This window comes from Ferdinandcohnia jepli (genome assembly GCF_047246645.1).
Taxonomy (GTDB): domain Bacteria; phylum Bacillota; class Bacilli; order Bacillales; family Bacillaceae_L; genus Ferdinandcohnia.
Genome location: NZ_JBFOKR010000012.1, coordinates 1 through 51,427, shown reverse-complemented (window position 1 = coordinate 51,427; position 51,427 = coordinate 1). Strand labels below are relative to the sequence as shown.

The window sequence follows — 51,427 nt, the reverse complement described above, 5'->3', positions numbered from 1 at the left end:
TCGTGATCGTGTTGATAATCATGTCCGTGATGGTGATCGTGATCGTGTTGATAATCATGTCCGTGATGGTGATCGTGTTCATGGTGATGATCATGTACGTGATGGTGGTCGTGTTTATGGTGATGTTCATGTTCATGAAGATGGTCGTCTGCGTGATGATGATCATGTGTTTGTTGATTTTTTTGAACAACATCAAACTTGGTAGAAGTGATTCCATTTTTAACGACTTTCTTCCAGGTGATCTCGTACTCATCTTCAAATTTAAGTTTTTTTAGTTCAGATACTAGGATATTCGGATCAGCACCAGCATCAATTAAAGCTCCAATCACCATGTCTCCACTAATTCCAGAAAAGCAGTCGAAATATAAAGTTTTCATTTATTGATTTACTCCTTTATGTGCCAATTGATCAATTAAAGCAGCGTTGTACGCACCACCGAATCCATTATCAATGTTTACAACACTTATACCAGATGCGCATGAATTTAACATAGTTAGTAAAGCGGATAGCCCATGAAAATTAGCACCATACCCTATACTTGTAGGAACCGCAATTATTGGGTGTGAAACTAGTCCACCTACTACACTTGGAAGCGCTCCTTCCATTCCTGCTACACAAACAGAAACCGTTGCTTTTCTTATTTCATCGATGTTATCGAATAGTCGATGGATTCCTGCTACACCTACGTCATAAAAACGACGAACTTCACACCCTAACACTTCCGCTGTTAGTGCAGCTTCCTCAGCCACACGCAAATCAGATGTTCCAGCACAAATAATTGCAATAAAGCTTTTTCTTTTTACAGCTTGTTCCTTTTTCCAATATAAGATTTGAGCAATGTCGCTATAGATGAACTCTGGGTGAGATTGAAGGATAAAGTCTGCCTTTTCACGTGTAATTCGTGTAACTAAAACATTATCACCTTTATCCCTTAAAGCCTCTACAATGGAAAGAATATGCTCTTTCGCTTTGCCTTCACCAAATACGACTTCCGGGAAGCCCTGCCGCTTTTTTCGGTGATGATCAATCTTTGCAAATCCTAGGTTTTCATAAGTTGCTAATTGTTTTTTTGCGTTTTCAATGCTCAAATTTCCTTGTTTAACCTTTTTTAGAATATCTTCTACCATGTATTCACACACCTTAACTAATGGACTTTTCATTGTTATATATTGGGTGATTTCCGCTCCTGGCACTCGCTTTCCGCGGGCGGACCGTGAGCCTCCTCAATGAAATGCTGAAGCGGCTCGACCAGAAACGAGGAAATTGGCCGCCAATAACGCCACGTTCTGTGGCTTTGGCGGCACTAGCACATCCTGTGCGTCGGAGACTCCGACAAAAGAGGGTGGTTTTGCCTCTGGCGGAGGAGTTGAAATTTTCTCGAGTTTCTAGCCGCTGAAGCTAGACAAGTCGCAAGCTCCTGCGGGGTCTCACCTGACTTGCACAGGATGTGCTGACGTCTACGTTCGCCACAGGACGTGGCGGCTTTTAGTAGACGATCTTATGACTTTCCCACAGGACTTTGAGAGGCTCCTTTGAATTCTCCCACGCACGAAGAAAATGCAAAGCATTTTCGAGGAGTCTCGTACCATACGCTACAATCACACTATTGGTACATAGTACACAGTTATAAATAATAAGCATCATAGGTTTTGGAAATTTACAAACTTAATAAAACTTAAATCAAAAATGTTTCATTAAATCGTTTGTTAATGCAGTATATTTTTCAAAGATTTGTTGATATTTTTGATGGGTTTCTTGATTTGGTATAACTGGTTCACCCATCGGGATATTTTCCTTTATTTCTTCAAAGGAATTTGCCTTGCCGATACCTACAAGTGCAGTCCAAGCAGCACCCCATGCAGCACTATGATGACTTTCAGGAACATATACTTCCTTACCAAAGATATCTGCTAGCATTTGGAGCCAAATTGTAGAACGTGCCAATCCCCCGTTAACAAAAAGCTTTTTAGGCTCACCTGCTAAGTTTTCTAACGCTTTTCCAATTTGGTATATATTAAAAGTAATCCCCTCTAATACAGCACGAACGAAATGCTCTCTTTTATGGGTTATAGACATACCGAAAAAGTTACCCTTTGCCTGTTGATTCCATAACGGAGCTCTTTCTCCATTGATATAAGGATGGAAGAAAAGGCCATCGGCTCCAGGCTCTACTTTCCCTGCTTCAGCTGTGAATCTGTCAAAACTCTCTCCGTAGTTAAGAAGTTCTTTTAGCCATTGGAGTGCTATCCCACCGTTATTTGTTGGACCTCCGATAATAAAATATTCCTCAGAGAAGGCATAACAGAATGTCTCATGGTTTGTATTAGATTGAAAACCATTAGCGAATTGTCTAATTGCCCCACTAGTCCCAACAGTTACAGCTACCTCACCGGGTGAAATGGCACCAATTCCTAAGTTTGCTAATTGACCGTCAGCAGCACCAATGACAAATGGCATTTCGGAAGAGATTCCCATTTGTTCTGCAACATCTTTATTCATCCCTGTTAATTGATAGGTTGGAGGAACAATCTGAGAAAGTTGATCACGTGAAATACCAGCATTGTTTACTGCTTGTTCATCCCACTCAAAAGACTTCCCATTAAATAATCCTGTAGCCGACGCTATAGAATAATCAATAACTCGTTTACCAAACCACTTTACTATCAGATATTCTTTAATTGAAATAAAATAGCTAGCTTTTTGATATGGGTCAAAATTGTTTTCCTTCATCCATATTAGTTTCGCAAGTGGAGACATTGGATGTATTGGCATACCCGTTCTAGAATATATTTCAATCCCGTTCGTTTCTATTAGTCTGTTTGCTTGTTCAGTACTTCTTCCATCTGCCCAAATAATCCCTTGTGAGAGCGCTTCTCCATATTCACTCATACAGATAAGTGAATGCATAGCCGCTGAAAAACCAAGGGTCAAAATTTCATTCTTTTGAACTCCAGCAAACGAAATAGCCTTACTAATGGCTTGAACAGCCGATTGTTCAATTTCAACAGGATTCTGTTCGACCCAGCCCTGTTTAGGATAATATGAAGTAATTAATTCCTCAGCCTCAGCAACCACCTTACCACTCAGAGTAAATACAACTGCTTTAGCAGAGGTTGTCCCAATATCTAGACCAATAACGTACTGTTGTGACATTTTACATCTTCCTTTACACTTTGCTGTGAGTACAATTAATGATGTATATGTAAAAACATTATTCTTTACATTATTATCCACCATCATATCATACATGATTCGACATAGAAAAAGCTTTGGAGGTATCCAAAGCAGACATGAAAATGTTTAAAAGGTACAATTTTTATCATAAACCTTATGTATTATAGGTTTATGAAGTAAGAACTTTGTTCATACTACCAGACTTGTAACCTACCAAGTCTAGGGTAATATATTTATAGCCGAATTTGGAAAGTTCTTTCGTGATTATGTCATGATTTTCTAATACAATGGCCATATCACTAGGTTCAACTTCAATCCGTGCAATATCTTGATGTGTACGGACACGCACTTGGCGAATCTCAAGAGACTTTATATAAGCTTCAGCTTTTTCTACTTTTGTCAGCTTTTCAATTGTAATTTTCTCACCATATGCGATACGAGAAGATAAACATGCAAAAGAAGGCTTGCTCCATGTTGGTAAATCCATCTCGCGGGAAAGCTCTCTTATTTCGTCCTTAAACAAATTAGCTTCCTGTAATGGTCCACGAATTCCCTTTTCCTTTGCAGCTCTCATACCTGGTCGGAATTCATTTAAATCGTCCGCAATTACACCATAGACAACATTTTGGAATCCTTCCTTCTCCATGACAGGTAATAGGTGATCAAACAAGCTGCTTTTACAGAAATAACAGCGATTCCGATCATTTTCAGTATAACCTGGTATGGACAGCTCTGACGTTTCAATTACTCGATGAATAGCGCCAATTCTCTCTGCTAAAGCTTTTGCTTCTTCTAATTCACTTGACGGGTACGTTTCAGAATCAGCAGTTACAGCTAATACGTTTTTTTTTCCTAATGAATCCACGGCAACCTTAAGTAAAAAAGTACTATCTACCCCGCCAGAAAATGCAACAACAACAGATTTCATATCTTGGAGAATGGACACTAGTTTTTCGTATTTTTCTTGAATCATTGTCTTCTCCTTTCTACTCCCGATCTAACTCAATTACATCTTGGCTACGACGTAACTGTATCTCTCTATTTATATTAGTTGTGATATTGTAAAAGACATCTTTTTCAAGTGGTACAATCTTATAAAACACAACAAGCCCCTATTCCTAATGGGATGAGGCTTGCTTTAATTTTGAAAAACAAACTAGATAGTCATGCTGCCAAAACCACCGTCAACACGGATTAAAGTTCCTGTAACAAAGCTTGATGCTTTTTCAGAGGCTAACCATACTGCAGCGCCTTGTAATTCTTCAGGACTTCCAAATCGATTCATTGGCGTATGATTCATGATTGATTCGATACGTTCTGGACTTAGGATTTTTCGGTTTTGCTCTGCTGGGAAAAATCCAGGAATGATTGCATTAACACGAATACCATGTGGAGCAAATTCTCTTGCTAAGAACTGAGTCATGCTGTTTACACCAGCTTTTGAAACTGAATATGTGAAAACCTTAGATAAAGGAGTTGTTGATGAAACAGAGGAAATATTAATGATACTTCCCTGCGTTCCTTTTTCAATCATTCTTTTTGCAAAGATTTGAGTAGTAACAACAAGTCCTTTTAAGTTGACATCCATAATATCATCCCATTCATCCATATCAAGCTCGAAGAATGGTGTTGCACTATTTTTACCTGGAGCGTTTAAAAGGATATCAAAGCCTCCAGACCAATTTTCAATTTCTGTTACAAGTTTTTCAAGGGATTCGCGAGACGATACATCTGCACTAAATGCCTTTGCAGTTCCACCTTCTGCCTCTATCTCTTGTACTACTGCTTCTGCTTTTTCAAGATTACGTCCAACAATTGCAACCTTTGCACCATGTGAAGCAAATCCTTTTGAAATTGACGAACCTAGTACACTATTTCCTCCAATGGCTACTGCTGTCTTCCCTGTTAAATCAAATAGTTTGCTCATTCTGTATTCCCCTCTTTTACGCAGTTTCATGTAGGTATTAAGGTATAAGTGAATTTATCTATCGTAAGTTACCATTCTCATCAAATGGAATCTCATAAAGTTCTGATGCCTGCTCCATCTGCGGATGGTTGTTTATATATTCGAGTAATGCTTCTGATACTTCTATTTCACTAATGTGCAACGTATTTTTGATACGGACCATCTTTACTTGAGTGAAATCAAGAATATTACATGTTTTAATAGCGGCTTGAATGGCTTGTTTATCATTTGGTAGAGTGGTAGCAATTTTAGTAGGTGCCACAACAGTTGAAGTTAAACCGTTTGCATATGTGAATTCCAGGTCCATTTTGTCAACAAGTCGCTGGGTTGTAAAGTCAGCTGTTCCAACACCGTTTGCATTTCCTTCAGTCTCACGTGTTAAGTCCAAAACAACCATTTTGTTTACATCTGGTCCACCATGAGCATAAGGAGTAGGATAACGGCCTGTAATATTTGGGTCCATTCCGTCTCCGCTTATGTTTTTACCAATTTCATCAATAACAAGAACATCAATTTGCTCAAAGAATAACTTAGGTAAAAGCTGTTTTGCTTGCGCTTGTAATTCAGCTTCTTTTTCAAGAATTTCATTTTGTAAAAGTACTTCCACTCTTGCAACCTTATCAAATGCATTTTCAACAGTTGCAACTCCAAAGAGAATCGGTGTTTTTTCCATAATCATCTTCGCCATAGCAGGAACGTTCTCTGCCATATATTTGAATCCAAGCTGATGACAAGCTTCTGCCCCTTTTTGCTTTCCTAAACCAATACTAATCATTTTTTGAATGCCGCTTTCAACAGGTCCTCTAAAAGCAGTATGTGGTTTAACACGATTAAGAACGACAATACCATCGGCCTTTGAAGCGTATTTATCAATATAAACAGGTAACCCATTTGGTAATTCCCCAAGTTTGACAACTTCCATCGAGGAACGAATTTCACAGCCAACTGTTTCTTCAGTAACACCTAGATGTGCAAGCACTTCTTGCTGCCCTTCAGCAGTTGCGCCTCCATGGCTCCCCATGCTTGGTACAATGAAGGGCTTGGCTCCTAAGTCTTGTAGATATTGAACTGTTACCTTTGTTAGAGTTACGAGCTGATCTAGGCCACGACTTCCTACAGCAATAGCAATCTCCATGCCGGGTTTAATTGTTTGCTTAATAGATTCGCGCTGCAATTTTTCTTGCAATACTGCCTCGAGATTTTCTATTTTTGCATCATCAAAATGCTGTTTAACTTTTACCATCTTTGGAACTGGAATGTTTTTAAGTAATTCCTGGAGAATACCCATGATATCCTTCACTCCCTTATTCAAGTAACGTATTTAATTTAATAGAGTTAAGTGTTTTATAAACAATTGTTTATAGTTTCCCTCAATATCAGGTTAAAATTTACAATAGTAGATAAAATATAAATTATTTTGAAAGGTGCTATAAAATGTCTTCTATTGAGAGAACATTCTAACAAAAGGCCCTTTCTAAAAGGATTGTTGCTATTTGTCTTTAACCTTTGAAACTGTAAGTACCAAGTTTAGCGATTTCCGCTCCTGGCACTCGCTTTTCGCGGGCGGACCGTGAGCCTCCTCACTGAAATGCTGAAGCTAGACAAGTAGCATGCTCCTGCGGGGTCTCACCTGACTTGCACAGGATGTGCTGACGTCTACGTTCGCCACAGGACGTGGCGATCGTTAGTAGACGTTCCTTTTGCTTTTCCCGCAGGAGTCTCGTGCCATGCGCTCCAATCCCTCTTCGATAGCCATTATGTCCACTTTGTAAAAACAACATAGGTTGCGAAAACTTCTTAGTAAAATAATTAATTTGTTTATAAAACTAACTAAATGTCTCTATTAGAATATCATTTATGCTCCATCGATACAATTATTACCTTGATAAATTTGTTAAAAAAATAGTTGGGGAATCGATTCCCCAACTATTTACTTTTTTTATTACATCCAATTAGTATGGAATACTCCTTCTTTGTCAACGCGTTGGTACGTATGCGCGCCGAAGTAATCACGTTGTGCTTGTAAAAGGTTTGCCGGTAAAGTTTCAGTACGATAGCTGTCAAAGTATGCAATTGCACTTGAGAATGATGGTACTGGTATCCCCTTTTCGACTGCAACTGTAATTACCTTACGTAGAGAAGCTTGGTAATCTTCAGCAATTTCTTTAAAGTATGGATCTAATAGTAGGTTTGCTAACTGTGGTTCATGATCGTATGCATCTTTAATTTTCTGTAAGAATTGTGCACGGATAATACAACCACCACGGAAAATCATTGCAATTTCACCATAGTTTAGATTCCAATCATATTCTTCTGATGCTGCACGCATTTGAGCGAAGCCCTGAGCATACGAAATAATTTTACTTAAATAAAGTGCTTTTCGAACAGCCTCAATTAACTCCTGACGATCTCCATTGTATCCTTCAACAGTTGGACCTGATAGAAGTTTACTTGCCTTTACACGTTCATCCTTCATTGCGGAGATAAAACGTGCAAATACAGATTCAGTGATGATTGGTAATGGAACACCTAAATCAAGTGCATTTTGGCTTGTCCATTTACCAGTACCCTTTTGACCAGCTGTGTCGAGAATTACATCAACAAGTGGCTTTCCAGTTTCTTCATCTACTTTTGTAAAGATATCTGCAGTGATTTCGATTAAGTAGCTATCTAACTCACCCTTATTCCATTCTGCAAATACTTCATGCAGTTCCTGCGCATTAAGGTCAAGCACATTTTTAAGAATAAAGTATGCCTCAGAGATTAATTGCATATCTCCGTATTCGATTCCGTTGTGTACCATTTTTACGTAATGACCTGCTCCGTTTGGTCCGATATACGTACAGCAAGGGTCTCCTTCAACCTTCGCAGAAATTGCTTTTAAAATTGGTTCAACAAGTTCATACGCTTCTTTTTGTCCACCAGGCATGATAGAAGGTCCTTTTAGTGCCCCCTCTTCCCCACCTGAAACACCGGTTCCGATGAAGTGGATTCCAGTTGATTCTAGTTCTTTGTTACGTCTGATTGTATCTTGGAAGAACGTGTTTCCACCGTCAATCAAGATATCGCCATCTTCTAAATATGGCTTTAAGGAGTCAATCGTTGCATCTGTAGCAGGACCCGCTTTTACCATTAAAAGAATTTTACGTGGCTTTTCAAGTGAATTTACAAATTCCTCAATTGTTTTTGAACCTACAAAGTTTTTATTTTTTGCTTCATTTTGAAGGAACTCTTCTGTTTTATCGTATGAACGGTTGAAAACAGATACAGAATAACCTCTACTTTCTATATTAAGTGCTAAATTTTTACCCATTACAGCAAGACCAATGACACCGATTTGTTGCTTAGACATGTAAATCATACCCTTTCCAGACATTAATTTAAGTAGCACCTGAAAATAAATGCAAACTAATTGCTATTATTTTGCGTATTTCTACCATAATTATGAAGAATTTTCTTCTAAAAGCAATATAACCCTAAAAATCTTCATAAGTCTATAAAATAGACTTAGATAATTAATTTGTTTTCTAAACTAACTAAATATCTATGAGTAAAGAATATCACCCCTCCTATTGTTCGTCAACCATTGAATTTTGTCTAAATAATGAAGTTAATAGAAAAGTTAGTTCTTAGATACTTTAAATCAATGAAGTAAAATCATTGATAATCTTTGAAATAATGTTACAATGATAAATAATTTAAATCTTTTTACAACTTAAAATTGGAGGGTACTAATAATGAGTGAACTACGAAGTAATATGATTAAAAAAGGATTTGACCGGGCGCCCCACCGAAGCCTCCTTCGTGCTGCTGGTGTGAAAGACGAGGACTTTAACAAACCATTTATTGCAGTTGTCAATTCATATATTGATATTGTTCCTGGGCATGTGCATCTTCAGGAATTCGGTAAAATTGTAAAGGATGCAATTCGTGAGGCTGGCGGTGTTCCGTTTGAAATGAACACAATTGGAGTTGACGATGGAATTGCTATGGGTCATATCGGTATGAGATATTCCCTACCTAGCCGTGAAATCATTGCCGATTCCGTGGAAACAGTAGTTGCGGCACATTGGTTTGATGGTATGGTATGTATTCCGAACTGCGATAAGATTACACCGGGAATGATGATGGCAGCGATGCGATTAAATATTCCAACTGTTTTTGTAAGCGGTGGCCCAATGAAGGCTGGGGTTACGAGTGATGGTCGAAAAATCTCTCTTTCTTCTGTTTTTGAAGGGGTTGGAGCCTATCAATCTGGTAAAATTGATGAAAAAGGTCTGCAAGAATTAGAGCAATTCGGTTGTCCAACATGTGGTTCTTGCTCTGGTATGTTTACGGCCAATTCGATGAACTGTCTGTGTGAAGCGTTAGGCCTTGCCCTACCGGGTAATGGAACTATTTTAGCAGTTGATCCTAAGCGAAAAGAATTTGTAAAAGAATCTGCAAAACAATTAATGTACTTAATTGAAAAAGACATTAAACCACGTGATATTGTTACTGAAAAAGCGATTGATAATGCATTTGCTCTAGATATGGCATTAGGTGGTTCAACTAATACAGTGTTACATACTCTTGCACTTGCGAATGAAGCTGGTGTTGATTATCCTCTTGAGCGAATTAATCAAGTGGCAGAACGAGTACCACAGCTTTCAAAATTAGCTCCTGCTTCAGATTATCATATTGAGGATTTACATGAAGCCGGTGGTGTTACAGCGGTGTTGCACGAACTCTCTAAAAAAGAAGGTGCTCTTCACCTAGATACACTTACAGTATCGGGTCAAACTCTTGGAGAAGTAATCGCTGGACGTGAAGTTACAAACCATGAAGTTATTCGTCCGATTGATGCTCCTTACTCTGAAAAAGGTGGTCTTGCCGTGCTGTTTGGTAATCTAGCCCCAGATGGTGCCATTATTAAAACCGGTGGTGTCCAAGACGGTATTACTCGTCACGAGGGGCCGGCAATTGTATTTGAATCACAAGAAGACGCATTAGAAGGTATCTCTCAAAGACAGGTACAACCTGGTCATGTTGTTATTATCCGTTATGAAGGGCCAAAAGGTGGTCCTGGAATGCCTGAAATGCTGGCACCTACTTCACAAATTGTGGGAATGGGACTCGGTCCAAAAGTAGCCCTCGTTACCGACGGTCGTTTTTCAGGTGCTTCACGCGGTTTATCAATTGGCCACGCATCACCAGAAGCTGCTGAAGGTGGCCCACTTGCCTTTGTTGAAAATGGTGATCATATTGTAATAGATATTGATAACAGAACGATGAATGTAGAAGTTCCAGAGGATGTATGGGAACAAAGGAAAGCAAACTGGAAAGGCTTTGAACCAAAGGTAAAAACGGGTTATCTCGCCCGCTATGCAAAACTAGTAACCTCTGCGAATACTGGTGGTATTTTAAAAATATAATAGATAAATAGATGTAAGCCTGATTCCTTAGGTGGAATCGGGCTGTTATTTTATTGGTAGAATAATTCTAAATCGCTGTAAGTTTGTCTGTCTTTTTAGTCATGAAAGACATATTATAGGCAATATTGTCTAACTTTGTCTTTCATAGCATTGATGAAGAACACTTATACGGAAAAAAATCAATGTATGTCCTTCATACCTTAGATGAAGGACAGTTTACCTAAATAAAAACCATGCTTTGTCTTTCATAGCACTGATGAAGAACACTTCTCTTGAAATAAGTTGAATTCTGTCTTTCATAGCACTATTGAATACACTTATATTGGACCCAAACTATAATAAGATTAAGCCCTCTCCAGCATCCTATTTAACGCAAGTACTGCATCTTTCGTAATCTCCGCTGGTACTTTAATTATTTGGCTTCTCTCCCCTTTTTCAATCATATCTAATGACCATAGCAAATGCGGAAGATCGATTCGATTCATTGTTAAGCATGCACAAAGATGTGGATTAAGAGATACTATTTCCTTATCTTTATGTTGCTGAATAATACGTTGAACAAGATTCATCTCTGTGCCAATTGCCCATTTACTTCCAGCAGGCGCTCTTTCAATAGTGTCAATGATATAGCTTGTTGAGCCGGCGTAATCAGCCAGTTCTACTGTTTCAAAAGGACATTCAGGATGCACAATGATGTTCATGTCCGGCTTTGATTTCCGAATCATTTCTACATTCGCAGGAGTAAAGTTTTCATGTACAGAACAATGTCCCTTCCATAAGATAACTTTTACATTCTCTAAGTTTCCTTCATATTCAAAGGCATTTGTAATTGGATTCCATACTGCCATCTGATCCAAAGGTATACCCATATCGTAGGCGGTATTTCGACCAAGGTGCTGGTCTGGTAAAAATAATATTCTCTCTTTTTGTGTGAACGCCCATTCTAACATTTGTCTTGCATTTGAAGATGTAACAGTTGCACCACCATTTTTCCCAACAAATGCTTTAATTGCTGCTGTTGAGTTTACATATGTTAATGGAAGAACCGTGTCTCCAAAGGTTTCTTGAAGGACATGCCAGCATCTTTCCGTTTGGTTCATGTCAGCCATATCAGCCATTGAACAACCAGCACGCATATCAGGTAAGAATACAAATTGGTCTTCTTTTGTTAACATATCTGCGGTCTCAGCCATAAAATGAACACCACAAAAGGCAATAAACTCAGCATCCTTGTTTTCAGCAGATATTTGCGCTAGTTTAAGAGAATCACCTGTTGCATCTGCAAACTTGATAACTTCATCCTTTTGGTAATGATGGCCAGGTATGAACAACCGCTTTCCGAGGCGCGCTTTTATTTCCATTACACGCTCTTCCATCTCTTCTATCGTTAATGATTTATAGTAATCAGGAATAACATTTGAGTTTGTGCTTTTTTGCATCATCTCTAAAATATTCATAACTTCCCACTCCCTCTTAGACGTTTAAACTAATATCCAAGGCTTTTACAGAATGAGTTAAAAAGCCTAATGAAATGTAATCTACACCTGTATCTCCGTATTCGTGCAATGTATTCATTGTGATACCACCGGAAGCTTCGGTGACAATATGTTTAGGCACCAACTCCACAAACTCACGTATCTCACTAGGTGTACGGTTATCAAACATGATGATATCCGCATTTGCTTGGACAGCCTCTAAAACTTGTTCTCTAGTTTCTGTTTCAACCTCAATTTTCACCATATGTCCAACCTTGGCACGTACGGTTTGAACCGCTTCAGTAATTGAACCACAGAATGCAATATGATTATCCTTAATCATTACCCCATCATATAAACCAAATCTGTGATTAAATCCTCCACCACAAGTAACCGCGTATTTATCAAGCATCCGCAAACCAGGAATTGTTTTTCTTGTATCACAAATTCGTGTATGAGAGCTTTGTAATGCTAACACAGCATGATAGGTTGCTGTAGCGATTCCACTCATCCGCTGTATAAGGTTTAATACCAACCTTTCCCCAGTTAGGATTTTTGCCACAGGACCTTCTACATACGCAATGACGTCTCCAGCCTGAACTTTATCTCCGTCTTTTTTTGTCAATCTAACTTCAATTGATGGGTCAAGTATTGTGTACGCAACTGCAATGATAGACATACCCGCTAGTACACCTGATTCCTTTGCGTAAATTTTAGCTTCTCCTCTTTTATCTACAGGAAAAATACTGTTACTAGTTAAATCTCCTTCTCCTATATCTTCAATAAAAAAAGACTGAAGTAACTGTTTAAGTTTTATTTCATTCATCGTTTTTCCCCTTCTCTCAACTTAAATATTTAGAAAGAATACACTAATTCTTCATTTTGACACGTTCTTGTTATCTCTTTTCGAAGCCATTCTATATTATTTTCAGTTGGGTAATCCTCACGGAAATGTCCGCCACGACTCTCGGTTCTAAGTAGTGCTGAACTTGCGACTAGCCAGCCCACCGTTATCATATTGATAATTTCAAGCACTTCTTTTGTACATGAAAAAGGTGATATACCATCAAGCTCATTTTTGTACTTTTCAAACCAGCCAACTGCCGCTTTTAACCGTTCTTGGTTCCTGACAATCCCCACATTCTCTATCATCATTCTTTGAATATCTGCTTTGGTAGGAAGTGCAGTAGTTGTAGTATTACTATCAATCTTATTAACTACTTTTTTTAACGGTTTATATTGAACTTGGCTTGCTAAAATGTCATCGGCAACTAAGTTACCAAAGACAATTCCCTCTAATAATGAATTACTAGCTAATCGGTTGGCTCCATGTACCCCTGTACAAGCAACCTCTCCTACTGCATATAATCCTGGTATGGAAGTCCTTCCTTTTATATCTGTTTTGATACCTCCCATTGAAAAATGAGCACCTGGAATAACAGGAATTAAACCTCTTTCTAGTGCAACCCCATTTTCAAGGCAAAGGCTTGTGATAGTTGGAAACCTACGGTGAAAATCATTAATCATTGATACATCAAGATAGATTTTTCTACCTGCCAGCATTTCAGTAAACAGCTGCCGGGAAACAATATCTCTAGGAGCCAGGTCCAATAATGGATGCTTGCCATTCATAATGTGCCTTCCTGTCTCATCGACAAGGACAGCTCCCTCTCCCCTTACTGCTTCGGAAACTAGACCGCAAGTCTTCCCATCTATATGTAAAAGTGTTGGGTGAAATTGAATAAACTCCAGGTCAACAAGTTCTGCTCCAGCTCGATATGCCATTGCGAGTCCATCTCCAGTAATGGATGGATCGTTTGAAGTAAACGAATAAAGTGCACCGCATCCACCGGTTGCTAAAATTACGTCACAGCCCTTATAGGTAGCAATCTCACCATCTTGTGTGAGTGTGTAAACTCCAATACAACGATGATTTTCAATAACAAGGTCAATCGCTGTTTCTTTCTCAATAATAGTCACCCGATTTTTAACTTTTTCAAGCATATGTAAAATAAGAGCTCTACCTGTTGCGTCGCCACCAGCGTGTAAAATTCGTCTTGTGGAATGTGCGCCTTCTTTCCCAAGCATAAGTAAATTGTTTTCATCCACATCAAAATGTAAGCCTTCATTGATGAGACCAAGAATATATTCAGGTCCCTTTTTAACCAGGACTTCCAATGTGTCTTCACGATTATGGTTACAACCAGCAATCACTGTATCTGAAAAGTGAGAATGCCAGGAGTCATCATTTCCTACACTAGAGGCAACGCCGCCTTGTGCTAGCATAGAGTTACTGTTTGTTATTTTTGACTTTGTGAGGATAATCACATTCTTTTCCGCGCTTATTCGATAAGCAGCGGTTAATGCCGAAATTCCACTCCCGATTATAATCACGTCGATGTTTGGCATTAGGTAAGCCTCCCTCAGTACACATTTTGACATTACAACTGTCTTGACATCTATATTTACACATATATAGACTAATGACAAGACATTTTTTAAAAAGAGACTTTTAGGGTTCTATATTTTGAGGCTGAGAGGATGAAAGGGTATGATTTACTTAGATTACGCAGCAACAACACCAATACGAGAAGAGGCTTTACAGGTATATATGGAGGTTTCGAGACATTATTTTGGTAATCCAAGCAGTCTTCATGATTGTGGTACACAAGCAAATCACTTATTAGAAATATGCCGAAAAGAGCTTGCTGATAAAATAAATGCTGAACCTGAAGGGATCTATTTTACTAGTGGTGGCTCTGAATCTAACTTTTTAGCGATTCGTTCTCTTATAGATGCCAATAAAACAAAAGGTAATCACATCATGACTACTTCAACAGAACACTCTTCTGTCTATAACCTATGTAAACAGCTTGAAAAAGAAGGATTCTGTGTTACATATCTTCAAGTGGATCAGTATGGCCAAGTGAAGGTTGAGGATGTAAGAGATGCTATAACAGACCAAACTATCTTTGCATCTATTCACCATGCAAATTCTGAAATAGGAACCATTCAACCAATTGAACAAATAGGACAGTTACTGCATGAACATCAAATCATTTTCCATAGCGATTGTGTTCAAACCTTCGGCAAAGTGCCAATTGATGTTAAAAAAGCAAAGATTGATAGTCTCTCCATTTCGAGCCATAAAATTTATGGACCTAAAGGTGTTGGAGCTTGCTACATAAATCCTTCAGTTGTATGGAAATCATTGGTGCCTGGTACTTCTCATGAGAAAGGTTTCCGGTCTGGAACAGTAAATGTACCAGGTATAGCATCATTTATCACCGCAGCCCAATTAATTTGTAACGAAATGGAAGAAGCTACAAAGTATTATACTATTTTGCGTGATAAGCTGATTAGCGGGATAAAAGACATAAATCATGAGGTAGTAGTTGAGGGGCATCCAAAGAATAGTTTAGCAAATATTATTGGATTATCTGTATCTGGCACCCAAGGACAATATGTTATGTTAGAATATAATCGACATGAAATTGCAATTTCTACTGGAAGTGCGTGTCAAATTGGTCAGCAAACTCCCTCTAAGACGATGCTTGCTCTTGGGAAATCGCCTGATGAAGCGAAACAACTGATTCGCCTATCATTTGGAAGAGTAACGGAAGAAATACATATTGAAAAAGCACTTGAAGTATTAAATATAATTACGAAGCAAATTAACTATAGAACCACGTAGGAGTGGATGGTATGGATAAAAAACTATTAGGTGAAAGACGTAGAGAAACGATCATTAAATGGTTGAAGGAAAGTCCTGAACCAATTATAGGTGAAGAACTATCAAAACGAGCAAATGTTAGTCGCCAGGTTATCGTGCAGGATATTTCCTTGCTTAAAGCTAGAAATGAACCAATTGTCGCAACAAGTCAAGGCTATATTTATATTCAAGATCAACCCAAAAATGAACGTTATTCTCGTATTATTGCAGTAAAACATACTGCAGAAGAAACACTTGATGAACTTAATCTCCTTGTTGATCATGGTGTAACGGTTAAGGATGTAATTGTTGAACACCCGGTATACGGTGAAATATCTGGTTCGCTTATGATAAGTAACCGGTTTGAGGTTAAGCGTTTCATCGAGAAATTAGGGGAAACGAAAGCATCTCTCCTTTCTCTACTAACAGACGGCATTCATCTTCATACAATTGAAGCTGATTCCCCGGATCGTCTAGACGCGGCATGTGAAGCATTGCAAGAAGCAAATTTTTTATTAAATGATCAATAATAAATAAAGGAATGACTAGTGTGGCAGTCATTCCTTTTTACGTATGTGGATTTCAACCAGTTTTATAAAATTACTTGTAATAACCAACTTTTGCTTGGGCACCCATATAAGAATCGTCTGGTCCCTTAATTAGTATTAAGTGAAACTCCCCTTGATACTTCGGAGGGATTGGGAAACCGGAATGGTTTTCTTTTAATAAGTTACTTTTCATATTATATACATATCGTTTTTCATCTTTTTGAAATTCCTTCTCTATCACTGCATCTTTAGGAAGATGATCTTTCAATTGGTTGAATGCATCCTCTTTTGTGGTTGGATCCTCATTAAAAAAATATATAGGGTCAATACATTTTCCATCATGCCTCGTTCCACCTAGTCTCACGCAAGTAATTCGTAGATTTTCATATTCGTATTTTGATTCAAATTCTACTTCTTTCCATAATGTTTTCATAAAGGATTTAGAATCCCAAAAGCCACCTTTTTCCGATGTTGAAACAACAACCTCTTCCTTCTTCTCTTCTGGTTTCTTCTCATTAACAGTAACTGTAACTGGTTCAGCTTTTTCTGTTACTGGTACTTTTTCACTTGTATTTTTTTCGGCAGTATTAGAGCCCTGTGAAACCGATACGGGTTTAATATCCTCTTTAATTCCAAACTGTAAAACTAGCATTATCCCAATAAAGCATAAAACTGAAAAAAGCATAATTTTTTTAATCTTTTTCAAGTTAACCCGCCCCTTACTGATTTATTATCTTCTTTCGTATTCCAGAACCCAGCATATTAAAGGTGAAAATGATATAGGTAATTGCGAGTGCTGGGAATAATGGAATCCACGGCGCCCGTATCACTTCATTTTTAGTTCCTCCAAGCAATGATCCAAGGTTAAAGCTATTATTTACAATTGGTATGTCAGCCATTAGTTCAACTTTAAAGTGTAAATATACCTGAAAGACACCAAGTTGCCCAATCAGTAAAGCCATGCGACCCAAATCAAGCATAAAGTTTACTAAGATTTCCGGCACAAGTGCAGGTATATAATGGTTCTTGAAAAGACCTAAAGGCTTTGTTCCAATTGTCAGTGCAGCCTCAATATACGGTTCAGTTGAAACTTTATGAGAAAGTTGTTGAAATACCATTCCTACCCTACCAATCTCTAATAAAGATACAGATAACACAATTAAAAAAAAGCGATTATCTAACATGGAGAATAGATTTGTTTTGAACAAGATAATTCCCATTATTAATATGGGTAGACCCGACATAACAGAGCCCCAAGTAGATAAAAATGAATAAAATACCCCTTTCCCTTTTCTTGCCATAAAACCTAATGGAATGGATAATACGTATTTTAGTAGAGTAACAGCAAACATAAAATAAAGGGTTTCTTTAATACCAAGTATGATTAAACTTAGGATATCCCGTCCCTCTCTGTCAGTTCCAAGCAAATCCTTCTCAGATGGAGGAAAAGGAGCACGTTCAAATGTACCATCCTCTAAAAATCTCATTCTACCGTCAGCAAATTCAGTATCTACAAATGGTAAATGTGGCCCTATCAATGCAAAGAATAATAGAACAGCTAATAAGGAAATACCGATTACTAAATCTCGGTTCATCTAAGGATTCCTCCTTATCGTTGGGTCGATATAGTACTGTAAAAAGAATGAAATTATTTGTGTGAAAAATACAATCGTCATAAAGATCCATGCCAAGGCAATGATTAACTCTTTCTCAAAAGGGATTGCAGTATACAAACGTAATGCCATCCCTTTATAATCCAAAAATAACTCTAGAATAAATAAATTTGATAGTAGCAATAGCATTATTGATGTCACATGGCTAAGAATTTTCGAAAAGCAATTCACGAGCATATGTTGGTAAATGACTATTTTACTAGTAAATCCTTTCGAAAAAGATACCTGCACATATTGTTTCGAGGATTCTTCTAATAAGGTAGAAAGGGTAATTTTTGCTACATATGTTATTGGATACAACGAAACAAGTATGGAAGGAAGTATGAAACCGTACCATTCATCAGAAGCGAATAACATAAAATCAATTGGCTTAAATAAAAGAAGCACGATCCATATCATCGCTGAAATAAAATAAAAGTCTGGAAATGAATGAAGTACAGATGTTAGACGATCTCCAAACATCCTTGACCATCTATCCTTATGTCTAAAATCAAAAATACCTTTAAGAATGCCCAAAATCATAATAAGCAGAAAAGATGTGAAAATAATTTTCCCCGTTCTTGGAAACAACCGGGCTATCTCACCGGAAATTGGGCTATCTGACTTAGTAACACCGAAGTGACCTTCTGTTATTAAATGGGTGAAGAATCCCTTAATTTGTAACAGAGATAGCTGCCAGCCTATCTTTCTTTGAAATCCCTCAGGACTTTCTGGGTCCGGCATAAACTGGATGTCTGGCATATAGACAATACATACAATTAAAAAAGCAGATAATAGATAAATACTAATCGTTTTGGTTAGGAATTTACCTATAAAAGCCACGCTTTGTAGTAAATTCCGCTTTTTCTTTTGGTTACTCTTCTGAGATGTTTGCGGCTTTTCGACTATATATAATTTTGCACTCACCTACGTTTGCCCCCTTCTTTATTGGTATTACTAATGACGACTATCATCCCGAATCTGGTTCATATTCATTACAATAAAAATAAATTAATAATCTTCGCTAATAAAAAAACCACCTGGTTGACAGGTGGCGATTCATTACTCTATAACTCCATACGTATTTATACCAGTAGTAGCAGCAAATACCTTTCCCTCTTCGTTTATTTTAAATACGACATGATAGTTCCCGTTTTTTCTTCGGAGCTTTTTTTCGAATTGATCACTATATAAGTTATAAACAAATCCAACTTTTGGTATATTAACAGAATTAATGACAATAGAATCCATAGGTAAATGGTTTTGTAGTTCTAGAAAAGCTTCTTCTACGGTAGAATGGTCTTCGATAAAATAATAAAAAGGATTTCCACATCGATTTTTATAATCGATAAATCTGCAAATAGTTTTCACATTTTCATTAATAAATCCATCTTGATAAACCCCACCCACTGTTGTTTTTATTTTTCCCTCTATGATTTCAACAGGGTCATAAAATCCTCCTTTTGCTGTTAAGCGTTCAACCGGTTGCGGAGAATTTGTTTGTGTAGCTAGATTGTTGTTTAGTTTTTCATTTTCAAAATGCTGTAAGACATACTGTCCTAGAAAAAACACGACACATATGGAAAAAGCAAATGTTAAAATAGGTGGAAACCAACGAGAAAATTTCTTGTCTTTTTTTCGGCTAAGTGCCGACCAAACACGCTCTTTTTCTTTCTCAGAGAACTCTATTTCTGCAAAAAAATTTGTCTCCATGTCTTGTTTAAGTTTTTTTAGTTTATCTTCCATTTTCATCTATCCTCTCAAGTGCCTTCTTCAATAATAATCTCGCTCGTTTTAATCTTGTTCGAATAGTATTTTGATTAAGTACTAAAAGCTGACTTATTTCTGGCACAGAAAGCTCATCGAAATAACGTAAAATAACGACTTCTCGATACTTAACAGGTAGTTGTAAAACATGAGAAGAAAGTGTATCCATTTCACTCCCTTGAAGGACTGCTTCCTCAGGGTTTTTATCTTTCGAAATCAGTTTACTGAGTAAGAAACTATCCAAAAATCCTGTTTTAAAGGCTGAGCTTTTTAAGTTATCTTTGCATTTATTAATTGTTATACGATAAATCCATGTCTTTAAAGAGCATTCCCCTCTAAAACTATCAATCTTCGTATAACAGGTAATAAAAACATCTTGCACAACATCTTCTGCCTTTTGCCAATCTTTAAGGTACGTATAAGCTAGTTTCTTCAAGCTAAGGCCGTAAGTGTTCATGATGTACTCTAACCATATATCACGATCTATGTTTAGAAAGTCTTCTTCCAAATGTTCAAGAGGTTTCACGATAGTACCCCCAATTATTTTTCTATATGTATTGACGAGTGACCTAAGCTAAGTGTTTCAAAAATTTAAAAAATAAAAACACATTATTTCGCTTGCGAAATAATGTGTTTTACAATCTAATTATTGAAACGGGTTCCAAAGTGCCTGCCAAACACCATTTTCACCTTTAGAAAGTTTAAATTCTAATGTTGTAGTTTCGTTTGGTAATGTAAAGGAAATTAAAACGCGATTTTCATCCGTTTTTACGACTTGGAATTCTCTAACTTGATCCAATTTAAGCATAAAGTCATTTTTTTGTTTAGATGCTTCACTTGTCATATTTTCTTTCTTAAAAGTGTCTACATCAACAATTGCATCAGCTTTATTGTGGAAATGGTAAAGAGTTTCATAATCTTCTCCAGCTTTTGTATACATATATAACTTGAAAACCTCAAAGGGAGTAATCGATTTTAGTACGTTAATGTCTCGAGTCTCTCTAAAAGATGTATGCAAATCTACTAATTTTTGATCCACTTCTAATAATGACTTCGTTAAAGAGATTTTCTCTGAACCATTTCCTAGAGTAAAACTTTTAATTGTTTGTACGTCGCCCTCTTTAGAATAAACAAATGAAATTGTATCGCCATCTTCCAAGGAAGATAGCTGCTGGATAGCTTCATCACTTAATTGGAAGGCAGAAGCAGTGCCATTCATTTTAATTTCTACACTATGTGGGTCAATTTGACCTACAAGAACTCCACTTCCTTCTGTATACAGTGATTCATTTATGATGATATCTGTTTTAACTAATCCAGGGTCTTCATCAGCTCTTAAAAATACTTCCAGGACATACTCCCCTTTTTCAAGGCCATCAATTTGAAACTCTTGTATTATTTCCTCATCATTTTTCAAAACTAGTTCTTCAATGGCTTGAGTAGACACTACTTCGTTTGAATATTGTCTTAGTTTTTTTCCTTCTTTATCATATAAGATGTAGTCCACTTGTAAGCCTGAAGGTATTGTTAGTTTCTGTGATTTACCTGAGGTATTTTTGAATTTGTAAGTTACAAAAACAGAGTTTCCTTCTTCCTTTGTTTCGATTGAAGTATGGAAGTTTGCCTTTACTTCGGCTTTTTCAGCAGTCTCTGCTCCTTGTGTTTTATCAGTACTTGCTCCTGTTCCACAACCTGTTAATAATGCGAAAACGAATGCTGACCCCACAACTAGATTCCACTTGTTTCTCTTTTTCATTTTTTAATTCTCCTTTTTTACCTGTGAATTTTGGTTTCACTTCTTAGACGCAGGTAAAGAAAAGGAAGTTACATCCAATTGTAAAGTTTTATCTTTCAGATAAATTTTGATATAACTTTGATGATACAGAAAAAGCTCACGAAATTATTTCGTGAGCCTACCTTATTACACCATGATCTTACAGATATCATTTGTAAATTCAACTGGATCTTGTAGTGGCAGTCCTTCGATAAGTAGTGCTTGGTTATATAAAAGATGTGTATATAAGTCTAGTTTAGCTTTATCTGTTTCGAAGGCAGTTTTTAAGGACTGGAACACCTCGTGATTTACATTTATCTCAAGAACTTTGTCAGCTTTTACATTTTGATTATCAGGCATTGCATTAATGATTTTTTCCATCTCAATTGAAATCTCACCATCTGTAGATAAACATACAGGATGTGTTTTGAGGCGTTTAGAGACACGAACGTCTGTAACTTTGCCAGAAAGTGAATTTTTCATATAGTCAAAGAGTTCTTTGTTTTCATTTTTCTCTTCGTCAGTCTCATTATTATCTTCAGGTTCAAATCCCAGGTCACTACTAGATACAGATTTAAACTCTTTTTCTTTATAAGACAATAGCATTTTTATAGCAAACTCATCAATGTCCTCTGTGAAATAAAGAATTTCATAGCCCTTATCAGCAACTAATTCTGTTTGAGGTAATTTTTCAATGCGTTCAACAGATTCACCAGTTGCATAGTAGATATATTTTTGATCCTCTGGCATTCTTGCTACATATTCATCTAGAGAAACAAGCTTTTTCTCTTTCGATGAATGGAACAGTAGGAGATCCTGCAACGTTTCTTTATTAGCTCCGAAATCGCTGTACACCCCAAACTTAAGTTGTCTACCAAAGCTCTTATAAAACGTTTCATACTTTTCGCGTTCATTTTTTAATAAGCTCTGGAGCTCACTCTTAATTTTCTTGCTGATGTTCTTAGCGATAAGCTTTAGTTGTCTGTCATGCTGCAGCATCTCTCTTGAGATATTCAGTGATAAATCCTCTGAATCTACCATACCCTTAACAAAACTAAAGTGATCTGGCAACAAGTCGCCACACTTATTCATAATAAGGACACCGTTTGAGTATAGCTCGAGTCCCTTTTCAAATTCCTTTGAGTAGTAATCAAACGGAATGTTTTCAGGGATATAGAGAATCGCATTGTAGCGAATCGTACCGTCTACACTAATATGAATGTGCTTGAGCGGTTTATCGAAACCGTAGTGCTTTTCATTGTAGAATTTTTCATAATCCTCATCAGTTAGTTCACTTTTATTCTTTCTCCAAATCGGAACCATGCTATTAATGATTTGCTCTTCTACTACGTCCTCGTACTCATTCTCACTATCCTCTTTAGGTTTGCTTGTTGTTATATCCATTTTAATAGGATAGCGAATAAAATCCGAATATTTTTTAATAATCGCTTTTAAACGGTATTCTTCTAAAAATTCGTCATAGGAATCGTCTTCTGTATTCTCTTTTATTTTTAAAATAATATCGGTACCAACATTTTCTTTTTCAACTGGGACGATGGTATATCCATCTGCACCTTTGGATTCCCATTTATATGCTTCGTCACTACCTAGAGATTTAGAAATAACAGTAACGACGTCTGCAACCATAAATGCAGCATAAAATCCAACACCAAATTGACCAATAATATCATGACCATCTTTTAGTTCATTTTCATTTTTAAAAGCTAAAGAACCACTTTTTGCAATGGTACCCAAGTTTGCCTCGAGTTCTTCTTTGGTCATTCCAATACCAGTATCAGAAATAGTTAGTGTGCGATTTTCCTTATTTGCTGATATTTTGATAAAGTAACTATCCTTATCAAACTGGTAGCGATCATCTGTTAATGCCTTATAGTAGATCTTGTCAATCGCATCACTAGCGTTTGAGATTAGTTCTCGTAGGAAAACTTCACGCTGTGTATAAATGGAGTTAATCATCATTTCTAATAACCTTTTAGACTCTGCTTTGAATTGTTTCTTAGCCATAATAACCTCTCCTTCAAGTAAATAGTATGTAGATATGTGTATGGTTTTAAATGATTCCACATTTTTTTAGCACTCTTCATGTACGAGTGCTAATTCACATAAAAATAATTATCATATTTTTCGATACTTGTCAATTAGTACACTTATTCTGTACTTTTCAAGAATGTATGGATTTTGGTTCTGTTGTTGAAATACGCACGATTGCCCAGGTCGATTAATTTCTCGATATATTCTACATCATCGAAAGGAATTTCTCCGCCAAGTTCTTCATTTATCCGTAAATACTGATCACCGAGTAGATGGTGACAATGGTAGGTTACAGATTCTGATAATAGCTGAAGTGCTAAATCTAGTAATTTTGGTGTCATTTTCATAGACGGTAAGTGAAAGGGTAACCATTTAGCAACACCCCACTCCTTCTCTGTTTCAACCGAAAAATTGATACTTTGTATTCCTGTACCAATGGACATAATATTTATTTCGGAAGTGTCCTTTTTGAAGTAGCTAAGCGCCTCTGTTAAGCATACTAGGGATGGATTATTGGCCCATAGCCCACCATCTATGGCCATGTAGTTATTATTTATATTATTTGGTGGAAAATAGACTGGAGCTGAGCAAGAGGATAAGACTGCATCCCAAAGCTTAATGGTATGATCATTTTTTAAGTCTTCCCCATAGTTGGATCGATGAACAAAAGGTTTACCATGTGTAATATCAACCGCAGGTATAATTAGCGGTTTTGATATATCATTTAGGGTTATGTCTCCGAAAGCTTTTTGTATATATCTTCTAAGGTATTTATCACTATAGACACTTTTAAGGAATCCTATTTTTGCTTGACGAGCAAAAATCTTTTTACCGTATTTTATATAATTCTCTAAGACGTCACTCATATCTATTTGGAGAATCGATGATGCGGCAATTATAGAGCCAGTGCTTGTCCCCGATATCAGATCGAACATATCACTAATCGGCTTTTTATACTCCTGCTCCATTGCACGTAATATGGCAGCGACAAATACTCCACGAATCCCGCCTCCATCGATACATAAGATTTTCATGTTGAGCTCCTTTTTTAGACAGTTTCCCTTTAGTATGTCCGTTATAAGCGAAAATAAAAGATGCCCTATTTGAGATAAGGCATCCATGAAATTCTTATTGTTGTTCCATTTTACTAATGATTTCATCAGCAGTTGGAAATCTACCTATTTCTTTTTTGGAGAATACATTTTCTCCGTTTACTGTTACTTCAAATACTCCACCTGAACTAGGTGTGAGGATAAAGTTAGAAATTTTTGATCTGAAATGTGTTAATAATTGTTCCGCAAGACCTGCGGCTTTTGGTGCGTAGTTTCACTGCATGCAAAATTCAATTGATACTTTATAGTTCATGTTTGTAACCTCCTGTTTTAGCTCTTCCATGCTCGATTTGAATCCATACGCTCAGTTATACCCATCTCATCTAGCAATTCTAAAAACGGTACAAGGTATTTTCGCGAAACACCTAATGTTTCTTTAGCTTCTTTAAGACTAAAGCTCTCTTCTGTATTTTTCTTCAATACTTTTATAGAATCCTCTAAGGCTTGATGATACAAAATGGTGTCATCAGTTAACTGGTATGCTCGCCCTGTTTTTAGTAAAAAGGTTTTTAATTCGCTTCTTTCTTCAAACGAAAGTGAAGTTCCTTTACTATAATCTTCCCATTTAGCAGGACATAAAGCATCTTGCTTTAGTTCTGAAATAATCTTCAACATGATCTTTTCAGTTTTTTTAGGAAGAGACGGTTTGAAGAGATTGTTACTTATATACTGATCAAGCTTTTGAACTTTCTCAGCCTCTAGTAGTTGGTTCAGAGCGTACTCAATTAATAATTTAGAAAAGCTTGTACTTACCACTTGCAGCAGCTCGGCTTTACTTATACCTATTCGCATAGGGTACATGTTGTGATACTCATTTAACTGGTTGAAAATATCATCTTCGAGTTCTTTCATGACAATGGTTGAAGTCCAGGTAGATGAAGATACTTCAATCAGCTCTTTCGTTGCAGCACCGTCAGCAAGGATTGGTTTTATCTCCACTTCAGTTAATGATGAAAGCTGGGTAAGCTGTTGGATGGTAACTAATTTGTAAGCTTCAATCAAGCCATAAATCATTTCCTTGGGTGAGCTCTCTTTTTGCTTTTTGAGCATAGTAATAGTTTCTTCACCAAATCGATATTTTCCTGCTTGGGGTTGGATAATCCATCCGCCACCAATCGTTTCTACTGGAGTTGGCCGTCTTACAATAAATCTGTCTCCTCGTTTTACAACGATTTCTTCCTCTAGACGAATTTGACAAAGCACTTCATCTGCTGTGTCTTTTAACTCATTACGGTCGAAAAAAACAATTTTTCCAAGGGCTTCAGCTGTACCTACATAAAGCTTTATGGGTGCCCGTTGTTTTAAAGGAATGCTAAGAACATCAACCAATTGTAATGCAATATCAACTGTTTTTGTAACAATATATTGATTAGAATTAACCAAGACATTTCCTCGATGAATATTGTCCTTCGGTACACCGGTTATATTGAGTGCAGCCCTTTGCCCCGCCTGGGCTTCATCTACTTTCTTATTATGTACTTGTATTTGTCTTACTTTTACTCTCTCTCCTTGTGGAAGTAGAGTTAACGTACTGTTTGTCGATACCTTCCCCTCAAAAATAGTACCTCTTACAACTGTACCGTGCCCTTGAAGTGTAAAGCTCTGGTCGATAGGTAAACGGAAGGTATTTGTTGCCTTACGCTGACTAATAGTCATTACCTTTTTGGCAATTGCGTCTTTCAAATTAGAAATGCCTTTTCCAGTTAGACTATCCACACAATGAATATCTGACCCTCGAAAAACGGTTCCATTTAGAAGTTCTTTTACATCTTCAGTAACGAGTTCTACTAATTCATTTTCTACTTTATCAATTTTCGTAATTACCGCTAGTAAGTTTGTAATACCTAGAAACTCTAAAATTTGAAGATGTTCCTTCGTTTGGGGCATTACACCTTCATCACCTGCAATTATTAGGAGCACAAGGTCAATGCCTGCTACACCAGCAATCATTTGACGTATAAACCTCTCATGTCCAGGTACGTCAACAATTGAAACTTCACTATCAATTGGTAGATCAAGTGGAGCATATCCAGGTTCAATGGAAATTTGCCGTTCCTTTTCTTCTTTCAACCGATCTGTATCCACACCAGTAAGTGCTTTGGTTAACGAAGTCTTTCCATGATCAATATGTCCAGCCATACCAATTGTATAAAAGGATGAAGTCATTTTACGACCTCCTCTCATTTTATCTAAACTACTTTCTACTTTACTAGTTAGCATGTAATAAGTTCAAGCTTTGAGTACTCAATAAATCTAGTACGGTGTTTATCATTTGCAAATGTATTCTATTTGCTATAAAAAGCAACTCCTGTATATAATGAAATGGTTGGTTGTCTAAGAATTCCAACCTAGTTTATAATGTCTAGCTCCAGCGCCTAGCCCCTCGAGGTCGCTTCCCCCCTCCTGCGGCGGCAACACTAAGGAATGCTTCGTGAGGTTAATCCTCGCAGGAAAAAAGCTCTGCTTTTTTTCGAGCCTCCTCGTCAGGGTTCCGACGCACAGGACGTGCTAGTGCCGGCGTTGCCACAGGATGTGGCGACATTAGCCGGCCAGCGCTTGTCGGACTTGCACAGGATGTGCTGACATCGACGTTCGCCACAGGACGTGGCGGCTGTTTAGTCGATGTTCCTATTTCCTAGGCGCTTGCGCTTTTCTTATGGGGCTGGCTGGGGTGCTGGTGTCCCCCTGGGTCTTCAAAACCCTGAGGGAGGCGCGTGTCGTCTTCGGTGGGTTCGATTCCCACACAGTCCCGCCAATATAAAAATACTTTTGTGCATATAAAGGAGTGAATGTGATGTCTAAAAAGGAAGAAATCATCAAATTAACTTCCCTTTCCACCAAAGCTGGCTGAGGATGCAAAATTGGTCCTGAGGACCTGGCACAGGTTCTGTGTCATATACCGAAAGCTGTACCCAATCCTAATTTGCTTGTAGGTCTAGATACGCCTGATGATGCAGGTGTATACAAGATAACGGAAGATCTTGCACTTGTTCAAACACTAGACTTTTTCACTCCTATTGTTGACGATCCATATATGTTTGGTCAAATTGCTGCTGCTAACGCTTTAAGTGATGTGTATGCAATGGGTGGAAAGCCAATTACGGTTATGAATATAGTAGCATTTCCTATTAATACATTAGATAAAAGTATTCTTGCAGAGATTTTGGCAGGTGCTGCTGAAAAAGTAAAAGAATCTGGTGCTTCATTAGTTGGTGGGCATTCAATTGATGACAAGGAGCCGAAGTTCGGCTTGTCTGTCACAGGTACTGTTCATCCACAAAAGATTCGTGCCAATGCCGGCGCAAAACCGGGTGACCGCCTTATTTTAACAAAACCGATTGGTGTAGGGATACTAACTACTGCTATTAAACGAGACTTGTTAGAAGAAAATGATATTGCAACAGTTACCGAAGTGATGGCAACTCTCAATAAAGCTGCTGCGGAAGTGATGGAACCTTATAATGTCCATGCTTGTACAGACATAACCGGCTTTGGCCTGCTAGGTCATGCAATGGAAATGGCTGAAGGCAGTAATGTTGGAGTGACAATTAACTTTAAGGATATACCAATATTGCCACGAACTAGAGAACTAGCTGAGCAAAAAGTCATTCCTGGAGGAACGAAGAAAAATCACTCTTGGCTTTCAAATCGTGTGGAGTATGCTGATACCATTGATGAAATTGATCAATTGATTCTTTGTGATGCAATCACTTCTGGAGGACTTCTCCTCTCAGTACCAGAGTCAGAAGCACAATCTCTACTTGATGAGCTTCGTACGAAAAATGTCTCTGCTTCTATCATTGGTGAAGTTACTAGTGATTCACTTGGAAAAATCAAGGTTGTCTAAAAAGGACTCGGATGAGAGTCCTTTTTACGTTGTTTGGATATAACAATAGTATAGAAATTACATAATTAGAGGTGTATGACTTGAAAAAATATGTGGTAATAGCAATTTCAATTGTTTTTATATTAATGCTAGGTGCATGTAGTGAGAACGATAAAAATGAGTCTAAAGGTGAAAATTCAGATCCGTTTACAATTGGTGTAATACCTGTTCAAACAGTCGGAGAAATGGAAACGGCAATGGATAAGTTACAGACACTTTTAACTGAAAAACTTAATCGAGATGTTTCGGTTGAAGTTTATCCTGATTATAACGGTGTTGTGGAAGCGATGAACTACGACAAGATTGATATGGCCTATTTTGGTCCATTAACATACGTGGTGGCACATGAGAAAAGTGGCGCAAAAGCAATTATTACTCAATTAATAAATGGTGAACCTTTTTACCATTCGTATATAATCACTCATAAGGATAGTCCGCTTAACTCAATTGAGGACCTAACTGTAAATGCAAATGATATTGATTTTGCGTTTGGAGATATCAATTCTACTTCAGGATCACTTATTCCCTCAATTGAATTAAATGATCGAGGTGTCTTCCAGTCTGAAGATGAACATAAGTTTAAATCTGTACGATTCACAGGTTCGCATGATGCAACTGCTTTAGCAGTTCAAAATAAACAGGTAGATGCTGGTGCTATTGATAGTGCAATCTATAACCAACTTGTAGATACGAAAAAAATTGATGGCTCGCAATTCAAAACTATTTGGCAGTCTGAAAAGTTATTTCAGTATCCTTGGGCTGTTCATAAGGATACTGATAACGAAACCATCGAACGATTACAGGATATCTTTTTAGCAATTAAGGACGAAAGTATTTTAGCAGCATTTGGTGCAAGTGGATTTACAAAGGCATCTAATGAAGACTATGAAAGTATTAGACAGGCGGCTATAAAACAAGGAATAATTACGGAATAGAGCTGATTATCTTGTGGTTTAAACGCAGAACCATACCTATCCTGCTTTTGTTAGGTATCGCTATATATTATAGTATGAAACTCACTCAATTTGATCTTTCAAAGTTTAAAGATTTTCGGAATATGATTGATTTTCTTTCACAGTGGTTTCCGATGGATGTTTCCTCACTACGTTATATGCTTTTAGATAGTGCTGAAACATTGGCAATGGCTTTTCTAGGAAGTATTTTCGGTTTGGTAATAGGAATACCTTTAAGTTTTATTGCTGCTCGAAATACTTCTCCCTCCCCTTTTATCTATCATTTTTCTAGAATGGTATTAAGCTTTGTTCGATCAGTACCGGAAATTGTATTTGGGTTAATTTTATTGACAGCACTAGGACTTGGTCCCTTCCCGGCAGTACTGGCTATCATGTTACATAATATTGGAGTTCTTGGTAAATTAATATCTGAACTCATCGAAGCATCTGACCCGGGTCCTCAGGAAGCGATGAATGCGGTAGGAGCAAAAAGTTGGTTTGCGTCCCTCTTTAGCATCATTCCGCAAATCTGGCCGAATGTATTATCTCAGTACTTTTATCGTTTTGAAGTCGCAATCCGAACTTCCCTTATCCTCGGATTTATTGGCGGAGGTGGAATTGGGCAGCGTCTTTTTAATGATTTTAAAAGCTTTCAATATTCGTCGGTTTCTCTTGATGTATTGTTAATAATGGTCATTGTTATCATCGTTGATACATTAGGTAGTTATGTACGGAACAAAGTAATGTAATGGAGTGTCCTTTTATGATTGAATTAAAGAATGTATCTGTATACTTCCCAGAAGCCAAACATAACGCTCTTTCTTCTATAAATCTTACATTAACCGAGGGTGAATTTATTTGTGTTTTAGGTAAAAGTGGCGCTGGTAAATCGACACTAATCAGATGCCTAAATGGCCTGCAAATACCAACAAGTGGAGAAGTCTTTTGGAATGGCGAAGCATTGTCTACTAAAAGTAATGAAGATCTCAGAAAAGTAAGAAGAGAAATGGGAATGATTTTTCAACATTTTAATCTAATTCCCCGGTTAACTGTTATGCAAAATGTATTAACCGGGATGTTTGGTTATCGGAGTTCTTTCAAGAATCTAGTAGGCTGGTTTTCAAAGGATGAAATTCTGGAAGCCCAAAATGTACTTTCAGTTGTTGGTTTATCGGATTATCAAAATAGGAGAGTCGAAAAGTTAAGCGGCGGACAAAAGCAAAGAGTTGGAATTGCTCGGGCACTTCTTCAAAAACCTCGCGTGTTTTTAGGAGATGAACCTGTGGCGAGTTTAGACCCTGGGACTGCCAGTCGCATTTTTACTCTTTTGGATGAATTGCATCATCGTTATCACTTACTTTCAATTATGAACCTACACGATGTCGCATTAGCTAAACAATACGCTACTAGAATTCTTGCTTTAAAAAATGGTGAAATCATATTTGATGGGAAGCCGGAAGAATTTACAGATGAAATCTACGTTAAGACATATGAAATGTAAATTAGTAGGATTTATAAGGTAGTAATTGTATTATTTATTGTGAATTGATATACTTTTTGTAATATTACTAGAAAAGAAGGTACATGCATTTGTCGAAGAAAAAATTTCAATATTGGCTAATCCAAATCCTATTAATTTTAACAATTGTCTTTGTCTCAACAAAAATTACGTTTTTATTTGCACCAATTGGTGTGTTTTTCTCAACAATCTTTTTTCCTATTTTAATTACGGGGTTTTTGTACTTCCTATTGAACCCGGTTGTAAACTTCTTACAACGTCGTAAGGTCCCAAGGGTACTTGGAATACTAATCATATACGTCGTATTTTTTGGTTTAATTGTGTTGGCATTTGGGAATTTGGTTCCGACAATTACTAAGCAATTTACCGCTTTAGGGAATGCACTTCCAGGATATGCAAACCAAACATTAGAATTCTTTGAGGATGTTGCACAATCATCTGAATTCAAATGGATTCAGAATGAGCAAAATGAACTTCTAGAAACGATTGAACAACGACTCATTGAATTTGCGAACACAATACCTAACCGAATCACAGGTGGGTTGTCTCAATTTATTGGTGTAATCGCAGATATTGCAGTCATTTTAGTTACTGTTCCATTTCTACTATTTTATATGTTTAAGGATGGACATCGTTTTCCGAATGCCATTTCTAAATTTCTTCCTTCAGCATATAGACAGGAAGGCTTAAATATTTTAAAAGAAACCGGTGAGACTCTATCTGCCTATATACAAGGTCAAGTAACGGTTGCCCTTGCAGTTGGTACATTAGCTTTTATCGGGTATTTAATAATTGATCTCCCCTTTGCTCTTGTAATGGCTTTAATCGTGGCAGTAACGAACATTATCCCATACGTAGGACCAATCCTTGGAGGTGCTCCTGCAGTTATCGTAGCTTTATTTGATTCACCAACAAAAGCATTGTTAGTTATCATTGTTATCTTGGCAGCACAGCAGATAGAAGGAAATGTTCTTTCCCCTCTTATCTTAGGAAAAAGCTTGGACACACATCCTGCAACAATTATCATTCTTTTACTAGCAGCAGGTAATCTTGCTGGAGTATTAGGTATGGTGCTGGCGATTCCTACATATGCCGTCGTAAAAACAGTTGTTATTAATGTTGTGAAGTTCCTAAAAGCGAAGAAAAAAGCTGATTTGTCAGTGGAAACATAAGAAAAGCGTAAGCGTCTAGGAAATAGGAACATCGACTAAACAGCCGCCACGTCCTGTGGCGAACGTCGATGTCAGCACATCCTGTGCAAGTCCGACAAGCGCTGGAACCCTGACGAGGAGGCTCGAAAAAAAGCAAAGCTTTTTTCCTGCGAGGATTAACCTCACGAAGCATTCCTTAGTGTTGCCGCCGCAGGAGGGGTGAAGCGACCTCGAGGGGCTAGGCGCTGGAGCTGGACACCAAAAACTAAGTTGAAAATTATATATTCTTTTACTAAGTTATCCCCTCTCAATTTTTTGAGAGGGGATTTTTGCATAGGGCTTCCTTTGCAATTAATTCATAGGAACGAATACGATCTTCGGGAGAATGTGTGATAGTCACAATCATCAATTCGTCAGCTTGATAGGTTTCTTTTAATTCTTCAAGCCTACTTATTACTAATTTAGGATCTCCTATGATTGCCTTTTTTTTCATTTTTTCAAAAGCGTCATTTACTTTTTCATTCGTTATGTACTCTTTAGCCTTTTCTATTGTGGGAAGTCCGTTAGTGCCAATCCCTTTTTCCTTTTGAAGTCCCCACACAAACGAACTTAAGGCAATGTCTTCGGCGTTTTCTGTAGTATCAGAGCATATCGCTGATACAGTTACAATTACTTCAGGTTTGTCTCCTTGTTTACGCGGTGAAAAATTATCTCGGTACTGCCTGATTATATTTTTTCCATCACTATCACTCATGAATAGTCCAAACGTATATGCCATACCCATTTCAGCTGCCAACTTAGCACTCTTTTTGCTCGTTCCTAACAGCCAAGGTTTCGGTGGAGTATTTGGAACAGGTGCAGCTGAAATTTTTGCAAATTCATGGTCAGATGGAAAATCGTTATATATAAAATGAAGTAGTTCCTCAACTGATTTTGGCATTTTCCAAACATTTTGGAGAAAGTTATCGGATAATGCATTCGTTACCTCTGCAGAACCGCCCGGGGCCCTTCCGATTCCAAGATCGATTCGGTTTGGAAAAAGAGTCGCCAGCATATTGTAAATCTCAGCCACTTTATAAGGCTTATAATGTGGTAACAAAACAGCACCGGAGCCAATTCGGATAGTTTTGGTGTGTGTACCAAGTAACCCCAACATTACTTCAGGTGCAGAACAGGCAAGTCCAGACAAATCGTGATGCTCTGCTATCCAGTATCTATTGTATCCAAGTTTTTCTCCTGCTTGGGCGAGTTTCACTGATTCAAATAAAGCATCTTGAGGTGTTTGCATAGAAGAAATGGGAACTTGATCTAATATACTTAATTTCACACTAGCCAACTCCCTTCTATTCTGTTACTTCAAGCAAAATTAATGAGAAGTCCCCTGATTGTCCTTTTTCATATAAATTCGTTACCGAAGTAAAATACTGATCAATTTTCACTTTACAGGTTAAGTCTTCGTCTGGAACATTCAGCGTAAATTTACCTTTGTATAGTAAAGTTGTAACATCATGATAATCTTCACTTGTTACTTTAAAATCAACAGAGATTTTTAGCTTTCCATTTTCGTTTGTTTTTTGATAAGAAGTGACTTTAAGTACATAATCATTTAAAATAATTTCTCTAACCAAGAATTTACCTCTTCTCTTTTTATTTAGTATTTTCAATTTCGATGACAACAAACAATCCTTTATAAAAAGAAGTTATATTTGTAATCTGAAAGCCTTCCTGTTGAAGTACGTTTACTGTTTCACGATTCAAACAACAACCATCACAAATTTTACTCCAGGCTGGGGTTAACAAGTCCTGTAGTTTTGCAAGAATGGGATTATTCATTTTCACATGCTCAAAAAGAAGGATTTTACCGTTTGGTTTACACAACCGTTTTATTTCATGTAATGCTTTTCTTACGTTCGGAATTGTACAAAAAACCAGGGTAGCAACAACTGTATCATATGTATGATCTCCGAATGGTAGTGTTTCAGCACTAGCTTGGACAATTTCAATTGGGACAGAAGCAAGTTCTTTATTAGATTTAGAAAGTTCAATCATATATTGGCTTGGTTCGATAGCCGTTACACTCTCAACATTACGATATAGCGGAAAGTTTACACCTGTCCCAGAACCAATCTCGATTACTCTTCCCTTCGCTTTCTGTAGTAAAGATTTTCGTATCTGCTTGAATCTTCCTACTTCTAATGGTTTCATGGCTATGTCATAAAACTTGGGGAATACCTTACTCATTTTCGTAATTCAACTCCATTAATTGTCTACAAAATCTATTATATAATAGTACTTTTCTGGTTTGCGAGTGAAGGAGCTTGGGTAAAGAGAATAGTATGTAGTTGCTACCCTTTAAAATGGGTAGGCTAACATATGTAGTACATGTATTAAAAGGGGTGGTAGAGAATGAAAGCACAATGGAATTTAATTTTAGGACTTTTATTTGCACTAATTGTAGCTATTTTTGCTGTTGTAAATGTAGATTCTGTTCGGGTTAACTATGTGTTCGGTTATACAGAGATCCCGCTTATTCTTATTATTTTTGGTTCTGCATTATTAGGAGGATTGGTTGTTGGGATGTTCGGTATATTTCGTCAATACTCACTTCAGAGAAGAATTAAAAAGCTCGAAAAAGATTTGGTTGATGTCGAGAAAAGCCAAACCGAACCACTTGTAGATTCAGAAGGTAAAACCGATACTACAGACAATGATAGATAAGAAAAACGAGAGAAGATCTTTCCTTCTCTCGTTGTGTAAGAGAAACAGACGAAAAAACAGTAGTTTAACTACACTAAATATTTACTTCGTCTGCTATCTCTAATAAACCCAATTCCAAGCAAGTATCAATTAATAGAGTTTTGCTCTCTTTTTGAAATTGAATTTTGATTCGATCTTCAATCATTTCAATAATCTCACCATGACCAAATACACGATGTTTTATAGCGAAACCTGTTTTCAACTCTTCTGCCTTTTTAATTGCATTTGGGTTATATGGGACAATGCTTTTTTCTTTTCGACCCATTTTTATTGGTTTATCTTGTTGAATCTTAGTTGGCGGAGTGAGAATGTTTTGGACATTTGTCACGAATTGTGATTGCCTCACATCTTTTCCATATTGGCTTTTATAGTACAACAACTCCAGCTCTTGTTCTGCACGTGTCATTCCCACGTAGAACAAGCGTACTGCTTCTTCTAGTAGTTTGTGATTTCCATCTCTATACTGTTTAATATCATCATGTGAAGGAATCACCCCTTCGATTAAATCAATCATGTACACCTTTTTGAATTCGAGCCCCTTTGAACTATGAAACGTTGAAAAAGTCACGCTGTTTTTATTTTTATTAAATTTCGAGGATTTCACCAATGATTCTAGATGATTCAGACGGCTTGCAAACTGCTCCATCGTTTCAAGTGAATCTGCTATTTCTTCCAAAGTTTGAAGGATACCAAGTAAATAATCCTCTTTAAAGCCAAGTCTTTTACACATCTCTTTAATAGTTTTATCATAGCCAAGTTGAACACGAATCATTTTAATAGCATGCAGCGGGGCTACACCCTTCATTTTCTGGAAGGTATCCTTAACATCTAGAATCTGTTTTACTTGATACTCTTTTAGATTTTTGTTTGCTAGGAGTCGGTCAAATACAGATTGTGAAGATGGAAATCTGGTTAGTTGGTAAAGTTGTTCTTTCGATATAAATAAACCACATTTGCTGTATATTTTCTCAAAGATATCGAACCTTTTATCAGTGAATGACATTCTCATGAAATTCAGGACATCCTTGACGACCCAGTGAGAAAAGAAACGATTGTCAGAGTCCTTCATATAAAAAGGAACATGATTTCGATCTAGTTCATTCATTAACAGTATCGAGGAAGAGTTATTTCTATATAAAATAGCAACGTCACTCAAATTTTCTAAGCCCGATACTTCCTCAACAATATATTTTGCCTGGTCCCGATAATCCTTTAATGCATTAATCGTAATAGGTTTATGTTGTGGGTTTTCAGTAAACATATTCTTATCATAACGCTCTTTATTTCGTTTGATAAACCGATTCGCAACATCAACAATGTCCTTTGATGAACGGTAGTTTTGTTCCATTTTAAGGATTACTGCCTCAGGGTATACCTTTTTAAAATCAATTAAGTACTGTGGTTCAGCACCACGCCACGAATAAATGGATTGATCATCGTCAGCGACAACGTATAAATTATTGTGCTCTTCTACTAGCTTTTCAATAATAGCATGCTGTACTAGTGAGGTATCCTGACTTTCATCGGTGAGAATATAATCATACCGTTTCTGGTACTTTTTTAGTAAATAAGCATCATTTGAGAACGCCTCATTTGCAATGGTTAGCATATCATCATAATCTAGCAATAAGTTTGAAGAATTAGAGTTTTTTACATTCTCATATTCTTGTACAATCAATTCAACAGAAGGAACATCACAGGCTACAGTTGCCCATTTATCACTAGGTATTAACTTATTTTTTATAAAGCTAATAAAGGTAGTTAGCTCCTCTAGTTGATCTTCTGTTATATTTTCACCATTGATGGACTTGTAAATGTTTCGAAGGAGGATTTTCTTATGTGGTGCCTGGTTGCCGGCTTCTATATTTCCTTCAATTAATTGATAAGAAATACCTTTTTTATAAAAATACTCTCTTACTACCTCGAAAGCTAAACTATGAATCGTTGAAAAGTCTACAGAATCTGTCGAGTGGTTTGGAAAAAATCGAGCAAACCTTTCTTTCATATCTCCAGCAGATGCCCGACTGAAGGTAACTGCCTTTATGCGAGATGGTTGAGTCCCTATCTCTTCTATCAAATAACCGATTCGCATAATAGTTGTGGTGGTCTTTCCTGAACCTGGAGAGGCCAATAGAAGCAATGGTCCTTGTGTATGCAGCACAGCTTTCTTTTGAACGTCATTTAAGGTTACACCCAGCTCTGCTCTTTTCCTCGTAAAGAAATCCTCTTCTCTTCTCAAACTGCACACCTCCAATTCGTAAAATATAATTATAGTATCTATAAAAATAATAGACAAGAAGTATGATGTGTAAACATGACCTTAAAGTAGTAGTTTCACACAATAGGTAATTAATGGTACTTTATAATAGGAAAGAAAAAACGTATGAGGTGATCAATATGGATTATCGAATTGAAAAAGATACTATGGGTGAAGTCAAAGTTCCTGCAGATGCCTATTGGGGTGCACAGACTCAAAGGAGCAGAGATAATTTTCGAATAGGACTTGAAAAAATGCCTGAGGAGATTATCCTATCGTTTGCTATCTTAAAACGAAGTGCTGCAATTGTGAATGAGAAATTAGGTAAGCTTTCCAGTCATAAATTGAACGCGATCATCTTTGCTTGTGATGAGATTCTTTCAGGTAAGCTTTCTGAACATTTCCCTCTTGTAGTTTGGCAAACAGGAAGCGGGACGCAAAGTAATATGAATGTCAATGAAGTTATAGCGAACCGTGCTAATGAATGGTTAGGAAAGAATGGTATCCAAGAAAGAGTTCATCCAAATGACGATGTAAATATGAGCCAAAGTTCGAACGATACCTTCCCAACTGCAATGCATATTGCCGGGGTCAAAGCAATTAAGGAAACCCTCCTCCCACCTATCGCTAATTTACAAAAAACGCTTGAATCTAAACAAAAAGAATTCGATCATCTTGTAAAAATCGGAAGAACTCATCTTCAAGACGCTACACCATTAACTCTGGGTCAAGAAATTAGTGGTTGGGTACACATGGTAAGGCTCTCAAAACAAATGATACTAGAATCGCTTGAAAAGTTGTATGCATTGGCAATTGGAGGAACTGCAGTAGGTACCGGAATCAACGCTCATCCGAAATTCAGCGAATTAGTCTCAAAAGAAATTTCTGCCTACACTGGCTGCCCTTTTCATTCATCCGAAAATAAGTTTCACGCACTTACAAGTCACGATGAAATGGTCTATGCACACGGAGCGTTAAAGGCGCTAGCAGCTGATTTAATGAAGATAGCAAATGATGTCCGCTGGCTAGCAAGTGGTCCCCGCTGCGGAATTGGAGAAATTACCATACCCGAAAATGAACCTGGAAGCTCAATCATGCCCGGCAAGGTTAATCCAACTCAAAGTGAGGCGCTTACTATGGTTGCTGTACAAGTCATGGGAAACGATACGACAATCGGGTTTGCTGCAAGCCAAGGGAATTTTGAACTAAATGTATTTAAACCAGTTATCATTTATAACTTTCTTCAATCAGTCAGGTTACTTGCAGATTCAATTAACTCCTTTACTGTTAATTGTGTTACTGGCATTCAGGCAAATGAAAAAGTCATCAAAAAATACCTAAACGAGTCGCTTATGCTCGTAACTGCACTTAACCCTCATATTGGCTATGAAAAAGCAGCGAAGATTGCAAAGCATGCTCATAAAAGCGAAATTTCTCTTAGAGAAGCAGCCTTGGATTTGGGTATTCTTACAGAGGAGCAGTTTGATGAATACGTGAAGCCAGAGGAAATGGTGAGGCCGAAGGAATGATACCACTATTTGACGCTCGGGGGAAGTTGCTAAAAACCATAAATTTAAATTAAAAACCGTATTTTCAAATTAAAAATCGTAAATTCAAATTAAAAACCGTATTTTCAATTTAAAAATCATAACCACCATTATCGAGGAGAATTCTACATAATTTTATCAATGCCAAACCTAAAAAACAGAAAAAACTCACCATCAGGTGAGTTTTTTCTGTTTTTACAGCTTCGAAAACTCTTCTACAAGCTCATAAAAGCGTTTGAGAGAATTTTCAATTGGATATGGAGTGGTTAGATCTACTCCGGTTTTCTTCAACAATTCAAGTGGATAATCAGAGCTTCCACTCTTTAAAAATTCTAGATAGGAATCAAGTGTCGCCTGATCTCCTTCTAATAGCTTTGTTGCAATATGGATGGCAGATGCAAATCCAGTAGCATATTTGTATACATAAAATGGACGATAGAAATGTGGAATACGTGCCCAGCCATACTTAACTTCATCATCAAAGACAATATCGTCTCCATTATATTCTCTAAATAATGCTTCATATGTTTGACTGAAGGATTCTACGTTTAACGGCATCCCTTTTTCAGCCATTTCATGTGTCTTTTTCTCAAATTCAGCAAACATAACTTGTGTAAAAAATGTTCCTTTGAATTTATCAATGAAATGGTTAATAAGGAATTTGCGAACCTCTTCGTTTTTCTCATTGTTTAATAGGTAATTGATTAATAAAACTTCATTTACTGTTGATGCTACTTCAGCTACGAAGATACTGTAGCGGGCTGTAATTTGTGGTTGGTGCTCTGAGCTTAATTTGCTGTGTACTCCATGCCCACACTCATGTACCAATGTAAATAAACTGTCCAAATCATCCTGGTGATTCAGTAAAATGAATGGGTGAACTCCATAAACTCCTAGATTGTATGCGCCAGAACGCTTACCTGGAGTTTCTCTAACATCAAAATAACGATTGCGCTTAAAGTCCTGTAAAGTGTTGATGTATTCTTCCCCGAGTGGTGCTAACGCTTTGCACATCGTTTCATACGCTTCTTCAAAGGACATATCCTTTTTCGCTCCACTTACAAGCGGAACACTTAGATCATATTGTCGCAACTCTTCGAGACCCAACTTCTCTTTACGAATACTTGTGTACTTGTGCATCGCACCTATGTTTTTCTTCGTAGTTTCAATTAAGTTTTCATATACCTCTTTTGGCACGTTGTCACCGAACAAGGCCTTTTCCAAAGCAGAAGGATAATGACGAAGCTTAGATAACGTTACATTGTTTTTTATTGCAGCAGAGAGTGTAGATGCAATTGAATTTTTCAGATGAACATATGGCTCATAGTATGCTTTGTATGCCTCTCTTCGCTTTTCGCGGTCTTCATCTTCAATTAATTTCGCATACATCCCTCTTGTTAGCTCAACTTTCTCCCCGTTTTCCTTTGTAACTGTACCAAACTTAATATCAGCGTTATTGATCATTCCATATGTATTACTTGGTGCAGATAAGGCTTCTCCCAATTGAGAAAGTATCGCTTCTTCATCCTTTGTTAGCACATGTGTCTTATAGCGAAACGACTCATAAAGTTCCTTCGCGAAGTATTGAAGACCTGCTTCTTCGTCAATATACTTCTTTAATGTTGTTGCTTCCAAGCTTAGTAAAAATGGCATAAAGAATGAATTTGCCGAGCTTACTTTTACACTTAATTGTTTAGCTCGATCTAAATATGCTTGTGATTCAGTTACACGTGTGTCCTCGTCTACTTTTAACATTGCATAAGCAAACAGCTTATTAAAATGAAATGATAGCTTTTCACTTAATGTTAAATATTCACATAATGAGTGTCCATCATGAATATTCCCGTCGAACTTTTTGAGATCCTCTCCCATTTTTTCAATGAGTTTGTAATCTTCTTCCCATTTGCTTACATCAGAATACAAGTCAGATAAGTTCCATTTTTCCTGTTCTGGTACTTCCGTTCTTGATTTATATGTGGTTGTCATATGAACAGCTCCTCTCTTAAAATGACACTTAATAAATTAGTTTTGTTAACCGTAAAAGAATATATTCCTACATAAAGCTTTCTATGTCTAGCTCCAGCGCATAGCCAGTTTTCAACTATGAATATGCTTCTGCGACTATCTTGCGCAAAGCTTTGCTTTAAGCAGCGAGATGTCGCTTCAACCCTCCTGAGGCGGCAACACTAAGGAAGGCTTCGTGAGTATAAACTTCGCAGGAAAAAAGCTTTGCTTTTTTTCGAGCCTCCTCGTCAGGTCTCCGACGCACAGGACGTGCTAGTGCCGGCGATGCCACAGGACGTGGCAACTTTAGCCGGCCAGCGCTTGTCGGACTTGCACAGGATGTGCTGACATCGACGTTCGCCACAGGAAGTGGCGGATTTTAGACGATGTTCCTTATTTAGGCGCTTGCGCTTTTCTTAATTAAACCCTTTTAATATGTACAAAAGAAATATATCATATGATTTATAAGTGTCTTTAGTTTATTCTATAGGAACTACATAAATTTGTAAAAAATGAAAGGATGTTTAACGATGGCAGTTACCCTTCCTCACATAGAAGACCTAGGTCAAACACAATACTTACCACCCAAAGGTGATTTTGAAACTTTTGAAGATGAAGCTCAATATGAAGAAAAGGTTAGAGAATGGGGTCTTTCCACTACCAAGGAAGTTAAAAAAGAATTTTGGTACAAAGATCGGACACACCAGCGTCTCGTTACAATAAAAGGCTATCTTGTGTATGGGAAAGACAACTCTCATAATACACTTGTAATTGAGTTTCAAGATGGCAATTTAAGTTGTATTCACCCTGCCTACTTAAAAGAAATGCAATCACCGAGCTTTGGTAAATCAGCTATATCGGATACGTCTGTGGAACCTTCTATTAAACCTAAAAAAGCAGAAAAAACAAATACTGAAGAAGAGCGATCCACCGAAACTGTTGCAGAGCCTGTAGTTGATAAGGCTAAAACCGAGGAAAAAGAGAAAAAGCCTAAAAAGGAAAAAGTACCTAAAATTGAACTTCCTGAAGATAAGGTTCATTTTACTGCTACTGTAAAACAATTTGCGCTTACCTGGAACCACTTTAATGAAGAAAATGATGAAGTTGTCGTTCTAGAAAAGGTTGCTATCCAGGGAGATAACCCGATTGAAATAGGACTAGCTTGGTGCTCGCATTCGAAAACATTGAAAAAGCTTGAATTGACACCAGGTGAAGAACTTGAATTTGATGGAAAAATCGTGAAAAAGAAATTGGCTAAAGGCAAAGATATTGATGAAGAATTTATCATTGAAGAAGCCGTTGCATTCAAAATCAATAACCCCTCTAAAATTAAAAAAGGTTAAACTTATTGGGCAGTGGATTATAAGAAATCTACTGCCTTTTACAATACGGTCTAATACAAGCACGCCTTCCCTTCTTCCTCAATAAAATAAATACACTAACTTATTTAACTCCTCTCAAATAAGACTAGGAGGTAATAATTCTTGTGTAACTTCTTACAAAAACACAAAGTAACTCCCCTGCCTTCTTCACTAAAAAAGGTTAAAAAAGAATTAATAAGCAAGAAAGGTCCACAAAAACAATTATCATCTGACGAATCTAAACTGGTTCATAAAATTCAAGAAACTACTCAACTATTAAACCTTAATAATATAACCAGAACAAATGCATACCTCGACTTCTACAATCGTAATCCTGAGATTTACTGGGCATTCCTCGCACATATGGTATCAAGGAACGCGGGTTGGAATATGACGGATTTAAAAGGCGGACAATTACCCTATCTTTTAAGCGAAACAGAAGCAGAAGGTTTTTTCTCTTTCATCGAAAGAGGAAATTGGCTCATATTTCAAGATGCGTTTCCTCAGTTACTACTGTATGAAGCTAGTAAAAAACAAAACAAAAACTTATTTCCACTTTTACCGTTTTTAAATGTATCGAGGTTTATGGAAGTGATGTGGAATTATTATTGGTCAGAAAAAGATCCGTATACTCTAGTAGCAGCACAAATCTGTAATGAACAACAATATATTGAAGACCGAGTACTTACGAATCCTGCCTATAAAAAGAAGGTGTTTGAGACAGTTGAATTCAAACTACAGGAAATACTGGACCTTAATCATATTCTCTTTCCCTATGTACACGATGGACACGTTCATCTAATCGGTGAAACAGTCAATCATTTTGAGAGTGTACAAAACAGAATTAATTTAGGAAAAAGACTGTATTCTCACATATTTAATGATGACAAGAAACGTAACTTGATTATAGAATGGGCAAACAAAACACCACATACAGCTTCAAGAAAGGATTATTGGCCAGCAATTTTCCATGATCTAAATGAAGCTGTCCCTGGTAAACTTGTAAAACCAAGAGTGAGGGATTGTAGTTTAACACTTGGCTCTAAAAGAATTTATAGTCCACGCCTTGAGCATGTTTGGAAAAATAAAATACATGAGGAAGCAGAGCAAGGAGACTGGTATACGGATTGGCGAGTGGTGTATAACCTGATAAACGAGAAAAATGTGGAAGATGCTAATATCAGGGATGACTATTGTAGCACACTCGAAAAGCTTGAACTTGCTATATTCGCGAAACTTGCCATTTCTATTTTTGACTAAAGTTTTATATATAAGAATAAAAAAACACCTGAGCCCCAACAGTTTAGGGTTCAGGTGTAATAAGCTACGATCCTAAAACAAGCTTACTCCTTTTACAAAGTGTTGCATTAACACCTTGTTTTTGTAGCTTTGCTAGAATTTGTTGTATTGATTTCTTCTTTGTACTTTTGGGTTTTGGTTCCTCACTTACTGCTTTTGTAATAGGACTGTTTTTTATTCCACTTTGCAAGAACAACGACTCCTCTTTAAGAATAAATACCTCTATTTTCTTTTCTTTTTTCCTCATTTAAAAATTCGATAAAATGGTGTAATGCAAGTTTAGGCTGGTTTTGAAGCTTAACAATATAATCTTCTTGACGCCCTTCTGAAATCACATCACTTTTCTTAATTCTATTGATGATATATTCAGAGGAAATGGTCTCGATTTCTTTTTTCTTAAACTTTGTCTCTTTTGATAATGCAAAACCTATTGCACCTAATGTCGCGTAAATGATGACACTTGGCCAAGATTCATTCGTGAATGGAGTGAAAAATAATAAAAATATAAGGTTTACAAGGGATATCGTAATTAATGGGAATGACCAAAACATATATTTGGAGGTTTTCGCCATTAATGGTCCAATTTTTTCCTGTAGTTGCTCAAGTTCTTTTTTTATAAATGCCGGTAAATTGGTAGTTGTGAATATGTTCATCCTGTTTGCACCCTTTCCTTTATCAATTGGATATAGAAAAAGCCTATATCACATGTGGATATAGGCCAGATAAACAAAAAAGACCTATACCAAATTATGGTAAGGTCTTGCTAACAACAATGTAGTTGCCAACAAAGCCGAGAGGAAACCTCCGTAATGACGACTTTGCTGTAAAAGCTACTCCCCTTATATAAGAGTAATCCATATAGTAACTAGTAAAATAGTTTAATTTGATTTATTATAGAGTACCATATACTTTTCAATAAATCAATTAATTGTACAAATTCCTAGTTTATAAAGATTATACTCCTACATAAGCTTGACGGTATATTTCTGCTAATTCAGTTACAAGCGGTAACCGTGGATTAGCTGTTGTACATTGATCTTCGAAGGCTCGTTCTGCAAGCATATCTACTTTTCTATCAAATTCTTTTTGAGAGATACCACAGTCCATAATAGACATTGGAATATCTAATTCTCTTGCCAACTGTATAATCGCTTTAATTAAACTATCTACGCCTTCCTCTGTACTACTCGCTGGAAGTCCAAGAGCTTTTGCAATTTCTGCATATCGTTTGTCCGCAATATAGTATTCATATTTAGGGAAAGCTGAAAATTTGGTCGGTTTTGTTGCATTGTATTTTATAACATGTGGTAATAAGATTGTATTTGCGCGACCATGTGCAATGTGGAACTCTGCTCCAATTTTATGAGCAAGGCTATGGTTAATACCTAAAAATGCATTTGCGAATGCCATCCCGGCAATTGTAGAGGCATTATGCATTTTTTCGCGTGCCAACTCATTGCTTCCATCGTGGTACGCAATTGGTAGATATTCAAACACTAATTGTATTGCCTTCATTGCTAAACCGTCGGTATAATCATTCGCCATATTAGATACATATGATTCAATCGCATGTGTTAAAACGTCCATACCTGTATCTGCAGTTACATTCTTTGGCACAGTCGTTACATATTGTGGATCCACAATTGCAACATCTGGTGTTAACTCATAATCTGCTAATGGATATTTAATACTGTTCTTTTTATCGGTAATGACTGAAAATGATGTAACCTCAGAGCCTGTTCCAGATGTGGTTGGAATCGCAACAAATTGTGCCATACGTCCTAAATGTGGATACTTAAATACACGCTTACGAATGTCTAAGAATTTCTGTTTTAATCCTTTAAAATCTGTATCAGGATGCTCATAATAAAGCCACATTCCTTTGGCAGCATCCATTGGAGATCCTCCACCTAAAGCAATAATCACATCAGGCTCAAATTGCTGCATCATTTCTGCGCCCTTCATGACCGTTTCGATTGAAGGATCTGGTTCAACCTCAGAAAAAATTTCGCAATGTACATAGTCAGGACGTTTTCGTAAGTAATAAAGCACTTTATCTACATAACCAAGTTTAACCATATCAGGATCTGTAACAATAAATGCTCTTGAAATATTAGGCATTTTCGCTAAGTATTGAGTTGCATTTTTTTCAAAGAAGATCTTTGGTGGAACTTTAAACCATTGCATATTAACATTTCTTTTTGCTACTTTTTTAACATTTAACAAATGAGTTGCCCCAACGTTTGTAGATACTGAATTATGTCCGTATGAACCGCAACCAAGTGTCAGAGATGGCATATAAGCATTATATATATCACCTATAGCTCCTTGTGAGGATGGAGAATTCACTATGATCCTACCTGCTTTCATTCTTTTTGCAAAGCGATCAATAACCTGTTGGTTATTCGAGTGAATGACTGCAGAGTGACCTAAGCCTCCGAATTCAAGCATTTCCTCAGCGATTTTAATACCTTCGTGAGCATTTTTAACTTTATAACAGGCTAATACAGGACTAAGCTTTTCTCTGGAAAGTGGAAATTCAGGTCCTACACCTCTTAACTCTGCTATCAAAATTTTTGTTTCCTCTGGAACTGATATATCTGCCATTCTAGCTATTACATGAGCTGGCTTACCAACAATGTCCGCATTAACAGCGCAAGAATGCTCATTAATGACAATTCTCTCTAACTTTTTAACTTCTTCTTCATGTAGGAAGTAACAATTATTGTCCATCATTTCTTGTTTAACTTCATCATAAATATCTTCTTCTATAATAACAGCCTGCTCAGATGCGCAAATCATTCCATTATCAAACGTCTTTGATAAAATTAGGTCATTTACAGCTCTTTTAACAGTTGCAGACTTTTCAATAAAACAAGGAACGTTTCCAGGCCCTACACCTAGTGCAGGTTTACCCGTACTATAAGCTGACTTGACCATGCCTGCTCCTCCTGTTGCAAGTACGAGGGCAATATCAGGATGATTCATTAATAGCTGTGTAGCTTCAACGGAAGGATTTTCAATCCATTGGATACAGTTCTTTGGAGCACCTGCAGCAACTGCGGCATCCCGTAAAACTTTTGCAGCAGCACTACTACATTTCTGCGCAGAAGGGTGAAAAGCAAAAATAATTGGATTTCTAGTTTTTATAGAAATAAGGGCTTTGAACATTGTTGTAGAAGTTGGATTAGTAACTGGTGTCACACCTGCAATAATCCCAACGGGTTCAGCGACTTCAACTATTCCTTCGTATGGATTTTCTGAGATAACTCCTACTGTTTTATCGTACTTAATGTTGTGATATATATATTCGGTAGAAAAGATGTTTTTGATAATCTTATCTTCATATACACCACGCTTTGTTTCTTCAATTGCTAATTTAGCTAATTCCATATGCTGATCAAGACCCGCAAGTGCCATTTCCTTTACAATCATGTCGATTTGCTCTTGTTCAAACTTAAAGAAATCATTTTGTGCCTTTCTTGCCTGACTGACTAATTTTTCAATCATTGCATGCGAATCATGAGTTTTTTGTAATTCTTTTTCAATTACAGCCATTTTAGATTCCTCCTATTAAATTGATCTTCTTCGGTTAAAGTTTGTGAAGTATTGAGCATGATTGTCTAAAAAAAAGAAACTAACATACCGGGTTTCGTAAGATCTTTGTGATTGAGATGTCATTATACATTCTACTGTTCCTTTTAAGAACACACACATAATTTGTTGTCCAAATATACGTTGGAATGGGTCCTGCGTCTTCAATCATCATTGCTTCAAACTCATCATTAACAATTTGTTCAAACATTTTTCTGGTATAGGTGTCAGTATCTGTTGAAAAATCCTTCCATTCACATAAGATCATCGTTGTCACCCTTTCCTCTTTCTTACAACTTTAGTATATCACCTGTAAAAATATGAAAGCGTTTATAAATTTGTATAATAATTGAACCATATTTCGTAACTCTAAGTATTTTTTGTTTATTTTAAAAAATAGCTTTATTCACATACTTGCTATATTCTTCCTTACTTTCCATATTATTAGACTAGTTTAATACCCATTTTATATTAGATACTCACCTATTTGCCTACCCATTCATAGCCTATAGACATAGGAAATCGTTATAGATACCTATGACTCTTATGGAGAAACCAATAAGAAAGGTTGATGAGCGTTGTTCTACCATATAAAAGAATTACAATATCGTGCAAAACCTGACCGCCCGGATGCACTTTTTGCTAAACAACTTCAAGAAGTATTAGGAGGTCAATTCGGCGAAATCTCTGTTGCTTTACAGTACCTGTTCCAGGGGTGGAATGTTCGTGGTGCAGATGGAAAGTATAAAGACTTATTAATGGATACTGGTGCTGAGGAACTAGCGCATATTGAAATGCTTGCAACTATGATAGCCAGATTATTGGATGGGGCACCGGTTGGTGATCTTGAAGTTGCAGCGAAGGATCCAGTTATTGGAGCAATATTAGGTGGAATGAATCCACAACATGCCATTGTGTCTGGTCTTGGAGCAATGCCAGCGGATAGCGTTGGAAATCGTTGGACTGCAGATTATATTATTGCAAGTGGTAATCTTCTAGCTGATTTCCGAGCTAACTTAAATGCAGAATCTCAAGGACGTTTACAGGTTACTCGTCTATATGAATCCACAACAGACCGCGGTGTAAAAGATATGCTTTCCTGGTTGATTGCCAGAGACACTATGCACCAAAATCAATGGTTGGCAGCTATTTATGAGCTTGAGTCTAAAGAAAACGTTGTTGTTCCAAGTAGTTTCCCTCGTGAACTAGAAAAACGTGAAGTTTCACATGTATTATTTAATTTCTCTAGAGGAAATGAAAGTGCATCTGGTAGATGGGCTAATGGACCAAGTATTGATGGCGAAGGTGTATTCCAATACGTAGATAATCCCCAACCATTAGCTAAAAAACCAAGCTTGTGCCCTGCTCCTCCATATATTCACAATACATTACCTGCCGTCTTGGCAAATGGAATGGTACCACCAAGTATGTATTAGTTTTCTATCTGACCTACCAACAATTGGTAGGTCTTTTTCTGTTAGTAGAAGGTGTAATTAGGAGAAAATATACAAAACAAAATTGGGGGTATTTAAATGGACAATGAAATTTATAGAGATAAAATCGTGGTGAAGGATGAAAATGGCGACGAAAAACAATTTTCTGTTGAAGCGCTATTTGATATGAAAGAAAAAACATATGCATTATTGCGGTCCGAACAGAATGCGGAAGATACATTTGTAATGGAAGTGGAAAATTCAGATGAAGGTCAGTTTTTAGTAGGTCTGTATGATAATCATGAAAGAGACATGGTTCTAGATGCTTACGAAATCGCAGTACAAGCAAATCCTGCAGACTGATGGCAGGTTACTCTAATGGATAATAAGATAATTGATGTAATTGATGAGAAAATGAAAAGGCAAATTGAAAATGAACTAAGTGGTATGAGTTTTACAAAAAACTTTCGTTCCCCTTCTGCAGAGGAATGGTATATCTTTCTACCAAATTATGTTGATCCTCTTACTGGTGGCGCTGCAGGAAAAGCGATAATTCATTATAACCTTTTTGATACAAAAGAAATTTTTATTAATACTACAATTATTTTTGATGATCCAGCTCTACATAGAACTGATCTCCATCCTCTTGTGTACGCTCTAGCAGATGAAATAGTGAACAGACTTGTTGGATACGCTGACACCCTGCTTTCCGTACACTCTGGAGAAAATTCGTATAATGCAGAATATAAAAATTGAGGGATTTCAAATGACGAAAACACTGGTTCAAGCCATTAAGGATTATTCCATACCGATGAATGGAAAAGAAGATTTAAATACGTTAATACAGGAAGTACAAAATCACAAATACGTTTTACTAGGAGAATCCTCACACGGCACTTCTGAATTCTACGAAATACGTACTGAGTTAACAAAGAAATTGATAGTTGAAAAAGGATTTAGCTTTATTGCTGTTGAAGGTGATTGGCCGGCATGTCAGGTAGTTAACCAATATATTAAGGGGTATTCAAACAAGTATGCTACTGCAAGAGATGTATTAAAATCGTTTAATCGCTGGCCGACCTGGATGTGGGCAAATGAAGAAATTATTGAATTGGTAGAATGGCTAAAGAGATATAATGTAAAACAACCATACGATAAAAAAGTTGGATTTTATGGAATAGATATCTATAGTCTGTGGGAATCAATGGATGAAATAATTAAATATCTAGAAAAAAGGAACTCTCCGGACCTTGAAACAGCTCGAAAAGCTTTTGCTTGTTTCGATCCATTTAATCGAGATGCAGAAAAATACGCCCTATCTGCTTCATTTTACAACGAGGGTTGCCACGAGGAAGTAAGTAAACTTCTAACAGAATTATCAATAAAAAAACATCAGTTTACTGATTCAGAAGAAAGCAGTTTAAACCTTGAAGTAAATTCACTTATTACAGCTAATGCAGAAAATTATTATCGAACAATGATTACAAATGATAATGAGTCTTGGAATATTCGAGATCGTCATATGGTTGAGGTTCTTACCAAAATTGATTCCTATTTTAATCATCAAGCTAAAGGGATTATATGGGAACATAACACTCATGTTGGAGACGCCAGAGCAACTGACATGGTGAAAGAAAGTATTGTAAATGTTGGCCAGATACTTCGAGAAAAACTGGGTAATGAGGAACTATACATAGTAGGATTTGGTACTAATAGAGGTACTGTTATTGCAGCTGATGAATGGGGTGTAAACTTTGAAAAAATGACTGTTCCTCCTGGTGTTCCTGGAAGCTGGGAAGATGTCATGCATCAAGCTGGTGCTCATGATAAAATTCTTGTATTTACTGAGGAAAATAAGCATTTATTTTCGGATACAATTGGACATCGGGCTATTGGTGTAGTTTATAATCCTCAGTACGAACAATACGGAAACTATGTGCCTTCTGTCATGTCTGACCGGTATAATGCATTTGTATTTGTTGATTGTTCACGTGCATTATCTCCTTTAGAAGTTGGGAAGGTGTTGATTTAACAATATGTAGGATTAAATTATCAGACCAGCTATATTAGCTGGTCTGAATTGTTTTGAGTATCCTACTATTTTTTATGGGAAAATGAAGTGTTGTGAAGGAGTTTTACTATAGAGTTTTGTGAAGGATTTTGTTGAGATTTAAATGCATCTACTCCTCCCCTATATTAATTGTGCAGATCCCTACCTCTTTATTGTGCGGCTCGTGGTGTGTTATGAATAGAAGGTGTATTTTGATATCCGAAGTAGAGACTATATGAAGAAATAGACTCAGATAGCAGGAAAATCAGGGTTGTGAGGAAAATTTTTGAGCATTTTGGGCTTGTTACAAATATATTTAGACGCTTTTTAGGTATTTTAGTTAGATTGATAAGGTTAATTTTAAATTTGAGATCAGCGGATTGGTACTTATGATTTTTAATTCGGATTTACGGTTTTTATTTTGGAAATACGGTTTTTAATTTGAATTTACGATTTATATTTTGAAAATACGGTTTTTAAACGAGATTTATGGTTTTTAGCAGGTTTTCGTTAGGTATCTAGTAAAACTTGGTGAACCTCCGTAAATTTTCGAGAGGAAATCAGTAAAATTAAACTTGAGGAAAAGTTATCTTTTCACTCCTTATTATTATTAAAATAGGTCATTTTATCTCCTATATCGAAGGAGTTCTGTAACTTCCTCTTTAATTGTTTAGACAATGGATGAGGATTTGACCCCCTCGATAACCGCTTATGCATGTTAATTGAGATTTGTGGATATTATTTTGGATTATGCACGTTAAATCGAATTTGTGTATTTTAATCAAAATTTATGCATTTTAGCAATTTCGACAAAAGTTATGTCTTTCAAAACCTTACGGTTTTATACCAACAAAAAAAAGACCAGCAATTTATCAGCTGGTCTTTCTCTCGTGCCTAGCGACGTCCTACTCTCACAGGGGCAATGCCCCAACTACCATCGGCGCTGAAGAGCTTAACTTCCGTGTTCGGT

The 51,427-nt window shown here is 36.9% G+C and carries 44 protein-coding genes, 1 tRNA gene, 1 rRNA gene and 1 pseudogene; 17 read left to right on the top strand and 30 right to left on the bottom strand.

All coding sequences use genetic code 11. The features are described from left to right. From larC to gndA, 7 genes are all read right to left on the bottom strand, one after another. Positions 1 to 377 (bottom strand): nickel insertion protein (gene larC, locus AB3M96_RS13920; protein WP_412968230.1); only part of this gene is annotated, 377 nt, incomplete at its 3' end. Beyond that, positions 378 to 1,127 (bottom strand): nickel pincer cofactor biosynthesis protein LarB, encoded by a 750-nt coding sequence (gene larB, locus AB3M96_RS13915; protein ID WP_412968340.1) that lies wholly within the window; start codon positions 1,125 to 1,127, stop codon positions 378 to 380. 553 nt (positions 1,128 to 1,680) lie between these two features. Then, complete coding sequence (locus tag AB3M96_RS13910; RefSeq protein WP_412968229.1) at positions 1,681 to 3,153, bottom strand: gluconokinase; 1,473 nt, start codon at positions 3,151 to 3,153, stop codon at positions 1,681 to 1,683. A gap of 190 nt (positions 3,154 to 3,343) precedes the next feature. Beyond that, positions 3,344 to 4,147: an ATP-dependent sacrificial sulfur transferase LarE gene (gene larE, locus AB3M96_RS13905; protein ID WP_412968228.1), complete on the bottom strand. Its 804-nt coding sequence runs from the start codon at positions 4,145 to 4,147 to the stop codon at positions 3,344 to 3,346. 183 nt (positions 4,148 to 4,330) lie between these two features. After that, complete coding sequence (locus tag AB3M96_RS13900) at positions 4,331 to 5,101, bottom strand: SDR family oxidoreductase (protein WP_412968227.1); 771 nt, start codon at positions 5,099 to 5,101, stop codon at positions 4,331 to 4,333. A 58-nt stretch (positions 5,102 to 5,159) separates the two neighbouring features. After that, on the bottom strand, positions 5,160 to 6,428 hold the full coding sequence (locus tag AB3M96_RS13895; protein WP_412968226.1) for a nickel pincer cofactor-dependent isomerase, group 22: 1,269 nt from the start codon (positions 6,426 to 6,428) through the stop codon (positions 5,160 to 5,162). Between the two features lie 654 nt (positions 6,429 to 7,082). Then, the gene (gene gndA, locus AB3M96_RS13890) at positions 7,083 to 8,492 is read right to left on the bottom strand and encodes an NADP-dependent phosphogluconate dehydrogenase (RefSeq protein ID WP_412968225.1); all 1,410 of its coding nucleotides are present in this window, start codon (positions 8,490 to 8,492) and stop codon (positions 7,083 to 7,085) included. A 385-nt stretch (positions 8,493 to 8,877) separates the two neighbouring features. Here gndA and ilvD point away from each other — a divergent pair, with 385 nt between their 5' ends. Then, positions 8,878 to 10,554 (top strand): dihydroxy-acid dehydratase, encoded by a 1,677-nt coding sequence (ilvD, locus tag AB3M96_RS13885; RefSeq protein ID WP_412968224.1) that lies wholly within the window; start codon positions 8,878 to 8,880, stop codon positions 10,552 to 10,554. Positions 10,555 to 10,898: 344 nt separating this feature from the next. Here ilvD and nadA read toward each other — a convergent pair whose 3' ends face one another. Genes nadA through nadB form a run of 3 tightly spaced genes read right to left on the bottom strand, consistent with a single transcriptional unit; the run spans position 10,899 to position 14,438 of the window. Next, positions 10,899 to 12,011, bottom strand: coding sequence for a quinolinate synthase NadA (gene nadA / locus AB3M96_RS13880; protein WP_412968223.1), 1,113 nt, complete (start codon positions 12,009 to 12,011; stop codon positions 10,899 to 10,901). Between the two features lie 16 nt (positions 12,012 to 12,027). Then, positions 12,028 to 12,855 carry a carboxylating nicotinate-nucleotide diphosphorylase gene (gene nadC, locus AB3M96_RS13875; RefSeq protein ID WP_412968222.1) on the bottom strand — a complete coding sequence of 276 codons (828 nt, stop codon included), beginning with the start codon at positions 12,853 to 12,855 and terminating at the stop codon, positions 12,028 to 12,030. Positions 12,856 to 12,884: 29 nt separating this feature from the next. Next, positions 12,885 to 14,438: an L-aspartate oxidase gene (gene nadB / locus AB3M96_RS13870; RefSeq protein WP_412968221.1), complete on the bottom strand. Its 1,554-nt coding sequence runs from the start codon at positions 14,436 to 14,438 to the stop codon at positions 12,885 to 12,887. Between the two features lie 142 nt (positions 14,439 to 14,580). Here nadB and AB3M96_RS13865 point away from each other — a divergent pair, with 142 nt between their 5' ends. Together AB3M96_RS13865 and AB3M96_RS13860 are read left to right on the top strand one after the other, a co-directional pair. Next, the gene (locus AB3M96_RS13865) at positions 14,581 to 15,723 is read left to right on the top strand and encodes an IscS subfamily cysteine desulfurase (RefSeq protein ID WP_412968220.1); all 1,143 of its coding nucleotides are present in this window, start codon (positions 14,581 to 14,583) and stop codon (positions 15,721 to 15,723) included. Positions 15,724 to 15,734: 11 nt separating this feature from the next. Then, entirely contained in the window at positions 15,735 to 16,271 is a 537-nt protein-coding gene (locus AB3M96_RS13860) for a transcription repressor NadR (protein WP_412968219.1), read from the top strand. A gap of 70 nt (positions 16,272 to 16,341) precedes the next feature. Here AB3M96_RS13860 and AB3M96_RS13855 read toward each other — a convergent pair whose 3' ends face one another. The 10 genes and pseudogenes from AB3M96_RS13855 to selB form a co-directional block, all read right to left on the bottom strand. After that, positions 16,342 to 16,995, bottom strand: coding sequence for a hypothetical protein (locus AB3M96_RS13855; protein ID WP_412968218.1), 654 nt, complete (start codon positions 16,993 to 16,995; stop codon positions 16,342 to 16,344). A gap of 13 nt (positions 16,996 to 17,008) precedes the next feature. Then, the gene (locus AB3M96_RS13850; RefSeq protein ID WP_412968217.1) at positions 17,009 to 17,884 is read right to left on the bottom strand and encodes an ABC transporter permease subunit; all 876 of its coding nucleotides are present in this window, start codon (positions 17,882 to 17,884) and stop codon (positions 17,009 to 17,011) included. Continuing rightward, positions 17,885 to 18,868, bottom strand: coding sequence for an ABC transporter permease subunit (locus AB3M96_RS13845; RefSeq protein WP_412968216.1), 984 nt, complete (start codon positions 18,866 to 18,868; stop codon positions 17,885 to 17,887). A 135-nt stretch (positions 18,869 to 19,003) separates the two neighbouring features. Next, the gene (locus AB3M96_RS13840) at positions 19,004 to 19,687 is read right to left on the bottom strand and encodes a hypothetical protein (protein ID WP_412968215.1); all 684 of its coding nucleotides are present in this window, start codon (positions 19,685 to 19,687) and stop codon (positions 19,004 to 19,006) included. Then, positions 19,677 to 20,234 carry a sigma-70 family RNA polymerase sigma factor gene (locus tag AB3M96_RS13835; RefSeq protein ID WP_412968214.1) on the bottom strand — a complete coding sequence of 186 codons (558 nt, stop codon included), beginning with the start codon at positions 20,232 to 20,234 and terminating at the stop codon, positions 19,677 to 19,679. The genes AB3M96_RS13840 and AB3M96_RS13835 overlap by 11 nt, the downstream gene beginning before the upstream one ends. Before the next feature lie 120 nt (positions 20,235 to 20,354). Beyond that, entirely contained in the window at positions 20,355 to 21,464 is a 1,110-nt protein-coding gene (locus AB3M96_RS13830; protein ID WP_412968213.1) for a BsuPI-related putative proteinase inhibitor, read from the bottom strand. A 165-nt stretch (positions 21,465 to 21,629) separates the two neighbouring features. Next, positions 21,630 to 23,507, bottom strand: a complete 1,878-nt coding sequence (gene htpG, locus AB3M96_RS13825) for a molecular chaperone HtpG (protein ID WP_412968212.1) — start codon at positions 23,505 to 23,507, stop codon at positions 21,630 to 21,632. 143 nt (positions 23,508 to 23,650) lie between these two features. Next, positions 23,651 to 24,568, bottom strand: coding sequence for a CBASS cGAMP-activated phospholipase (locus AB3M96_RS13820; RefSeq protein ID WP_412968211.1), 918 nt, complete (start codon positions 24,566 to 24,568; stop codon positions 23,651 to 23,653). Positions 24,569 to 24,662: 94 nt separating this feature from the next. After that, positions 24,663 to 24,848, bottom strand: a pseudogene (locus AB3M96_RS13815) (Rdx family protein); the annotation flags it as partial. Between the two features lie 68 nt (positions 24,849 to 24,916). Next, positions 24,917 to 26,812, bottom strand: a complete 1,896-nt coding sequence (gene selB / locus AB3M96_RS13810) for a selenocysteine-specific translation elongation factor (RefSeq protein ID WP_412968209.1) — start codon at positions 26,810 to 26,812, stop codon at positions 24,917 to 24,919. A 492-nt stretch (positions 26,813 to 27,304) separates the two neighbouring features. On the opposite strand from selB, the gene AB3M96_RS13805 reads away from it, so the two are divergent. From AB3M96_RS13805 to AB3M96_RS13780, 6 genes are all read left to right on the top strand, one after another. Beyond that, positions 27,305 to 27,401, top strand: a tRNA-Sec gene (locus AB3M96_RS13805). A 39-nt stretch (positions 27,402 to 27,440) separates the two neighbouring features. Continuing rightward, on the top strand, positions 27,441 to 28,493 hold the full coding sequence (gene selD / locus AB3M96_RS13800; protein ID WP_412968208.1) for a selenide, water dikinase SelD: 1,053 nt from the start codon (positions 27,441 to 27,443) through the stop codon (positions 28,491 to 28,493). A gap of 80 nt (positions 28,494 to 28,573) precedes the next feature. Further along, a complete protein-coding gene (gene phnD / locus AB3M96_RS13795; RefSeq protein WP_412968207.1) occupies positions 28,574 to 29,467 on the top strand; it encodes a phosphate/phosphite/phosphonate ABC transporter substrate-binding protein in 894 nt (297 codons plus the stop codon). A gap of 32 nt (positions 29,468 to 29,499) precedes the next feature. Next, positions 29,500 to 30,234: a phosphonate ABC transporter, permease protein PhnE gene (phnE, locus tag AB3M96_RS13790; protein WP_412968339.1), complete on the top strand. Its 735-nt coding sequence runs from the start codon at positions 29,500 to 29,502 to the stop codon at positions 30,232 to 30,234. A gap of 14 nt (positions 30,235 to 30,248) precedes the next feature. After that, positions 30,249 to 30,986, top strand: coding sequence for a phosphonate ABC transporter ATP-binding protein (gene phnC / locus AB3M96_RS13785; protein WP_412968206.1), 738 nt, complete (start codon positions 30,249 to 30,251; stop codon positions 30,984 to 30,986). Positions 30,987 to 31,075: 89 nt separating this feature from the next. Next, a complete protein-coding gene (locus tag AB3M96_RS13780; protein ID WP_412968205.1) occupies positions 31,076 to 32,176 on the top strand; it encodes an AI-2E family transporter in 1,101 nt (366 codons plus the stop codon). Between the two features lie 286 nt (positions 32,177 to 32,462). On the opposite strand, the gene AB3M96_RS13775 is transcribed toward AB3M96_RS13780, so the two are convergent. The 3 genes from AB3M96_RS13775 to AB3M96_RS13765 are packed head-to-tail and all read right to left on the bottom strand — an operon-like array spanning position 32,463 to position 34,396. Beyond that, positions 32,463 to 33,482 carry an LLM class flavin-dependent oxidoreductase gene (locus AB3M96_RS13775; RefSeq protein WP_412968204.1) on the bottom strand — a complete coding sequence of 340 codons (1,020 nt, stop codon included), beginning with the start codon at positions 33,480 to 33,482 and terminating at the stop codon, positions 32,463 to 32,465. A 16-nt stretch (positions 33,483 to 33,498) separates the two neighbouring features. Beyond that, on the bottom strand, positions 33,499 to 33,783 hold the full coding sequence (locus AB3M96_RS13770) for a DUF3219 family protein (protein WP_412968203.1): 285 nt from the start codon (positions 33,781 to 33,783) through the stop codon (positions 33,499 to 33,501). Between the two features lie 19 nt (positions 33,784 to 33,802). After that, complete coding sequence (locus AB3M96_RS13765; RefSeq protein ID WP_412968202.1) at positions 33,803 to 34,396, bottom strand: class I SAM-dependent methyltransferase; 594 nt, start codon at positions 34,394 to 34,396, stop codon at positions 33,803 to 33,805. A gap of 165 nt (positions 34,397 to 34,561) precedes the next feature. On the opposite strand from AB3M96_RS13765, the gene AB3M96_RS13760 reads away from it, so the two are divergent. Then, complete coding sequence (locus AB3M96_RS13760) at positions 34,562 to 34,873, top strand: LapA family protein (RefSeq protein ID WP_412968201.1); 312 nt, start codon at positions 34,562 to 34,564, stop codon at positions 34,871 to 34,873. 73 nt (positions 34,874 to 34,946) lie between these two features. Here AB3M96_RS13760 and AB3M96_RS13755 read toward each other — a convergent pair whose 3' ends face one another. Beyond that, positions 34,947 to 37,151, bottom strand: a complete 2,205-nt coding sequence (locus AB3M96_RS13755) for an ATP-dependent helicase (protein ID WP_412968200.1) — start codon at positions 37,149 to 37,151, stop codon at positions 34,947 to 34,949. A 158-nt stretch (positions 37,152 to 37,309) separates the two neighbouring features. On the opposite strand from AB3M96_RS13755, the gene fumC reads away from it, so the two are divergent. Next, a complete protein-coding gene (fumC, locus tag AB3M96_RS13750; protein WP_412968199.1) occupies positions 37,310 to 38,698 on the top strand; it encodes a class II fumarate hydratase in 1,389 nt (462 codons plus the stop codon). A gap of 213 nt (positions 38,699 to 38,911) precedes the next feature. Here fumC and pepF read toward each other — a convergent pair whose 3' ends face one another. Then, complete coding sequence (gene pepF / locus AB3M96_RS13745) at positions 38,912 to 40,702, bottom strand: oligoendopeptidase F (protein ID WP_412968198.1); 1,791 nt, start codon at positions 40,700 to 40,702, stop codon at positions 38,912 to 38,914. 548 nt (positions 40,703 to 41,250) lie between these two features. Between pepF and AB3M96_RS13740 the strand changes: the two genes are divergently transcribed. Further along, a complete protein-coding gene (locus AB3M96_RS13740; protein ID WP_412968197.1) occupies positions 41,251 to 42,063 on the top strand; it encodes a hypothetical protein in 813 nt (270 codons plus the stop codon). A gap of 141 nt (positions 42,064 to 42,204) precedes the next feature. After that, positions 42,205 to 43,341 carry a DUF2515 family protein gene (locus AB3M96_RS13735; protein ID WP_412968196.1) on the top strand — a complete coding sequence of 379 codons (1,137 nt, stop codon included), beginning with the start codon at positions 42,205 to 42,207 and terminating at the stop codon, positions 43,339 to 43,341. Positions 43,342 to 43,405: 64 nt separating this feature from the next. Here AB3M96_RS13735 and AB3M96_RS13730 read toward each other — a convergent pair whose 3' ends face one another. The 4 genes from AB3M96_RS13730 to AB3M96_RS13715 all read right to left on the bottom strand — a co-directional run bounded on the left by AB3M96_RS13730 (position 43,406) and on the right by AB3M96_RS13715 (position 47,242). Then, a complete protein-coding gene (locus AB3M96_RS13730; protein WP_412968195.1) occupies positions 43,406 to 43,570 on the bottom strand; it encodes a hypothetical protein in 165 nt (54 codons plus the stop codon). 16 nt (positions 43,571 to 43,586) lie between these two features. Continuing rightward, positions 43,587 to 44,033: a DUF5392 family protein gene (locus AB3M96_RS13725; RefSeq protein WP_412968194.1), complete on the bottom strand. Its 447-nt coding sequence runs from the start codon at positions 44,031 to 44,033 to the stop codon at positions 43,587 to 43,589. A gap of 301 nt (positions 44,034 to 44,334) precedes the next feature. Next, positions 44,335 to 46,938, bottom strand: a complete 2,604-nt coding sequence (adhE, locus tag AB3M96_RS13720; RefSeq protein WP_412968193.1) for a bifunctional acetaldehyde-CoA/alcohol dehydrogenase — start codon at positions 46,936 to 46,938, stop codon at positions 44,335 to 44,337. A 79-nt stretch (positions 46,939 to 47,017) separates the two neighbouring features. Then, entirely contained in the window at positions 47,018 to 47,242 is a 225-nt protein-coding gene (locus tag AB3M96_RS13715) for a hypothetical protein (protein WP_412968192.1), read from the bottom strand. A gap of 310 nt (positions 47,243 to 47,552) precedes the next feature. On the opposite strand from AB3M96_RS13715, the gene AB3M96_RS13710 reads away from it, so the two are divergent. The 4 genes from AB3M96_RS13710 (at position 47,553) to AB3M96_RS13695 (ending at position 50,439) form a co-directional block, all read left to right on the top strand. Continuing rightward, positions 47,553 to 48,410, top strand: a complete 858-nt coding sequence (locus AB3M96_RS13710) for a manganese catalase (protein WP_412968191.1) — start codon at positions 47,553 to 47,555, stop codon at positions 48,408 to 48,410. A gap of 96 nt (positions 48,411 to 48,506) precedes the next feature. Beyond that, entirely contained in the window at positions 48,507 to 48,770 is a 264-nt protein-coding gene (locus AB3M96_RS13705) for a DUF1292 domain-containing protein (protein WP_412968190.1), read from the top strand. Between the two features lie 15 nt (positions 48,771 to 48,785). Continuing rightward, positions 48,786 to 49,163, top strand: coding sequence for a hypothetical protein (locus tag AB3M96_RS13700; protein ID WP_412968189.1), 378 nt, complete (start codon positions 48,786 to 48,788; stop codon positions 49,161 to 49,163). Positions 49,164 to 49,173: 10 nt separating this feature from the next. Beyond that, positions 49,174 to 50,439, top strand: coding sequence for an erythromycin esterase family protein (locus AB3M96_RS13695; protein WP_412968188.1), 1,266 nt, complete (start codon positions 49,174 to 49,176; stop codon positions 50,437 to 50,439). A gap of 910 nt (positions 50,440 to 51,349) precedes the next feature. On the opposite strand, the gene rrf is transcribed toward AB3M96_RS13695, so the two are convergent. Next, a 5S ribosomal RNA gene (rrf, locus tag AB3M96_RS23655) occupies positions 51,350 to 51,427 on the bottom strand; the annotation flags it as partial.

Bases quoted from the DNA above. Each gene is read 5' to 3' on its own strand.
- AB3M96_RS13830 (WP_412968213.1), bottom strand. From the start codon at position 21,464: ATGAAAAAGAGAAACAAGTGGAATCTAGTTGTGGGGTCAGCATTCGTT.
- larB (WP_412968340.1), bottom strand. From the start codon at position 1,127: ATGGTAGAAGATATTCTAAAAAAGGTTAAACAAGGAAATTTGAGCATT.
- AB3M96_RS13860 (WP_412968219.1), top strand. From the start codon at position 15,735: ATGGATAAAAAACTATTAGGTGAAAGACGTAGAGAAACGATCATTAAA.
- AB3M96_RS13700 (WP_412968189.1), top strand. From the start codon at position 48,786: ATGGATAATAAGATAATTGATGTAATTGATGAGAAAATGAAAAGGCAA.
- AB3M96_RS13820 (WP_412968211.1), bottom strand. From the start codon at position 24,568: ATGAAAATCTTATGTATCGATGGAGGCGGGATTCGTGGAGTATTTGTC.
- AB3M96_RS13725 (WP_412968194.1), bottom strand. From the start codon at position 44,033: ATGAACATATTCACAACTACCAATTTACCGGCATTTATAAAAAAAGAA.
- adhE (WP_412968193.1), bottom strand. From the start codon at position 46,938: ATGGCTGTAATTGAAAAAGAATTACAAAAAACTCATGATTCGCATGCA.
- AB3M96_RS13895 (WP_412968226.1), bottom strand. From the start codon at position 6,428: ATGGGTATTCTCCAGGAATTACTTAAAAACATTCCAGTTCCAAAGATG.
- htpG (WP_412968212.1), bottom strand. From the start codon at position 23,507: ATGGCTAAGAAACAATTCAAAGCAGAGTCTAAAAGGTTATTAGAAATG.
- gndA (WP_412968225.1), bottom strand. From the start codon at position 8,492: ATGTCTAAGCAACAAATCGGTGTCATTGGTCTTGCTGTAATGGGTAAA.
- selB (WP_412968209.1), bottom strand. From the start codon at position 26,812: ATGACTTCATCCTTTTATACAATTGGTATGGCTGGACATATTGATCAT.
- nadA (WP_412968223.1), bottom strand. From the start codon at position 12,011: ATGAATATTTTAGAGATGATGCAAAAAAGCACAAACTCAAATGTTATT.
- nadC (WP_412968222.1), bottom strand. From the start codon at position 12,855: ATGAATGAAATAAAACTTAAACAGTTACTTCAGTCTTTTTTTATTGAA.
- AB3M96_RS13695 (WP_412968188.1), top strand. From the start codon at position 49,174: ATGACGAAAACACTGGTTCAAGCCATTAAGGATTATTCCATACCGATG.
- AB3M96_RS13715 (WP_412968192.1), bottom strand. From the start codon at position 47,242: ATGATCTTATGTGAATGGAAGGATTTTTCAACAGATACTGACACCTAT.
- AB3M96_RS13865 (WP_412968220.1), top strand. From the start codon at position 14,581: ATGATTTACTTAGATTACGCAGCAACAACACCAATACGAGAAGAGGCT.
- AB3M96_RS13765 (WP_412968202.1), bottom strand. From the start codon at position 34,396: ATGAGTAAGGTATTCCCCAAGTTTTATGACATAGCCATGAAACCATTA.
- nadB (WP_412968221.1), bottom strand. From the start codon at position 14,438: ATGCCAAACATCGACGTGATTATAATCGGGAGTGGAATTTCGGCATTA.
- phnC (WP_412968206.1), top strand. From the start codon at position 30,249: ATGATTGAATTAAAGAATGTATCTGTATACTTCCCAGAAGCCAAACAT.
- AB3M96_RS13740 (WP_412968197.1), top strand. From the start codon at position 41,251: ATGGCAGTTACCCTTCCTCACATAGAAGACCTAGGTCAAACACAATAC.
- AB3M96_RS13760 (WP_412968201.1), top strand. From the start codon at position 34,562: ATGAAAGCACAATGGAATTTAATTTTAGGACTTTTATTTGCACTAATT.
- fumC (WP_412968199.1), top strand. From the start codon at position 37,310: ATGGATTATCGAATTGAAAAAGATACTATGGGTGAAGTCAAAGTTCCT.
- larE (WP_412968228.1), bottom strand. From the start codon at position 4,147: ATGATTCAAGAAAAATACGAAAAACTAGTGTCCATTCTCCAAGATATG.
- pepF (WP_412968198.1), bottom strand. From the start codon at position 40,702: ATGACAACCACATATAAATCAAGAACGGAAGTACCAGAACAGGAAAAA.
- AB3M96_RS13910 (WP_412968229.1), bottom strand. From the start codon at position 3,153: ATGTCACAACAGTACGTTATTGGTCTAGATATTGGGACAACCTCTGCT.
- ilvD (WP_412968224.1), top strand. From the start codon at position 8,878: ATGAGTGAACTACGAAGTAATATGATTAAAAAAGGATTTGACCGGGCG.
- AB3M96_RS13705 (WP_412968190.1), top strand. From the start codon at position 48,507: ATGGACAATGAAATTTATAGAGATAAAATCGTGGTGAAGGATGAAAAT.
- AB3M96_RS13900 (WP_412968227.1), bottom strand. From the start codon at position 5,101: ATGAGCAAACTATTTGATTTAACAGGGAAGACAGCAGTAGCCATTGGA.
- AB3M96_RS13840 (WP_412968215.1), bottom strand. From the start codon at position 19,687: ATGGAAGATAAACTAAAAAAACTTAAACAAGACATGGAGACAAATTTT.
- AB3M96_RS13850 (WP_412968217.1), bottom strand. From the start codon at position 17,884: ATGAACCGAGATTTAGTAATCGGTATTTCCTTATTAGCTGTTCTATTA.